Source organism: Acinetobacter sp. 'aerobic (ED)' (assembly GCF_904886855.1).
Lineage (GTDB): Bacteria > Pseudomonadota > Gammaproteobacteria > Pseudomonadales > Moraxellaceae > Acinetobacter > Acinetobacter courvalinii.
In genome coordinates this window covers 115,344-173,014 of sequence record NZ_CAJHGI010000006.1, presented here as the reverse complement: position 1 = coordinate 173,014, position 57,671 = coordinate 115,344, and the positions used below count along the sequence as shown (strand labels likewise).

Annotated in this window: 55 protein-coding genes (2 of these 55 cut by a window edge); 41 read left to right on the top strand and 14 right to left on the bottom strand. The window is 42.8% G+C overall.

The window, feature by feature from the left end:
* The 3 genes from JO943_RS13605 to JO943_RS13595 all read left to right on the top strand — a co-directional run.
* On the top strand, positions 1-624 hold the 3' portion of the coding sequence (locus JO943_RS13605) for an AMP-binding protein (RefSeq protein ID WP_202741071.1). It extends 1,071 nt beyond the left edge of the window; the window shows 624 of its 1,695 coding nt (coding positions 1,072-1,695); its start codon lies beyond the left edge, outside the window; it ends in the stop codon at positions 622-624.
* A 73-nt stretch (positions 625-697) separates the two neighbouring features.
* Complete coding sequence (locus JO943_RS13600) at positions 698-1,372, top strand: class I SAM-dependent methyltransferase (RefSeq protein ID WP_202741070.1); 675 nt, start codon at positions 698-700, stop codon at positions 1,370-1,372.
* 238 nt (positions 1,373-1,610) lie between these two features.
* Positions 1,611-2,897, top strand: a complete 1,287-nt coding sequence (locus JO943_RS13595) for a DcaP family trimeric outer membrane transporter (RefSeq protein ID WP_202741069.1) — start codon at positions 1,611-1,613, stop codon at positions 2,895-2,897.
* 91 nt (positions 2,898-2,988) lie between these two features.
* Here JO943_RS13595 and JO943_RS13590 read toward each other — a convergent pair whose 3' ends face one another.
* Complete coding sequence (locus JO943_RS13590) at positions 2,989-3,921, bottom strand: LysR family transcriptional regulator (RefSeq protein WP_032873972.1); 933 nt, start codon at positions 3,919-3,921, stop codon at positions 2,989-2,991.
* A gap of 96 nt (positions 3,922-4,017) precedes the next feature.
* On the opposite strand from JO943_RS13590, the gene JO943_RS13585 reads away from it, so the two are divergent.
* From JO943_RS13585 to JO943_RS13575, 3 genes are all read left to right on the top strand, one after another.
* Complete coding sequence (locus tag JO943_RS13585; protein ID WP_202741068.1) at positions 4,018-5,400, top strand: aspartate aminotransferase family protein; 1,383 nt, start codon at positions 4,018-4,020, stop codon at positions 5,398-5,400.
* 62 nt (positions 5,401-5,462) lie between these two features.
* Positions 5,463-7,025, top strand: coding sequence for a CoA-acylating methylmalonate-semialdehyde dehydrogenase (locus JO943_RS13580; protein WP_202741067.1), 1,563 nt, complete (start codon positions 5,463-5,465; stop codon positions 7,023-7,025).
* 96 nt (positions 7,026-7,121) lie between these two features.
* Positions 7,122-8,513 (top strand): amino acid permease, encoded by a 1,392-nt coding sequence (locus JO943_RS13575; RefSeq protein ID WP_005231194.1) that lies wholly within the window; start codon positions 7,122-7,124, stop codon positions 8,511-8,513.
* A gap of 110 nt (positions 8,514-8,623) precedes the next feature.
* Here the strand turns inward: JO943_RS13575 and JO943_RS13570 are convergent, their stop codons facing one another.
* The 3 genes from JO943_RS13570 to JO943_RS13560 form a co-directional block, all read right to left on the bottom strand.
* Positions 8,624-9,538, bottom strand: a complete 915-nt coding sequence (locus JO943_RS13570) for a LysR family transcriptional regulator (RefSeq protein ID WP_202741066.1) — start codon at positions 9,536-9,538, stop codon at positions 8,624-8,626.
* 208 nt (positions 9,539-9,746) lie between these two features.
* Positions 9,747-11,036 (bottom strand): serine hydrolase domain-containing protein, encoded by a 1,290-nt coding sequence (locus tag JO943_RS13565; protein ID WP_202741065.1) that lies wholly within the window; start codon positions 11,034-11,036, stop codon positions 9,747-9,749.
* Positions 11,037-11,314: 278 nt separating this feature from the next.
* On the bottom strand, positions 11,315-12,514 hold the full coding sequence (locus JO943_RS13560) for an MFS transporter (protein ID WP_202741064.1): 1,200 nt from the start codon (positions 12,512-12,514) through the stop codon (positions 11,315-11,317).
* 97 nt (positions 12,515-12,611) lie between these two features.
* Between JO943_RS13560 and JO943_RS13555 the strand changes: the two genes are divergently transcribed.
* Positions 12,612-13,553 (top strand): LysR family transcriptional regulator, encoded by a 942-nt coding sequence (locus tag JO943_RS13555; protein WP_005231190.1) that lies wholly within the window; start codon positions 12,612-12,614, stop codon positions 13,551-13,553.
* A gap of 6 nt (positions 13,554-13,559) precedes the next feature.
* Here the strand turns inward: JO943_RS13555 and JO943_RS13550 are convergent, their stop codons facing one another.
* A complete protein-coding gene (locus JO943_RS13550; RefSeq protein ID WP_005231188.1) occupies positions 13,560-14,633 on the bottom strand; it encodes an AraC family transcriptional regulator in 1,074 nt (357 codons plus the stop codon).
* 260 nt (positions 14,634-14,893) lie between these two features.
* On the opposite strand from JO943_RS13550, the gene JO943_RS13545 reads away from it, so the two are divergent.
* Entirely contained in the window at positions 14,894-15,619 is a 726-nt protein-coding gene (locus JO943_RS13545) for a hypothetical protein (protein ID WP_202741063.1), read from the top strand.
* 64 nt (positions 15,620-15,683) lie between these two features.
* Here the strand turns inward: JO943_RS13545 and JO943_RS13540 are convergent, their stop codons facing one another.
* Positions 15,684-16,109, bottom strand: coding sequence for a hypothetical protein (locus JO943_RS13540; protein WP_202741062.1), 426 nt, complete (start codon positions 16,107-16,109; stop codon positions 15,684-15,686).
* 221 nt (positions 16,110-16,330) lie between these two features.
* Here JO943_RS13540 and JO943_RS13535 point away from each other — a divergent pair, with 221 nt between their 5' ends.
* From JO943_RS13535 to JO943_RS13525, 3 genes are all read left to right on the top strand, one after another.
* Positions 16,331-16,606, top strand: a complete 276-nt coding sequence (locus JO943_RS13535; protein ID WP_005231184.1) for a hypothetical protein — start codon at positions 16,331-16,333, stop codon at positions 16,604-16,606.
* A 268-nt stretch (positions 16,607-16,874) separates the two neighbouring features.
* Entirely contained in the window at positions 16,875-17,321 is a 447-nt protein-coding gene (locus JO943_RS13530) for an SRPBCC family protein (RefSeq protein WP_005231183.1), read from the top strand.
* A gap of 142 nt (positions 17,322-17,463) precedes the next feature.
* Positions 17,464-18,270: an SDR family NAD(P)-dependent oxidoreductase gene (locus JO943_RS13525; protein ID WP_202741061.1), complete on the top strand. Its 807-nt coding sequence runs from the start codon at positions 17,464-17,466 to the stop codon at positions 18,268-18,270.
* A 61-nt stretch (positions 18,271-18,331) separates the two neighbouring features.
* On the opposite strand, the gene JO943_RS13520 is transcribed toward JO943_RS13525, so the two are convergent.
* On the bottom strand, positions 18,332-19,144 hold the full coding sequence (locus tag JO943_RS13520) for an IclR family transcriptional regulator (protein ID WP_202741060.1): 813 nt from the start codon (positions 19,142-19,144) through the stop codon (positions 18,332-18,334).
* A 268-nt stretch (positions 19,145-19,412) separates the two neighbouring features.
* On the opposite strand from JO943_RS13520, the gene JO943_RS13515 reads away from it, so the two are divergent.
* From JO943_RS13515 to JO943_RS13450, 14 genes are all read left to right on the top strand, one after another.
* Positions 19,413-19,718, top strand: a complete 306-nt coding sequence (locus tag JO943_RS13515) for a non-heme iron oxygenase ferredoxin subunit (RefSeq protein WP_005231180.1) — start codon at positions 19,413-19,415, stop codon at positions 19,716-19,718.
* Positions 19,719-19,742: 24 nt separating this feature from the next.
* A complete protein-coding gene (locus tag JO943_RS13510; protein WP_005231179.1) occupies positions 19,743-20,042 on the top strand; it encodes a recombinase-like helix-turn-helix domain-containing protein in 300 nt (99 codons plus the stop codon).
* Positions 20,043-20,059: 17 nt separating this feature from the next.
* Positions 20,060-21,127: an aromatic ring-hydroxylating oxygenase subunit alpha gene (locus JO943_RS13505; RefSeq protein WP_005231177.1), complete on the top strand. Its 1,068-nt coding sequence runs from the start codon at positions 20,060-20,062 to the stop codon at positions 21,125-21,127.
* Positions 21,120-21,884: an SDR family oxidoreductase gene (locus JO943_RS13500; protein WP_202741059.1), complete on the top strand. Its 765-nt coding sequence runs from the start codon at positions 21,120-21,122 to the stop codon at positions 21,882-21,884. The genes JO943_RS13505 and JO943_RS13500 overlap by 8 nt, the downstream gene beginning before the upstream one ends.
* 11 nt (positions 21,885-21,895) lie before the next feature.
* Positions 21,896-22,828, top strand: coding sequence for a VOC family protein (locus tag JO943_RS13495; protein ID WP_202741058.1), 933 nt, complete (start codon positions 21,896-21,898; stop codon positions 22,826-22,828).
* A gap of 26 nt (positions 22,829-22,854) precedes the next feature.
* On the top strand, positions 22,855-24,066 hold the full coding sequence (locus tag JO943_RS13490; protein ID WP_005231170.1) for an NAD(P)/FAD-dependent oxidoreductase: 1,212 nt from the start codon (positions 22,855-22,857) through the stop codon (positions 24,064-24,066).
* A 40-nt stretch (positions 24,067-24,106) separates the two neighbouring features.
* Complete coding sequence (locus JO943_RS13485) at positions 24,107-25,330, top strand: MFS transporter (RefSeq protein ID WP_005231168.1); 1,224 nt, start codon at positions 24,107-24,109, stop codon at positions 25,328-25,330.
* A 34-nt stretch (positions 25,331-25,364) separates the two neighbouring features.
* Positions 25,365-25,886 carry a cupin domain-containing protein gene (locus tag JO943_RS13480; RefSeq protein WP_005231167.1) on the top strand — a complete coding sequence of 174 codons (522 nt, stop codon included), beginning with the start codon at positions 25,365-25,367 and terminating at the stop codon, positions 25,884-25,886.
* 33 nt (positions 25,887-25,919) lie between these two features.
* Positions 25,920-26,735, top strand: coding sequence for an alpha/beta fold hydrolase (locus tag JO943_RS13475; protein ID WP_199973666.1), 816 nt, complete (start codon positions 25,920-25,922; stop codon positions 26,733-26,735).
* A gap of 22 nt (positions 26,736-26,757) precedes the next feature.
* The gene (locus JO943_RS13470; protein ID WP_202741057.1) at positions 26,758-27,552 is read left to right on the top strand and encodes an SDR family oxidoreductase; all 795 of its coding nucleotides are present in this window, start codon (positions 26,758-26,760) and stop codon (positions 27,550-27,552) included.
* 9 nt (positions 27,553-27,561) lie between these two features.
* On the top strand, positions 27,562-28,353 hold the full coding sequence (locus JO943_RS13465) for an aspartate dehydrogenase (RefSeq protein ID WP_202741056.1): 792 nt from the start codon (positions 27,562-27,564) through the stop codon (positions 28,351-28,353).
* A gap of 12 nt (positions 28,354-28,365) precedes the next feature.
* The gene (locus tag JO943_RS13460; protein ID WP_202741055.1) at positions 28,366-29,832 is read left to right on the top strand and encodes an aldehyde dehydrogenase; all 1,467 of its coding nucleotides are present in this window, start codon (positions 28,366-28,368) and stop codon (positions 29,830-29,832) included.
* Between the two features lie 38 nt (positions 29,833-29,870).
* Positions 29,871-31,511: a thiamine pyrophosphate-binding protein gene (locus JO943_RS13455; protein WP_202741054.1), complete on the top strand. Its 1,641-nt coding sequence runs from the start codon at positions 29,871-29,873 to the stop codon at positions 31,509-31,511.
* A gap of 147 nt (positions 31,512-31,658) precedes the next feature.
* Positions 31,659-32,852: a hypothetical protein gene (locus JO943_RS13450; protein ID WP_009515942.1), complete on the top strand. Its 1,194-nt coding sequence runs from the start codon at positions 31,659-31,661 to the stop codon at positions 32,850-32,852.
* 72 nt (positions 32,853-32,924) lie between these two features.
* Here the strand turns inward: JO943_RS13450 and JO943_RS13445 are convergent, their stop codons facing one another.
* Positions 32,925-33,920 carry an AraC family transcriptional regulator gene (locus JO943_RS13445; protein ID WP_202741053.1) on the bottom strand — a complete coding sequence of 332 codons (996 nt, stop codon included), beginning with the start codon at positions 33,918-33,920 and terminating at the stop codon, positions 32,925-32,927.
* Positions 33,921-34,263: 343 nt separating this feature from the next.
* Here JO943_RS13445 and JO943_RS13440 point away from each other — a divergent pair, with 343 nt between their 5' ends.
* Positions 34,264-35,745, top strand: coding sequence for a flavin-containing monooxygenase (locus tag JO943_RS13440; RefSeq protein WP_202741052.1), 1,482 nt, complete (start codon positions 34,264-34,266; stop codon positions 35,743-35,745).
* A gap of 117 nt (positions 35,746-35,862) precedes the next feature.
* Here the strand turns inward: JO943_RS13440 and JO943_RS13435 are convergent, their stop codons facing one another.
* The 3 genes from JO943_RS13435 to JO943_RS13425 all read right to left on the bottom strand — a co-directional run bounded on the left by JO943_RS13435 (position 35,863) and on the right by JO943_RS13425 (position 38,689).
* Positions 35,863-36,795: a metal-dependent hydrolase gene (locus JO943_RS13435; RefSeq protein WP_202741051.1), complete on the bottom strand. Its 933-nt coding sequence runs from the start codon at positions 36,793-36,795 to the stop codon at positions 35,863-35,865.
* Positions 36,785-37,648 carry an alpha/beta fold hydrolase gene (locus JO943_RS13430; RefSeq protein ID WP_202741050.1) on the bottom strand — a complete coding sequence of 288 codons (864 nt, stop codon included), beginning with the start codon at positions 37,646-37,648 and terminating at the stop codon, positions 36,785-36,787. The genes JO943_RS13435 and JO943_RS13430 overlap by 11 nt, the downstream gene beginning before the upstream one ends.
* A 183-nt stretch (positions 37,649-37,831) precedes the next feature.
* Positions 37,832-38,689, bottom strand: coding sequence for a LysR family transcriptional regulator (locus JO943_RS13425; protein ID WP_202741049.1), 858 nt, complete (start codon positions 38,687-38,689; stop codon positions 37,832-37,834).
* A 214-nt stretch (positions 38,690-38,903) separates the two neighbouring features.
* Between JO943_RS13425 and JO943_RS13420 the strand changes: the two genes are divergently transcribed.
* The 9 genes from JO943_RS13420 (at position 38,904) to JO943_RS13380 (ending at position 48,579) form a co-directional block, all read left to right on the top strand.
* Positions 38,904-39,572: an ankyrin repeat domain-containing protein gene (locus JO943_RS13420; RefSeq protein WP_202741048.1), complete on the top strand. Its 669-nt coding sequence runs from the start codon at positions 38,904-38,906 to the stop codon at positions 39,570-39,572.
* Between the two features lie 19 nt (positions 39,573-39,591).
* Positions 39,592-40,053 (top strand): nucleoside deaminase, encoded by a 462-nt coding sequence (locus JO943_RS13415; protein ID WP_202741047.1) that lies wholly within the window; start codon positions 39,592-39,594, stop codon positions 40,051-40,053.
* Positions 40,054-40,056: 3 nt separating this feature from the next.
* A complete protein-coding gene (locus tag JO943_RS13410) occupies positions 40,057-41,241 on the top strand; it encodes a cyanate transporter (protein WP_202741046.1) in 1,185 nt (394 codons plus the stop codon).
* A 184-nt stretch (positions 41,242-41,425) separates the two neighbouring features.
* Complete coding sequence (locus JO943_RS13405; RefSeq protein ID WP_202741045.1) at positions 41,426-44,221, top strand: type VI secretion system Vgr family protein; 2,796 nt, start codon at positions 41,426-41,428, stop codon at positions 44,219-44,221.
* The gene (locus JO943_RS13400) at positions 44,218-45,687 is read left to right on the top strand and encodes a LysM peptidoglycan-binding domain-containing protein (protein ID WP_202741044.1); all 1,470 of its coding nucleotides are present in this window, start codon (positions 44,218-44,220) and stop codon (positions 45,685-45,687) included. Before JO943_RS13405 ends, JO943_RS13400 begins: the two co-directional genes overlap by 4 nt.
* Positions 45,688-45,689: 2 nt before the next feature.
* The gene (locus tag JO943_RS13395; RefSeq protein WP_202741043.1) at positions 45,690-46,520 is read left to right on the top strand and encodes a tetratricopeptide repeat protein; all 831 of its coding nucleotides are present in this window, start codon (positions 45,690-45,692) and stop codon (positions 46,518-46,520) included.
* A 145-nt stretch (positions 46,521-46,665) separates the two neighbouring features.
* Complete coding sequence (locus JO943_RS13390) at positions 46,666-46,827, top strand: hypothetical protein (RefSeq protein WP_202741042.1); 162 nt, start codon at positions 46,666-46,668, stop codon at positions 46,825-46,827.
* 489 nt (positions 46,828-47,316) lie between these two features.
* Positions 47,317-48,123, top strand: coding sequence for a tetratricopeptide repeat protein (locus tag JO943_RS13385; protein WP_202741041.1), 807 nt, complete (start codon positions 47,317-47,319; stop codon positions 48,121-48,123).
* A gap of 60 nt (positions 48,124-48,183) precedes the next feature.
* Positions 48,184-48,579 (top strand): hypothetical protein, encoded by a 396-nt coding sequence (locus JO943_RS13380; RefSeq protein WP_202741040.1) that lies wholly within the window; start codon positions 48,184-48,186, stop codon positions 48,577-48,579.
* A 15-nt stretch (positions 48,580-48,594) separates the two neighbouring features.
* On the opposite strand, the gene JO943_RS13375 is transcribed toward JO943_RS13380, so the two are convergent.
* Positions 48,595-49,461: a tetratricopeptide repeat protein gene (locus JO943_RS13375; RefSeq protein WP_202741039.1), complete on the bottom strand. Its 867-nt coding sequence runs from the start codon at positions 49,459-49,461 to the stop codon at positions 48,595-48,597.
* A 168-nt stretch (positions 49,462-49,629) separates the two neighbouring features.
* Between JO943_RS13375 and JO943_RS13370 the strand changes: the two genes are divergently transcribed.
* On the top strand, positions 49,630-50,013 hold the full coding sequence (locus JO943_RS13370; protein WP_202741038.1) for a hypothetical protein: 384 nt from the start codon (positions 49,630-49,632) through the stop codon (positions 50,011-50,013).
* Between the two features lie 166 nt (positions 50,014-50,179).
* Positions 50,180-51,364: a porin gene (locus JO943_RS13365; protein WP_202741037.1), complete on the top strand. Its 1,185-nt coding sequence runs from the start codon at positions 50,180-50,182 to the stop codon at positions 51,362-51,364.
* A 52-nt stretch (positions 51,365-51,416) separates the two neighbouring features.
* Here the strand turns inward: JO943_RS13365 and JO943_RS13360 are convergent, their stop codons facing one another.
* Both JO943_RS13360 and JO943_RS13355 read right to left on the bottom strand, forming a co-directional pair.
* On the bottom strand, positions 51,417-52,250 hold the full coding sequence (locus JO943_RS13360) for a DMT family transporter (RefSeq protein ID WP_202741036.1): 834 nt from the start codon (positions 52,248-52,250) through the stop codon (positions 51,417-51,419).
* Between the two features lie 75 nt (positions 52,251-52,325).
* The gene (locus JO943_RS13355) at positions 52,326-53,306 is read right to left on the bottom strand and encodes a LysR family transcriptional regulator (protein ID WP_032866985.1); all 981 of its coding nucleotides are present in this window, start codon (positions 53,304-53,306) and stop codon (positions 52,326-52,328) included.
* A 100-nt stretch (positions 53,307-53,406) separates the two neighbouring features.
* Between JO943_RS13355 and JO943_RS13350 the strand changes: the two genes are divergently transcribed.
* The 4 genes from JO943_RS13350 to cntA form a co-directional block, all read left to right on the top strand.
* A complete protein-coding gene (locus JO943_RS13350) occupies positions 53,407-54,519 on the top strand; it encodes a tartrate dehydrogenase (RefSeq protein WP_171548672.1) in 1,113 nt (370 codons plus the stop codon).
* 39 nt (positions 54,520-54,558) lie between these two features.
* Positions 54,559-56,214 (top strand): BCCT family transporter, encoded by a 1,656-nt coding sequence (locus JO943_RS13345; RefSeq protein ID WP_202741119.1) that lies wholly within the window; start codon positions 54,559-54,561, stop codon positions 56,212-56,214.
* Positions 56,211-57,164: an alpha/beta hydrolase gene (locus tag JO943_RS13340; RefSeq protein ID WP_202741035.1), complete on the top strand. Its 954-nt coding sequence runs from the start codon at positions 56,211-56,213 to the stop codon at positions 57,162-57,164. The genes JO943_RS13345 and JO943_RS13340 overlap by 4 nt, the downstream gene beginning before the upstream one ends.
* Positions 57,165-57,228: 64 nt before the next feature.
* On the top strand, positions 57,229-57,671 hold the 5' portion of the coding sequence (gene cntA / locus JO943_RS13335; RefSeq protein ID WP_005286894.1) for a carnitine monooxygenase subunit alpha. The gene runs 673 nt beyond the window's last position; 443 of the gene's 1,116 nt are visible here — the first part of the coding sequence; the start codon lies at positions 57,229-57,231; the stop codon falls past the right edge of the window.

Sequence of the window (57,671 nt, the reverse complement as noted above, 5' to 3'; positions counted from 1 at the left end):
TCACCGGTCAGTGTACAAAGTTATATTGATGATTCCATTGATAAACGGGTCAGTACAGTGGGACATGTACATCCGCATTTGGAAGTCAAAATTGTCGATCTGGCAGGCGAGATTGTTCCGCAAGGTGTGTTGGGTGAACTTTGTGTCCGTGGCTATTCAGTCATGGCAGGTTATTGGGATGAGCCTGAAAAAACCAAAGAGGTCATTGATGCGGCAGGCTGGATGCATACCGGTGATATCGCAGAAATGGATCAAGACGGTTTTATCAAAATCAAAGGCCGCATTAAAGATGTGGTGATCCGTGGCGGGGAAAATCTGTTTCCGAAGGAAATCGAAGATTTCTTATATACCCATCCCGATATTTCGGATGTTCAGGTGATTGGTTTGCCAGACAGCCGTTATGGTGAGGAACTCTGCGCCTGCATTATTTTGCATGAACATCATCAATGTGATGAAGACAGTATTAGACACTTCTGCAAAGAACATATTTCACATAATAAAGTGCCACGCTATGTCAAATTCTTTGCTGAATTCCCCATGACAGCCTCAGGCAAAGCACAGAAATTTAAATTGCAGGAAATCATGCGTGCCGAGTTAAATCTGACAGCAGAAGTCTTTGATTAAAATTAAGCAGGCTGGGATCACTCAGGATTTTAGCGATTGCTGAGTGTCACGTGACTAAAAAACAGGGGATGAAATGGCCAAAGATTTTAATAGCCAGAAAGTGGTGGAGCGTTATGACCAGCATATTCGTTGTCTGATTCCGGGCTACGAACTGATGCATCAGCAAGTCGATGCCATTTTACAGGCCAGTTTGAGACCTGATGCGCATATTCTGTTGGTGGGTTGCGGCACAGGCTATGAGCTTGAATATCTACTGAATAAGCATCCGAGCTGGTCTTTTACCGCTGTTGATCCTTCTCTCGCCATGCTGCAAAAGGCTCAAGCGCAAATTCAGGCAATCGGGCAGCAAGCTCGCGTTAACTTTGTACATGGAGAGACAACTTGTTTATCCGAACTGCAAAGGTTTGATGCCGTACTTTGTATTCTCGTTGCTCATTTTATTGCGCATGCGATCAAGCCCGTTTTCTTTTCCGAAATCGCAAAGCGTTTAAAAAGCAGTGGCATTTTATTGACCTATGATTTGATGTGCTGTGAAGATTCTTTGCAAATGAAAGCCTTGCCACTGTTATGTCAAGCCAATGGACTGAGCGTAGCGCAGAGTCAGGCGATGATGGAACGTTTAGGACAGGATTTTTACACGCTGTCTTTAACGGATTATCAGCACCTGCTTAGTCATGCTGGTTTGGGCAATGTCCATGTTTTTAGCCAGACCTTGGCCTATCAGGGGCTGATTGCACAGAAGAATTAAGCTGATCAGTGGCGATTGTCATGTTTGGACAATTCGGCTTTCGCTTGCTGTTGCCATTTAAGAATAGAAAGACCTCGCAAGGATTAAAACAGAGGAGGTAAAAACCAAATAAATCAAATGGTGTTGATTTTTAAAATAAAAAATGTGCTGTGAAATTGCCTTTCAGGCAAAGGAAAAACACAAATAAACAATGATCTTAAAAGGTTGTGAAGATCTGCGAACAAGGAAATTGATTTAAATGGATAAGTTTATTTTAACGGTACAAAAAAGCCTGTTGGCACTGTCGGTTATAACGGTGATGTCACCTGTTTATGCAGCAACGGATCAGGCTGAAATTGCGCAACTCCGACAGGAAGTACAACAATTAAGGGCGATGTTGCAGCAATATGTGCAGCAAAAAGCACCCGTACAACCTGCCACTCCAGTGGCTGTGACGGCTTCACCCCAAGCAACCGAGACAACAGCCTCTAAGCTGAACCTGAGTAAAGGCGGTGCAGAGGTCAATTTATATGGTTATATCCGTGCCGATGCCTCTTATCAGGCCAAAGGTGCTTCGACCATGTATAACAATATCAGTGCTGTACCACTGGAACACACGGCAGAGGAAGCGCAGCAAAAAGACCGTTTACACTCAACCGTCAATGTTACGCGTCTGGGGCTAAACTTTAAAACACCAAGTGACGCTGGCGAGGTGGGCGGTAAGCTGGAAATGGATTTCTTTGGGGGTGCAACGCGGGATCAATTCCGTATCCGTCATGCGTATATCACTTTGGATCAGTGGCTGATCGGTCAGACCTGGTCAACGTTTATTGCACCTGAATACTATCCGGAAACGGTGGATGCCGGAACTTTTGTTGGCGGTGCCTTGCAACGTTCGCCGATGCTGCGCTATAGCGATAAGCTCTCGGCAAACACCAGTTTTGCGGTCGCGATTGAAGATCCAAAATATACTGCAACTTCAGATCCGGACAATGAAATGCGTATGCCAGCCTTGGTGGGACGCCTAAATCATAAATTTGACAATGGCTCGCTACTGTCAGGCCGAACGTTTATGGCTGAGAAAAAAACCAGTACCGACAAGCAATTGGCATGGGGTGTCGGGCTAGGGGGCAAATATCAATTGAGCCCGCAAACCTTATTAAAAGCCGATTATTACCATGTCAAAGGGGATGGTCGCTTTCTGCTCTGGGCCAATAATAGTTATGTGATTGATGATCAAAATAATATTCAGAGCAACGAGTTCGATACGATTTCTGCGGGCATCACCCATCAGTTTAATTCCCAGCTGCGCTCCACTTTAGGTTATGGCTATATGAAGGCCAAGGATGACAATCGCTTTGCTGAAATCCAGAAAAGCAATCTCACCCAGAATAAAGAATTATGGCAGGGCTGGATCAATGCGATGTACAACCCTTACAAGCCCATCACCTTGGGCGTGGAATATGTCTATGGCGAGCGAGAAACCTTTGACGGCCGTAACGGGATTGATAATCGCGTCAACATGATGGCAACTTATGATTTTTAATACATCTGAGAAATGATTATTAAGGATTGATCCTTCATTGATATTCTTCAACCAAGCTGTTGGTGAGTATCGATGAAGGATGCAAGTTTGGTCAGGAAGCTGATGGCGCTGCGGGCATAATTTTTTGCTTCAGGATATCCATAAATGCTTTTAACACCATATTGTAATTTTTGCCTTTATGGGTAATCAGGCAAATCGGGGTGCTATGATGGATGACCTGTTGCAGAACCGGTTGCATAAAACCATCATCGACCCATTTCTTGGCATAGTGATCGGGCAGGAAGCCAAGAAATTTCCCGGTCAGGATCATAAAAGCAATGCCTTCACGGTCACTGGCAGTGGCTGAACAGTCCAGAAGTTGATGTAGTTTCGATGCTTCTGCGGTTATCGCATAATTCGGCAGCACCGCTTGCCAGTTATTCAGATCCTTTGATTTGATTTCATCCAGATGATTAAACAAAGGATGATTTTTGCCGCAATACAGAAATGATTTTTCTTCATATAAATGCAAATAATCCAGTCCAGACAAGGGCGTCACCAGAGGAATCACGCCCGCGTGTAAACGGTTGTCCAGTACCCGACATTCGATATCGGAAAGGGTGCTCATACTGATATTAATTACCACTTCAGCATTTTCTTCCGCAAGTTGGGCCAGCGTATTGGTGATATACAGACTGGGCATGGTCACCAGATTATTAATAATCCCGATATTAAATTCTCCCTTGAGCTGGTTGTGCATCTGATTGATTTTGGCACGGAAGTCTTCAATCGAAGCCGTTAGAACTTCGATATATTCCAAAATTTCCCGTCCTTCGTCAGTGAGGGCAAAGCCTGCACGTCCGCGTTGACACAGCCGGATACCCAAGCGATTTTCCAGATCACTCATGTGTAGACTGATGGCTGAGCGACTAATCCCAAGAATACTTTCAGCGGAACTAAAACTATGGCAGTCACAAACCGTTTTAAATATTTTAAGAAGTTTTATATCAAAATCAGTCACTTGATTTAATTTTTTCGGTTTCATTTAGTTTTGCTTTTTTATATCTAAACTCAAGACAATTTGAATTTATCAAAACTATTTGGCTCTGTACACTCCAGAGATAACCACAAAACAAGAAGAGTGATTATGTTTGATATCGATACCGCAAATGACCGTGATGAAGCATTGGAAGCAACATCGCCAAGTGCCCAGATGAACCTCAATTATCAAGCACACTGGATGCCATTTTCTGCCAACCGTAACTTCCATAAAGACCCACGTATCATTGTGGGAGCGAAAGGCGCCTATTTAGTGGATAGCACAGGCCGTGAAGTCTATGACTCCTTGTCAGGGTTATGGACCTGTGGGGCGGGGCATACTTTGCCGGAAATCCAGCAGGCGGTGAGTCAGCAGTTATCAAAACTGGATTATTCTCCTGGCTTCCAGTTCGGGCATCCCTTGTCGTTTCAACTGGCAGAAAAAATTATTCAGCACATGCCTGAAAAATTACAACATGTATTTTTTACGGATTCTGGATCGGAATCAGCTGATACTGCAATCAAGATGGCGCGTGCCTATTGGCGGATTAAGGGGAAACCCAGCAAGGCCAAACTGATTGGCCGTGCGCGTGGTTACCACGGCGTCAATGTCGCAGGAACCAGCCTTGGCGGGATCGGCGGCAACCGTAAAATGTTTGGTCAGTTGATGGATGTGGATCATTTGCCCCATACCTTGCAGCCCGATTTAAGCTTTACTAAAGGCTGTGCTGAAACAGGCGGGGTTGAGCTGGCAGATGAACTGCTCAAGCTGATCGAGTTACATGATGCATCCAATATTGCGGCAGTCATTATTGAACCTGTATCAGGATCTGCAGGCTGTATTGTGCCACCCACAGGTTATTTAAAACGACTTCGAGAAATCTGTGACCAGCACGATATCCTGTTGATTTTTGATGAGGTCATCACCGGCTTTGGTCGTATGGGGAAATGGACCGCAGCCGAGTATTTTGGTGTCGCCCCCGATATTCTGAATTTTGCCAAACAGATTACCAATGGTGCAATTCCACTCGGTGGTGTTGTGGCAAGTCATGACATCTATGACGCGTTCATGCAGCAAGATTTACCTGAGCATGCGGTTGAGTTCACGCATGGTTATACCTATTCCGCACATCCGGTCGCCTGTGCAGCAGCTCTAGCCACACTGGATGTATTGGAAAAACAGAATTTATTGGCGCAATCTGCGGCATTGGCACCAGGCTTTGAAACACTCCTACATGAATTAAAAGGTGCACCACATATTCTGGATATCCGTAATTGTGGACTGATTGGTGCTGTACAACTGGCGCCACGCGATGGTGATGCCACGATCCGAGGTTTTGAACTTGGAATGAAACTTTGGAAAGCCGGTTTCTTTGTCCGTTTTGGCGGAGATACCTTGCAGTTTGGCCCAATGTTTAATAGCACCGAGGCGCAATTATCAAGATTGATGAATGCGGTTGGCGATGCCCTTTATCAGGTGAAATAAATTTAATTTTTAACTCAAAAGCACATCAATCGGAAGACATGATCCCATACAAGGAATAAGAGATGAATAACTTAGAACATTTTTCAAGTGAAACGACGCAAAGCCATGACGGTCAAGCAGCACAGGCAACGCAGGTGCTTGGACATTTTATTAATGGAAAGGTGGTATCCAAGTCTGCCAAAAGACAGCCTGTTTATAATCCGGCAACGGGTGAAATCAGTAAAGTGGTTGAAATTGCAGATTCTCAAACGGTCAATGACGTAGTTCACGTGGCAGAGCAGGCCTTTCCGGCATGGCGTGACACGCCAGTGATCAAGCGTGCGCGCGTGATGTTTAAGTTCAAACAGTTACTGGAAGAAAATGCTGAAAAAATCTGTGAATTGATTGGACAAGAGCATGGCAAGATTTCCCATGACGCGAAAGGGGAACTGCAACGCGGCATTGAAAATGTGGAATACGCCTGTGGTGCACCAGAGCTACTCAAAGGTGAATATTCAAAAAATGTCGGGCCAGATATCGACTCGTGGAGTGAATTTCAGCCTTTAGGTGTAGTTGCAGGCATTACCCCATTTAATTTCCCAGCAATGGTGGCGTTGTGGATGTTCCCGATGGCGCTGGTCTGTGGTAACTGTTTTGTATTAAAGCCTTCAGAAAAAGCGCCGTCAGTTGTCTTATTCCTGGCTGTATTACTAAAACAGGCGGGCCTACCCGATGGAGTATTTAATGTCGTCAATGGCGATAAAGAAGCGGTCGATGCGTTATTGCACCATCCAAAAATTCAGGCGGTCAGTTTTGTCGGTTCAACCCCTATTGCTGAATATATCTATCGTACAGCTACCGCAGCAGGCAAGCGTTGTCAGGCCTTGGGCGGTGCAAAAAACCATGCCATTATTATGCCCGATGCAGATATTGATAATGTGGTAACTTCATTATTAGGTGCTGCCTTTGGTTCTTCCGGCGAGCGTTGTATGGCGCTTTCAGTCGCCGTGGCGATTGGTGATGAAATTGCAGATATTGTGATTGAGAAGCTGACCCAAGAAATGCAGAAACTGAAATTCGGGCATTATGCCGATAGCAATAATGATTTTGGCCCCTTGATCACGCAAGCCCATAAAGATAAGGTGCAAGCCTATATTCAGAGTGCAGAACAGCAAGGTGCCAAAATTGTGGTCGATGGTCGTGATGCCAAACCTGCCGGTTATGAAAATGGTTTCTTTGTCGGGCCGACCTTGATTGATCAGGTCACCCCGAAGATGACCAGCTATCAACAGGAAATTTTTGGGCCCGTATTGCAAGTGATGCGGGTAGATACCATGCAGCAAGCCATGCAACTGATCAATGAGCATGAATATGGTAACGGGACCTGTATCTATACCCGTGATGGTGAAGCCGCCCGTTATTTTAGCAGTCATATCCAGGTCGGTATGGTCGGGATCAATGTGCCTTTACCCGTGCCGGTGGCCTATCATAGCTTTGGTGGCTGGAAGCGTTCATTATTTGGTGATCTGCATGCCTATGGCCCGGATGGCGTGCGTTTCTATACCCGTCGCAAAACCATTACCCAACGCTGGCCTTCTGCGCAAGTCCGTGAAGCCAAACAGTTCGCGATGCCAACTTTAAATTAATTTTTGCATCAAGGGAAAACTTGAGTTTTCCCTTTTTCTTTGGATAGGAATTAAAACATGTCGTGAACTAACCCAAATTATTTTAAGGAATAAAATATGGATAGCGTTAAAACAAAAAAATTAGGCGAAGGACTTTCAAATCGCCACATTACAATGATTAGTATCGGCGGTGTGATTGGTGCAGGTTTATTTGTCGGTTCATCGGCTGCGATTGCCAAGGCAGGCCCTGCAGTGATTCTGGCCTACCTGACCACCAGCATCATGGTGTTTCTGGTGATGCGTATGCTCGGAGAAATGGCGGTATTGGAACCCGATACCGGTTCATTTTCAACTTATGCACGTAAGGCGATAGGTCCCTGGGCAGGATTTACGATTGGCTGGTTATATTGGTGGTTCTGGGTATTGGCGATTCCTGTCGAAGCGATTGCGGGTGCGCAAATTTTATATTCATGGTTTCCTTATTTTTCGGTTTCCACTTATGCCTTCTGTTTTATCGTTTTTTTGAGTCTGGCCAACTTTTTCAGTACCAAAAGTTTTGGTGAATTTGAGTTCTGGTTCTCTTTAATCAAAGTGGTTGCCATTATTGGATTTATTATCATTGGTATATTGGCGATTTCCGGGTTCTGGCCTTTAGCACAAAATGTCAGCGGTGTTGCCAATTTATACAACAATTCGGGATTCATGCCACATGGCGTTGGCGGCATTTTAGCCGCAATCCTGATTACGGCATTTTCATTTTTCGGTGTGGAGATTGTGTCGATTGCAGCAGCAGAATCATCTAATCCGCAACAGAAAATAAGACGGGCCACCAATCTGGTGCTGTACCGTATTATCCTATTCTTTGTGGTCTCGATGTTTATTGCGGTCGCCTTGGTCGACTGGCGCTCACCAGACTTGCAAAAGTATGGCACTTTCCAGTATGTCCTGATGAGCCTGAATGTTCCCGGAACTAAACTTATTATTGATGCAGTCGTATTTATTGCAGTCGCAAGCTGTATGAATGCGGCGATCTATACCTCCTCGCGTATGTTATTCCGTTTAGGTACCCGTCATGAAGCACCGAGCAAAGTTACCCATATCAATTACGCGGGTGTGCCTGCAGTTGCGGTGTTCTCCTCAACATTTATTGGCCTCATTTGTTGTGTCATCAATTATGCATTTCCAGGCAAGGTGTTCGGGTTGTTACTCTCCAGTACCGGTTCAATTGCCTTACTGGTCTATCTGGTGATTGCATTTTCACAACTACGCCTAAGAACAAAACTGGAGAAAGCTGGCGTGGAAGTGCCATTTAAAATGTGGTTATTTCCTTGGTTAACCTGGTTCGTGATCCTCATTATCCTGAGTGTATTGGCTTATATGTTTTTTTCACCGCAGTATAGTTATGAAACCACCTTATCCTTGAGTGTCACCATAGGTGTGGTAATTTGTGGACTGATTGTGACCCGAAAGAAGAAAACCACTAGAACTGTAGTGATGCATCTGGATTGATAGCAATAGAAGCAAAATAGAACCTTGTCTTATTCGGCTAAGGTTCTATTTTTTTATATAAAAATGAATAAACTGGGGGCAGGGAATAATAATATTAAACGGCTGAATGATTAGAAATATTGTCTTGCAAACATACGGCACTCGGCGATCAGGGCCAGCAGATTTGGATCGCGCTCTTTACTTTTAAGAAACACCAGACCAATTTCCTGTTTGATCTGATAAGGGGCCTGTAGTGGAATAAGTTTGACCGAGCTTTCATAAATTGTTGAGATACGCCCCGGCAACAGGGCCAAGCCTACACCCGTGCTGACCATACTGATCAAGGTAAAAATATCACTGACTTGTAAAAACACTTTAGGATCGATGCCAGCCTTTTCAAACAAAATGTCCGAATCATTGCGCGTTGCAAAGCCTTGTGAAAGCGTTAAAAATTTTTCGTCTTTCAAGCTGCTCAGGTCGATATTGTCCAAGGTCGCCAATGCAGAGTTTTTATTGACAGCCAAATAAATATTGTCCTGAAACATCGGCAGTTTTTCAAAATCTGCATCGCTGGTGGTGTCATTTAGCGCCACAATGATGGCATCCAGTTCGGTCGATTTCAGTTTCTTGACCAGATCCAGATTTGAGCTGAGCAGCAACTGGATGTCCAGTTCGCCTCGCCTTAATTTCAACCCGCTAATAACATTAGGAATAGTATTGACCGTCAAGGAATAGAGTGAACCCAGTTTTAAAATTTTTGCAGCAAAGCCTGCCGCTTCACGGGTTTTATTGACAGCATTGAGCAGGTCCTGGACCAGTTGTTGCGAATGCTCCTGTAACACGTAGGCACTTTTCAGGGGGATCAGGTTTCGTCCTTCATTTTTAAATAAAGGACAACCCAGAGAACTTTCCAGTGAATGCAGGGCCTTATGCACACTGACATTACTGATTTGCATTTCATCAGCAGTTTTTGACAAGTTGCCATGGCGCATAAACGCTAAAAAAATCTGAATTTTTTTCAGGGTCAGTTCTTCTTCTATTTTCATGCGCACATCTAGATTAAAATAATGAAAACAATTGTATAGACTTAATGACAGGCTTGGGTAGCTGGATTGTTTCTTATTGAAAAGCGGATACAGCTTTCGCAAAAAACCTGTTTTAGAAATATAACCCGATCGCTCAACTGAATTTTAACGGACTATGCTTTAAAGCGGGAACAATACTGACCTGAAGTGCCAGTATTGTCCTGAGACTCTACTGATTCAGATAATTCGTTACAGCATTAAAGAACAGGGCATTTTCATTTTCAATTTCAGCCGATGGACGGGCGGAATCCCAGGCACTCCATTGCACCATCACAATATTATTTTTAGGATTAATCGCCATGCGTTGCCCGAATATACCGCGTCCCCAGAAGGTCGCATCCATATTTTTCGAGCTTAAGGGGGTGCCTGAGGTTGGATGATAATTCCACCATTGATAGCCGTATTGACCTTTAGGATATTCAGGCGTGACCGAATTACGGGCTTGAGTCCAGTGGCTTAAATCTGTGAGCCATTGATCCGGAAGCAGTTTTTCTCCATTAGACCAGCTTCCTTCCTGGGAAACAAAAAGTGCAAATCTTGCGTAATCCCTTAAGGTGGCATTGAAGCCATGGCCTCCCATGTCCGTTACATTACGTTGATAGGAGTGCCATACACCTTCACGTTCCATGCCTGCTTTTTTCCATAGATTGTCCTGTAAATAGGTAGCAATATTTTGTCCAGTCGCAGCTTCCAGTACTTTACCGACCAGCCATGCACCGCCGGTATTATAAGACCAGACTTCGCCAGGTTTATGTTTTGCTTTTACATTTTTGACTAGCTGATAGACACATGGATCAGGCTGTGCTTGAGCTTCACAATAAGTCATATGTGCAAAATCGGAGTCTGGGTCGGTATAGTCTTCATTCCATTCTACTCCAGAGGCATGTTTCAGGAGTTGCTTCAAGGTTACATGTTGCCATGCGGTTCCTTGTAAATCAGGAAGATATTTGATAATCGGATCATCAATGGAATGAATTTTACCCTGTTTAATGGCGATACCGATTAAAGTTGAAACCACAGACTTACCAATTGAGCGCGACGTCCATAAGGTGCTCGGGGTGTTGCCATGACCATAATATTCCAAGGCAATTTTGCCGTCTTTTAAAATAATCAGACCGGTTACATTCTGATTTTTCAGATAAGCATTGAGGTTATATTTCTTGTTATTTACGCTATAGCTGATCGTATTTTCTTTAATGTACAAATCGCTTTTCGGAAGAGCAAGAATATGCTTGGGATCAGGACGAAAAACACTGCCATCATATAAACGATAGGTATTTCTGAAACCAATGATTCTGTCTGCTGCTGTCCAGGAGAGCATATCATGTGCGGGAGGTAATTGTGCATCTACAGGCGATGGACAGTCTTTTAAACCCAGACTTTTACAATCATATTGAGCAAAAGTATGACTTGTCATAAATAATGTTCCTAAAATAATTCCGGTCTTCATCAATTTCATATTTTTATTCCTTACGTAAATCTATACGGCATTTCCATAGCTTTTAAATATTGATCTAGGTTTTATAAGATTTAAAACTCTATACATTTTTATAATATATTGAATGTTATAGAGTATAGGGTGGTATTTAAATAAACCTCCTGTGCTTGAGTAATCTGTTTAAGATATTTATTAAGAATAAGTGAATCAATAAACAATACTCTGCAAATATTAACTTTAAGCTAACATTGAAGATAAGCTGAAAAAATTAAGGGGGATTGAAAAAATCCCCCAACGAATTAAAAAATTATTTTCTTATAAATAAATAAGACTTCGAGTGCGACTGCAAGGGTAAATGTAATTAAAAAAGGAAAGTAATGAGTGCCTAGCGTTTCTAATAAAATCCCGCCAATAATTCCACTACAGGCAAATGAGAGGTTAAATACCGTGACCAATAATGACTGGGCGATATCTGCATTTTCGCGAGCAGCATTGGCTAAAACAGTTTGTAAGAGGGTAGGTGCACCACTAAAGCTTAGTCCCCAAATTACAGTAAATACAGTAAAAAGCATTAAACCAAGATGGTTGAAACTGAGACTGAGTAAAACTGAAATGATTAAGAATGTAGTAAGACTAATAAAGATCAGCTTTTTTAGATGTTGATCAACCAGCAAACCAATCAGCCAGATGCCCAGTAAGGTCGATAGCCCAAACACCAGTAGGATGAAATCAATCTGCGTTTTTAAGCCAAGATCTGTAAGTAATGGGGTGATATAGGTATAGAGCAGATAATGCGAAAGAATCCAGGCCATGACCAGAAATAAAATCGGGCGTACGCCGGGCATGGTAAACACGGTTTTTAATGTGACATAACGCTGACTGGTGTTTTTGTGATAATTCGGAACTCTAAAAAATACCCATACTGTCAACAAGAGTGCAGTCATGGATAAAATAATAAAGATATTACGCCAACCAATAAAAGCACTTAACCAGGCACTAAGCGGTACGCCTAAGGCCAGAGCCAAAGGAATCCCCAACATGGCAATGGCCAAGGCACGGCCCTGTAAATGAGGAGGTGCCATACTGCGTGCATAGGTTGCCAGAATGCTCCATGCCAGTCCTGTTGCCAGGCCGATAATAAAGCGTAAGCACAAAACAAAAATGAAATGAGTAGATAAGGCTGTGAGCAGATTACACACTGAAAAGGTGATCAAGCTGATCAGTAATAGATTACGCTGCGGGTATTTTTTGGTCAGCACCGTCAACGGAATTGCTGCGATTCCTGCATCTAATGCGCAAAGGGTTACGATTTGGCCAGCCCAGGCTTCACTGGTCACGAAACCTGTCGCAATCTGGTCCAGTAAACCTGCGGGAATAGTTTCATTGGCTGTGGCCAGAAAACTGGCTAAGGTCAATGCCAGTAATTGTAGTAAAGGAAGCCGTTCCGGGCTTGCTATTGTATCGGCAGTAGGCATGAGGCATTCGGTTTGTTGTTTCATAAATCAAATACAAATATTGGTTGATATTAGTTTGATTGATTCAGTTCGATTTGATAATGTCTCTATTCATTGAGTAACTTTCTAATCTAAGTTTAAAATGGCAACTGATCGTTTAGGTGATATGCGGCTCTTTGTAGAGGCAACCGAATTAAAAAGTCTGTCTGCGGCTGGGCGTAAGATGGGTATTTCTCCTGCAGCTGCCAGTGCCAGACTGATCAAGCTGGAATCGTCACTTGAGGCCAAGTTATTTGATCGGACAACCCGTAGCTTAAGGCTAACCGATGAAGGGCAGGTTTTTTTAAGATATTGTAAAATTGCCTTACAAGCCATTGATGATGCCGAGATGGCCTTGCAGGATAAACAATCTGCTGTCAAAGGAAAGATCCGGATTTCGGCCTCAGTCGATTTAGGGCGTAATTTAATTAGTCACTGGATTGAAGAGTTTAGTGCAATTTATCCGGATCTCAGTATTGCCTTGACTTTGACCGATTCAAATTCGAATCTGATCCATGACGATATCGATATTGCGATCAGATTTGGCTTACCCGACAATGACTTGCTGGTGGCACGTTATCTGGCACCCAACTGGCGAGTACTTTGCGCGTCACCTGCCTATCTGGAAAAATATGGAAGACCTGAACGTCCTTCGGATCTGGTCAAACATAAATTCATTGTGCTGACGACAGAAAATGGCCCCTTGAATGAATATTATTTTAATTTTGATCAGCAAAACTTAAAGTATACGGTCAATATGGAGACTGCTTGGGAAACCAATGATAGTGTTCAGGCCAGAATGTGGGCACTGGCGGGGCATGGTATTACACGGAAAATTATCTGGGACGTCGCCTCTGATCTGAAAAATGGAGAACTGCAAGCAATTCTGACGCAAGGCATAATTCAGGAAGCTGGAATCTATGCGGTTATGCATAAGAACAAATATATTGCACCAAGAATCCGCTTCTTTCTTGATTTCCTGATTAAAAAATTTGAAGTATTGGCCCCTAATATTTTAAACCAGCTCCCACAGCCTAAAAGTTGATATAGATTAATGTAATGGACGTGCATATCCTAGGCTACTTTTTTGCTCGCGGATATAATCTCTGGGATTTTTACCAGTCCAGCCCCTAAATGCTCTGGAAAAAGCATTGATATGGCTATAGCCAAGGATATCCGAGATTTCCTGAATACTTTTATTGGAAGAAATCAGTTGCTTGGTTAGCGCAAATTTTTTGGTCTGAATCAATGAAGAAAAGCTGGTATTGGCAAGCATCAGTTCTCTCTTGAGCACTCTTTCAGAAACCCGCAGTTTTCTGGCTGTATCGGTGAGTGTCGGAAAGCCCTCATGTGGCACCAGTCGGATATTTTTGTTGACCAGAGAAACAATCTGATTTTCCTGATCTTGAGAAATTAAATATTCTTCCTTGACATGATGAATGGCAAAAATATATGCCGATTTGGAACTGAATTTAAGCGGTAAATCCATGCATTTAAGATCAAAAATGATCTGGTTTTTTTCCTGATTGAATTTAAATGGGGGGAGCCGTTTTTCAAATCCAGAATGATAGTGTTTTTTCCCCCACTTGACTTGGACCTGCAAACCAGAAATTTCATAATCCGTAATTTCTTTAAGATTGGTGATCATGTTGACAATTGCTGCTTCTGCTAAGAACTGGCTAACAGCTTCTTGTTTTTCTAACTCCATTTCCTTGGCAAGTTGATAAAGAGGATGTATGGTTATGATTAATTTATCATTTTTATTATGTATATTTAGTTCCATCTTATGCAGACGGATATTGAAATATTTTTGTAGATCTAGAATTACATTGCCTAGCGTATCATTTGAAAGCATGGCAAAGCCTAATGTTTCATGTGAGGTGACACGGCAATTCAAACCAAACCTGTAACCAATGCCTGTGCCCGGGACCAGTTCAAGTAAAGAGGAAATGATCTTGATCCAGTCACTAAATTTAATTTTTTCTGGAATATGTTGTTCATGAAAAAAAGATAAGGGAAGTTGGCTTTTTTTTATAAGATCCTGTTTTGAAATGCGAAATTCCGAAGCAGTGTCAAGGAGAATATTGAGATAGTTACTGTGAATCATTAATGTCTGTTCTTTCATAACGGATCATATCAGCCAAAAGAGAGCAAAAAAGTTAAAAAATTTTTTTTATTCTAGTCTTGCTGTTTTGAATTGATAATATGTCCTGAGATTGAATCACTTTCAAATTTGGATTGTATAATCCATCATTTCTCCCCAGTGTTTTACGCCCTGTGTTTGAGCTGTAAAGTTTTAATGAAATATCTATTTTCCTTTTTTTGAGTCGCTATGATGCAGTTTCCGTAAGTCTCTCTTATGGTCTAAATTTGAAGGAAACTGAAATGAAAAAATTGATCAAAACCGCTATCGTAACAAGCAGCATGATTGTTTCCGTCTCGGCTTTTGCTCAGACCGCCGGTGCACACGTGAATGGCTCAGCTCAGGCAAATGTTGATACTGGTCATTTGGTAAATGGTGTTGCTGGTGCAGTAAAAAATACCGGTCAAAAAACAGTGAATGCTGGTGCGGGTGTGGCTCAAAAAACGCTAGGTACCGCAATCAATCATGGAACTGGAATTGTTCATCAAACAGGGAACGTGATAAAAAATGCACAAGGTTCCGTCAATGGTTCAGCCCAAGTGAATGTTAATGCCAATGGTTCGGCTAACGGTGCAGTTAACGCCGCTCAGACAGTACAAAATGCAGCGCACACCACAGTGCAAGCGGGCTCGCAGCATGCGCAACAGGCTGTGAATACCGTCAATCAGACCAGTTCAAATGCCATTCATCAAAGTGAGCAGGCAGTTGGTAAAGCCAAAGAATATGGCGCTGGTACAGCTAAGGCTGCTGGAAAAGTGAGTTCGGATACACAAGCAAATCTGAACAAAAAAGTCAGCATTCAAAAGCACAAGATCAAAAAACTTAAATCGAATACCCAGGCACGCTTAAAATCACAAATGAATAGTCAGACAAAGGCTTCTGCACACAGCCAGAATCATTCTGGTGCGAATGCAAAACTTGGTGTAAATGCCAGTCTGAAAACCAAAACAGCAGCAAGCACTCGTTAATTTCTGATAACAAGAAGCCTTTTCCAAGGCTTCTTGTTGCGTGTGGATATGCTCAAGTCGACATCTATCTTTGGCTAAATTTTTCCAGAACAGCATAAATCAGGTTCGTTTCATTATTTTTAAAATCAATAGCTTCAGCTATGTAGTAGGCTGTTCCAAGCTGTTCAATAATCAGCAGAATTCGATTTGTGCCCATCATGGTATTTATTTCCATATTATTCCGACTTCGATTCGTACACTTTAAATAAACCAAATACACTGTTTGCTGTAAGGTTTTTATTTTTTCGATCTCATATTGATACTGATCATTGTTAAAATCATCTAGAAAATTAAAAATCATGTTTTTACTTTGTGGTTCACCTTTGGTGAGATAATTAAAATCAGGATTGAAAAAAACTTCTACTTCAGTGTAACTGGATCTTTTTAAATACATTAACTGTTTAATAAACGCTATGATTGTGTTTAGTGTGTTTTCTTTTTCGTTGTGCATATGAAGCTGATACATGGGATATTTTGAAGAATAGATTATTTCTACTAGATTTTTCTATTTGTTTCTATATATGACCCATTCTGTTTATTTTTTTTGATTAATTTGTTTTGATATCTAATTGGAGCTGTTAAAAGCAGATAATGTTAAGTATTAGTGTTTGTTCTGTTTAATTGGAGCCTATTTTTTTTATTATTATAATTTTATTTTTTTTGAGTTGGATAATGAAAAAGTGGGTTTGTAAGAAATGTGGACTCTATAAAAAGATCTGTGCAAGTGATATCAAAGTGGGAAGAAAAGTTTATTTTATAAAACTTAATAATGATATACATCGATTAAACAAACAAGAGATAGATAAAGGTGTGGTCTTGAGCCGGAATGGGCACTCTTTAATTATATTGAGTAATAATCTTTTATTTGTGGTTAACGATACCGATGTCTATCCGGAAGATGCACCGGTATATTTTGTCTATAATATGTTTGGTGTCTGTGAGTGCTAATTTTTTTATTTAAAATCAACTGTTTTTAAATGGATTGGCACGAATAGTTAAATCATAAAATATAGAGTCAAGCTATATTTTTATTGACGTTCTAAAATTGAGTACATAGCCCTTTTCTTATTCAAAATTTGCAGGGACATCAAAGTTCTATGCTGCCGAGCTGTCCACATGTAAACGATATGGCCTGATTCTCTGCTTTAGACCTCACTTTGTTTAAGAAAAGAATGCGTTATGTCTAGAATTTTTACGTGTGATTGCAGAGACAACGATGCCGAAATATATTGAGATGAAGCAACAGATAGATGCACCTTTAGATCTGGTTTTTCCAATTTTTTGCAGACATCGAATATTTAATACGATTCTATGGCCACTCAATTCCGTGGTGGTAAAAATTGCTGAAGATTCAGAGAATAAAGATGGGGTGGGCTCAATAAGAAGAATGGGGCTAGGACCTGTTCGGTTTATTCAGGAAGAGATTACCAAAATTATTCCTAATCAGTTGATTGAATATCAAATGTTAAAAAATCCTATGTTTTCTTTTCATTTGGGTCGTCTGGAATTTGAAGAGAAAGAAGGTGTTACCTATCTGAACTATAGCATCTGGTTACAAAGCAAAATCCCTTTACTGGCAACATTGGTTTTGGCCCAGCTCAAGTGGTCTGCTACACGTGGTCTAAAACAAGTTGCAACAAAAATTGATCAATACAAGCCTTAATGATCATCGTAAGCACAGGTGATATTTAGGTATATTCTCTATTGGAACAGTCGCATTCTCTGGCAAAAACTGATTCAGGTTCTATATCGCAGAATACACAGCCAATCAACAGGTATTCAACCTCCAATAGGAAGGGAAAATAATGGATCTCAGCAATAAGACAATTATAATTACTGGTTCTTCCAGTGGAATTGGTGAAGAAGCGGCAATTCAACTGGCACAAGCAGGTGCAAAAGTTTGCCTTATTGCACGGCGTGCTGAAGAATTACAACGTATTCAAAAGGCGATTCAGGCGCAATCGGGGCAGGTCTTTATTTATCCGGCCGATATTACCGATCCAGTGCAGTTAAAAACCTGCGTCACCTTGATTTTAGCCGAGCATCAAAAGATTGATGTACTGGTCAATAATGCAGCGCGATCAATCCGACGTCCTATACTCGAGTCAATTGATCGTTTACATGATTATGAACGCACCATGCAGATTAATTATTTTGCTGCGGTGAATATGACCCTGCATATATTGCCGCATTTTCTGGAACATGGTGCAGGGCATATTGTGAATATTTCGACCATGTCAACGCAAGTTCCCATTCCTTTGTTTTCGGCCTATCTGGCCAGTAAATCCGCGCTAGAATCTTTTTCCCGCTCTTTGTCAATGGAGCTTAAGGACAAAGGAATTGATGTCAGCATTGTGTATTTTCCGATGGTTAGAACACCGATGTCTTCTAAAACAGCAATTTATAAACATATGAAAATGCTGGATACAGCAACGGCAGCAGGATGGATTGTGAAAGCGATTACTGAAAAATCCTATCGTGTTAGCAGCAAGACCGGGCTGGTGGCCAATGCACTGTTAAATACCGTACCGACCTGGATGATGAATCTGTCCCGACCATTGTTTCAGCGCATGGATAAACGTTTAAAAAATAAATTGGAAGCAGATCTTTAAGCCAAAACCAGAACTTGGCAATTCAGAGTTAAAAGAAAAGCAGCGAAAGCTGCTTTTTATATTAGTAAATAAATTTAGAAATCTTGTCTGCAGTCTGAATAACCGCTTCGGCAACTTCATTTCTAAAATACTGTTCATCATAACTGCCAAGCGGACAACTCACGGATAAAACAGCAGCCATTTTACTGGTGGATTGTTTATAAATCGGCGTAGCGCAAGCAGCCATATCATGGTTATAGTGGCCCCAACTCACCATAGAACGTTGTGTCTTTACAAAATGGAGACGCTGTAACAGCTCTTTGAGATTTTTCGGGGTAAGTTCAGAAAAAGTGTCCCATTGATTAAAACCTTTATAACGCTCTTTAATTTCGGCTTCAGTTAAATCTGCCAATAGCATTTGCCCAATCACGGTTGCATGTGCAGGCCAGCGTGTGCCCAGACCGATATTGCTGGTAAATGTGCCATTGGACTGAATATTGTTGATAAAAACAATATGTGTACCTTCCAGAATTGAAAGATGCACTGCAAGCTGGGTTTGATCACGCAGCTCTTTCATTAATGGTGTGGCTAAATCCAGTAAGGACTGTCTGGCTAAGCTGTTAAAGCCAAGTTCCATGACCTTTGAGTCCAAAGCATAGGTTTTCTGTGAGGCTTTGCGTAAAAAGCCACAAGACTCCAGCGTATAGATCAGGCGAAAAGCGCTGGAACGGTTAACATCCAGAATTTCGGCAATTTCGGTAATCGTCATTTCTTGGGTTTGCTGGTTAAATGCTTGCAAGATTGCCAAACCACGCACTAAGCCAGGGACTAAATAGCGTTCTTCATTTTTTATTGCATCAGATTCTTGGGAGTCTGTTTCAATGCTTGAATTCATCTGTTCAATTTTCCTATCAAAAAAGCACACTACTGTACATTTCGTTTTCTTCGATTTGTATTGTAACTGCAAATAGATTTATAAAATATTTTTTTATATATAAAACAAAATTTTTTTAGTAAAACGTAAAAGAATGTGTTCTAAAAGTCAAAATATTGAATTTTATAACTATATTTAATTTGACAGAAAAAACATCATGGGAGTATTCTTATCTAAAGTTTGTTATATCAAATAATGTTTTATATATAAAACAAATGAGGATGCAAGGATGAGTTGGATCTCAGTTTGTCAGCAAGACGACATCACCGAAGACGAGCCGAAAGCCATTGAAGTCGACGGTAAGAAAATTGGCGTATTTTTCATCGATGACAATTATTTTGCTATCGAGAATGTTTGCCCCCATGCCTATGCCTTGTTAACCGAAGGCTTTATCGAAGATCAGACCGTGGAATGCCCGTTGCATGAGGCGATCTTTGATATCCAGACAGGTGAGTTGAAGAGTGGGCCGGGATGCCGTGATTTGTGCACCTATCCGGTACGGGTTGAAGGGCAGGACGTTCAAATTCAACTATAAGTTTATTTTTAAGGATGGAATCTCATGAAAACTTTTAATGAGAAGCTAGCGAACTGGATTCATGCCACGCCAGCAACCGAAGCAGGGATTAACAATATTCAGGTACCAGGACAGGCAGAGTTGCTGGTTTGGCAAACGCGTTATAAAGAGCCAACAGTCTATGAACAGGATTTTGTGCAACATCTCATCAAAGCCTTTTCCGCTGGTGTGACAGAACTTACTGATTTAGTCCAGTCTTTAAACCAGCAAGGTTTTCGTTGTGAGTCGGGTGAGCTTTGGACTTCTGAAAAGTTCTCAGAAGAAATGCAACGTTTAGGTTATTAATTCAAGGAAGAATAGTGATGAACGCAGCAGTATCAGTGACTCCAAGTGTAGAAGAGTATTTAGATTTAGGTTTACGTGACCAATGGCATCCGGTTCTAGCAAGCTGGGAAGTGGCTGCAAATCCAGTCGGTATTACCCGTTTAGGTGAAAATATCGTGGTTTGGCGTGATGCAGAAGGTCAGGTGCATGCCTTGGAAGACCGTTGTCCGCATCGTGGCGCACGTCTTTCTTTGGGCTGGAATCTGGGCAATCGTGTTGCTTGCTGGTATCACGGTGTAGAAGTCCGTCATGATGGCGTGGTGGAAGATGTGCCTGCGGTACATGACTGTCCAATGAAAGGTACCTCATGTGTCAAAAGCTATCCTGTGATTGAACAGCATGGTGCAATTTTCATGTGGTTCGGTATCGATGCCAATGAAGAACCTAAGCCGCTGGATTTTCCTGAGCAACTGGCAAGTGAAGAATGGAGTTCATTCTTATGTCAGGCCGACTGGAAAGTGAATCATCAGTATGCGATTGATAATGTGATGGACCCGATGCACGGCAGTTATTTGCATTGCACCTCACACTCAATGGCAGAGGGTGACCGTACGGCGGAAATGAAACATCGTTCAACGCCAAATGGCTTTATTTTTGAAAAAGAAGGTCAGGTTGGTGTGAATTTTGACTGGGTTGAATATGCCAATACCGGTGCAAGCTGGTTACGCCTTTCAATTCCGTATCGTAAAGACTTTGGTCCAGGCGGCGAGTTCTGGATTGTGGGTTATGCCACACCGATTGATGCCAACAATACCCGTGTATTTTTCTGGCGTTGCCGTAAAGTCAGTGGCTGGCAACGTAATGTGTGGCGCTTCCTTTACCGCAATCACTTAGAAAAATTGCACTGGGATGTATTGGAACAGGATCGCATTATTTTAGAAAATCTTGCACCGAATGCCCGTCAACACGAATTCCTGTATCAACATGATGTTGGTCTGTCCCGTTTACGCCGCTTAATGAAAAAAGAAGCGGAAAAACAGTTAAAGAAAATTGCAGCATTGAATACGTCGAACCGTATTGAAATGCAGGAAGAAGTTCATGGTTAATGTCGCGTTGTTGCAGGACAAAAAAGTCCTTGTCACAGGCGCGGCAAGAGGCTTGGGGCGAGACTTTGCACAAGCCATCGCGGAAGCCGGTGCGCAAGTGGTCATGGCGGATATCTTGACTGATCTGGTGCAAGAAGAAGCTGCTGCTTTGCAAGCACAAGGCTTAAAGGTTGATGCGGTCAGTATTGATCTGGCCAATGCCGACTCGATCCAGCAAGCAGTTCAGCAAGCAGTTGAGCGCATGGGCGGAATGGATGGTTTAGTGAATTGTGCCGCACTTGCAACCAATGTTGGCGGTAAAAGCATGATGGATTATGACGCAGATCTTTGGGATCGCGTCATGAACATTAATGTTAAAGGCACGTGGTTAGTCACAAAGGCATGTGTGCCTTATCTCAGCCAATCGAATGCAGGCAAAATCATCAATGTAGCATCAGATACCGCTTTATGGGGTGCGCCGAATTTGATGGCCTATGTGGCGAGCAAAGGTGCATTAACCGCGATGACCCGTTCCATGGCGAGAGAACTTGGACCGTTCAATATCTGTATCAATACGCTTTCACCGGGTCTGACTTTGGTCGAAGCTACAGCCTATGTGCCGCAAGAACGCCATGATCTGTATGTGAATGGCCGTGCGATTCAACGTCAGCAATTACCACAGGATTTGAACGGAACAGCCCTTTATTTACTGTCAGATTTGTCCTCGTTTGTGACAGGACAGAATATTCCGGTAAATGGCGGTTTTGTCTTTAATTAAGGAGTTCTCTCATGATTACAGGGATTGAGATTTTAAAGTTTGGCGTTGAAGACAGAGCTGCTTCGAATAAATTTTTGGCAGATTTCGGGCTCAAGCAAAGCCAGTCGGATATTGAAGGGACTGATCTTTACCAGACTCAAAATGGCAGCAAGATTTACTTATTTGATTGTGATGACCAGCGTTTACCAAAAGCCATTGAGTCAGGTTCAACGTTACGTGAAGTGACCTGGGGGCTAGATGATGCGGCACAGGATTTGGCAAATTTAACACTTCGTCTAAATGATGTAGACGGTTTTCAGGCGACTGCGGACATGGTGCAGTGTCTGGACCCGAATGGCATGACCATTCGCTTTCAGAAAAGCTTTACCCAGGATTTACCTGCATTAAAAACAGAAGGTATTAACCAGTACGGCAACGTGCAGCGTGTCAATGCAGCCAGCCCTGTTTATGACAAGGGTCAACCGGTCGCAATTGGTCATGTGGTGTTTTTTACTCCTGATTTAGCAAAGACGGAACAGTTCTATATCGAAAAGCTTGGTTTCTTCTTGTCCGATGCTTATCGCAACCGTGGTGCATTCTTACGCTGTCGCGGTAAAGGCTTCCATCATGACCTGTTCTTGCTTTCGGTACCAAATAAACTGGCTGGACTCAATCACGTGGCATTTGTGGTGCGTGATATTCATGAAGTCATTGGTGGTGGATTGCACATGAACCGTTCTGACTGGTCAACCTTTATTGGCCCGGGACGTCATCCGATTTCTTCAGCTTACTTCTGGTATGTCAATTCACCGCTTGGTGGCGCATTTGAGTATTACACCAATGATGACTATCTGACTGAAGAGTGGCAGCCACGTGTTGAAGAGCATTGTCTGGAACTCTTTACAGAATGGGCGATTGAAGGTGGTCTGGATGATCAGACCCGCCGTCAGATCAAACCTGTCTAAGTCCGGTTGAGCAGGGAGTGCAAGCGATGGAAAAAATTGTAATTGTGGGTGCAGGACAAGCCGCAGGTTGGGCCGTCAGTACCTTGCGCCAGAATGGTTATGCAGGTGAAATTCATGTGGTCTCTAATGAAGACCGTGTGTTCTATGAACGCCCGCCCTTGTCAAAACAGGTACTTTCAAAAGAAGCCACTTATGAAAGCCTACATCTGTTTTCTCCGGAGCAGGTGCAGGATTTTAATATTCAATGGCACAAGCCAGCACTTGCCACACAGGTCAATCGCCAGCAGAAGCAGGTGATTCTGGAAAATGGTCAGGTTTTACCCTATGACAAATTATTGATCGCCACAGGCAGTCGTGCGCGTGTACCTGTGAATACCTGGCAGTTTATTCCGAATGTAGTGACGGTACGCAATGTTCAGGATTGTGAGCGTCTCGCCGAAATCTTGCAGCATTCACAAAAGCTGGCCGTGATTGGTGGCGGCTGGATTGGACTGGAAATTGCAGCGACCGCACGTAAACAAGGCAAAGAGGTTCATATTTTTGAATATGGCGATCGTCTGTGTGCACGTAGTGTTAGTCCGGATGTCTCTGATTTTCTGAAAAATATGCATGAGCAGCAGGGCACCCAGATTCATTTAGACAGTAAAAACCTGCATTTGATTGAAGCCGGTCAGCAAAAAGTTGAAGTGGTGAATCATCCGAATGCAAGTGAGCTGTTTGATTGCGTGGTGGTTGGTGCCGGTGCGGATATTGCCAAAGAGCTGGGCGTCAATGCAGGTCTGGACGTGAAAGATGGAATTGTGGTGAATGGTTTTGGGCAGACGTCTGACCAGGATATTTATGCCGCAGGTGATGTTGCGATTCATCCGGGGCTTGGCTATTGCATCCAGTCATGGGCCAATGCACAGAATCAGGCCATTGCTGCTGCAAAATCAATGCTGGGTATTGAAACCGAATATAGCGATATTCCTTGGTTATGGTCAGATCAGTATCACTTCAATATTCAGATTTTAGGTACTTATCAACCTGAAAAAACCGGGCAGATTGTGATTCGAAAAAGCGCAGATGATCAATGCAGCTATCTGTATCTGGATGATCAAAACCGTTTACTCAACATGATCGCCATTAATGATTCAAAACTGGTCAAACTGGCAAAGCGCTGGATGCAGTCGAATACCGTGTTAGACCCAAACTTATTAGCAGACCCTGAATTTAATGTCATGAAATTAAAACCATAAACATTAAATCCGGTTCATGACTCAATCAAAGGGATGAAGTATGAGTAATGAAGAGAAAAGTGGATTAAAGCATTGGGTTCCTGCTTTTGTCCTGATGGTATGTGTCGTACTGGCATTCTTCGACAAAATCAGTATTGCCGTATTATTTGCCGACCCGCACTTTCAAGGTGCCATGGGAATTGCACAAGATAAGGCCAAGTTGGGATGGCTGATGACCAGCTTTCTCTTAGCCTATGGTTTTTCCTCGGTATTCCTGAGTTTCCTCGGTGATATTTTTAATCCCAAGAAAATGCTGTTCTGGAGCGTCGCTTCGTGGGGCATCCTGATGTTCTGCATGGGCTTTACCACCAACTATACCGGCATGCTGATCCTGCGGGTTTTGCTGGGTTTGGCTGAGGGACCATTGTTTGCACTGGCGTATGCCATCGTTAAACAGACTTATACCGACCGCCAGCAGGCACGTGCTTCGACCATGTTCCTTTTAGGAACACCGATTGGTGCATTTCTGGGTTTTCCCATTACCGCAGCGGTGCTTGCGAAGCATGACTGGCACACCACCTTCTTTGTAATGGCGGGTTTAACCGTGATTGCACTACTGGCCATTGCATTTGGTTTGCGTAATTTACAACTCAAGAAAACCATTGAACTGGAATCGAGCAGCAAACGTTTGAATTTCAAAGGTCATATTCACAATACCAAGCTGTTATTGCAAAACCGTGCTTTCTGGCTGGTATGTATTTTCAATATTGCCTTGATGACTTATCTGTGGGGTTTAAACAGCTGGGTGCCTTCTTATTTGATTCAGGACAAAGGCTTTAACCTCAAAGAGTTTGGTATTTATTCCAGCTTGCCATTTATTGCCATGCTGATTGGTGAAGTGATTGGTGCTTTCCTTTCTGACAAGTTAGGCCGCCGTGCTGTTCAGGTCTTCAGTGGACTGTTGGTGGCAGGCATCTTTATGTATGTCATGGTCATTATGACTGACCCAATTCTCGTCATCGCGGCCATGTCTTTAAGTGCAATGGCGTGGGGCTTTGGTGTCGCAGCGGTATTCGCCTTACTTGCCCGTGTCACCACTGCCGATGTGGGGGCAACTGCGGGAGGAATTTTCAACGGAATGGGTAACTTTGCCAGTGCAATTGCACCTGTTCTGATCGGTTACATCGTGATGCAAACCCACAGTTTTAATTTAGGAATTACTTTCCTGGCAGCCGTCGCCGTGATCGGATCGTTTTTCTTGGTTCCTTTATTGAAACGTTATTAATCAAACTATTGAACAAAAACCTAGGAGTTAAAACATGACTACTCAACAATTTGAATCATGGACACAACCTGAAGGTACAAGCTTACAAGACTGGTTAAATACCCGTATCGCACGCTTTGAAACACGTAAATATGATTTCGATGCCTTGAAGTTTCAGGCAGATTACGACCCGAAATATCGCCGTGCACAAATGCGTTATATGGGCACAGGTGCAACAGGTGTGGTCAATGATGGCAATACGGTTCCAGCTGAAAACTTTACCTTTTCAACCATGGTGCTTCCAGCACAGTGCGAAGGGCCTTTGCACATTCATCACGATGTGGAAGAAGTGTTTTTCATGTTACGTGGCGAAATTGACCTGTTCATTGAACATAACGGCGAAAAATTCGAAACCCGACTGAAAGAGCGTGACCTGATTTCAATTCCACCGGGAATTTATCGTGGCTTGTTCAATCCGGGTCAGGAAGATGCCTTGATGTGTGTGATGTTAGGTGCGGGTAAGCCGACCATTCCGAATTATCCACCTGAGCATCCATTGTCTCAAATCAAACGTTAATCCGATTGATCTCATAACTGTTGAAGGAATGACATGATGACCCTGACTGAGCGCTTAACTCACTATCCCGTTAAAACCGTTGTCGTCAATGGCACTGTGCAGGCTTATCGCGAAGCAGGTCAAGGCCAGCCGCTGATTTTGCTACACGGGATTAGCTCGGGTTCAGCATCCTGGATTAACCAGCTAGAGACACTCAGTCAGCATTTTCATGTCATTGCCTGGGATGCACCGGGTTATGGCTTATCCGATGGCTTAAGCACAGATCAACCGGATGCAAGTGATTATGCAGAACGTGTATTGGCGTTGATGGATGCGCTGAACATTCCCAAAGCCGTTGTAATTGGACATTCATTAGGTGCTTTACAGGCCAGTGCATTTGCCCATCTTTATCCTGAACGGGTACAGACTTTAGTGCTTGCCAATGCGGCACAAGGCTATCAACGTTCCGATGAAGACACCAAAGCACAGGTCTATCAAAAACGACCAAATATGTTGAAAAACTTGGGCAATGCAGGCATGGCAGCCAGTCGTGGACCGCATTTGATTTATAAACAGGACCCTCAGGCACTGGCATTGGTCAGTGAAGTGATGGGGCAACTGACCTTAGACGGTTTTACCCGAGCATCTTATTTGCTGGCGTATGACGAAATTCGAAATTATTTAACAGAACTGACAGTTCCTTGTGTGGTCATTGCGGGTGACAAGGATGGAATTACACCTGCGCAAGCGATCAAGGAACTGGCTGTAGAAATGCATTTGAGCCGATGTCATCTCATTACAGATGCAGGTCATCTGAGTTATGTCGATCAACCTGAACAGTTTAACGACATTGTTTTATCGGCACATTAAGACTTAAACGAGAGATATGGATATGAGCTTCCAAGTTGAAGGAAAAGTAGCAGTTGTCACAGGTGGCTCGTCAGGCATTGGTTTGGCTGCAGTCGAAATTTTAGTTGCAGAAGGTGCCAAGGTGGCGTGGTGCGGTCGAGATGAGCAGCGTTTGGCAGCCTCAAAACACTATATTTTAGAAAAATATCCGCATGCCAATATCTTCACCAGCGCATGCAATGTCTTGGATAAACAAGATGTGAAACGCTTTGCCCAACAGGTCAATCAGCATCTGGGCAATGTCGACATGCTGATCAATAACGCAGGTCAGGGCCGTGTATCTAATTTTGAAGATACTCAGGATGAAGACTGGATGAAAGAGATTGAATTGAAGTATTTCAGTGTATTACATCCAGTACGTGCATTTTTGGATGATTTAAAACAGTCGGCTTGTGGATCGATTACCAATGTCAATTCTTTGCTGGCACTGCAACCTGAACCGCACATGATTGCGACTTCATCTGCACGTGCAGCATTGTTGAATCTGACCCATTCACTGGCGCATGAATTTACCCAGTATGGCATTCGGGTCAACTCAATCCTGTTGGGCATGGTGGAATCAGCCCAGTGGAAACGCCGTTTTGAAAGCCGTTCAGACCCAAATGCAACATGGGAACAATGGACCGGCAACATTGCCAAAAATCGTGGTATTCCCATGCAACGTCTAGGCAAGCCGGAAGAACCGGCACGTGCCTTGGTGTTCCTTGCATCACCTTTAGCATCCTATACCACAGGTTCGGCACTGGATGTCTCTGGTGGATTTAATAAACATTTATAAGGTGTTCCCATGAAACAGTTGATGATGATCGGTTTTGGCGCCATGGCAGCAGAAGTGTATGCGCATATGCCTCAAGACTTGCAACTTAAATGGATTGTGGTCCCTGCACGTAGTATCGAAAAAGTACGGGCGCAGGTTGCGGCTGATGTACAGGTCATTTCTTCAATTGATCAATGTCTGGGTACACCAGACTATGTGATTGAAGTGGCTGGTCAGGCAGCGGTGAAAGAACATGCGCAAAAAGTGCTGGAAAAAGGCTGGACCATTGGCTTGATTTCCGTGGGCACTTTGGCAGATAACGAATTTTTAATTCAACTGAAAAACACGGCAGAACAACATGATGCACATCTGCATTTATTAGCGGGTGCAATTGCCGGGATTGATGGCATCTCTGCGGCTAAAGAAGGCGGTCTGGAAAAGGTCACTTATAAGGGTTGTAAGAGTCCGAAAAGCTGGCGTGGCAGTTATGCAGAACAACTGGTCGACCTTGATCAGGTCAGCGAAGCAACGGTTTTTTTCCGTGGTACAGCCAGAGAAGCTGCCTTGAAGTTTCCAGCCAATGCCAATGTGGCCGCCACGATTGCACTGGCTGGACTGGGTATGGATGAGACCCTGGTTGAACTGACGGTTGATCCAAATATCAATAAAAACAAACACACCATTGTGGCAGAAGGCGTGTTTGGTGAAATGACTATTGAACTGGTCGGTGTGCCATTGGCGAGTAATCCCAAAACCTCAACCTTGGCTGCATTAAGTGTCATTCGCGCTTGCCGCAATAGCGTTGAAGCAATTCAGATTTAAAAGGATTTGATCATGGTAAAGGAAATTTATATCGCAGGTGAATGGCGATTAGGTAAAGGCGCTACGATTCAAAGTTTATTTCCAGCAGATCAATCGGTGAATGCTGAAATATCAACGGCGAGTCTGGACGATGTCAATGAAGCCATCGAAAAGGCAGATGCGGCTTGGCGTAAGGCGGAATGGCGCAACAGCATGCCGCATGAACGTGCCCGTATTTTATATAAAGTGGCCGACATTATTGAAGCGCGTGTGGATGAGCTTTCAAAGTTGCAAACTCGTGATAATGGCAAGCCATTGGCTGAAACTCGTGCCTTGACCATGAGTGCGGCAGCAACAGCACGTTATGTAGCTGCAGCGTGTGAAACCTTAAATGATGAGCTGACCACGCAACGTACCGCAGATTTCATGACCATGAGTGTGCATGAACCTGTGGGCGTGGTCGCTGCAATTACCCCGTGGAACTCGCCAATTGCCAGTGAAGTACAAAAATTGGCACCTGCACTTGCGGGCGGTAATGCAGTGATTCTAAAACCTGCGGAAGTGACTTCTTTGATTGCATTGGAACTCGCCAAAATCTTTGAAGAAGCAGGACTACCGAAAGGTTTACTCAGTGTACTGGTCGGACGTGGTTCGGTGATTGGTGATGCAATCGTAAAGCATCCTTTGGTACGTAAAATTTCATTTACTGGTGGAACCACCACGGGTCGTCATCTGGCACATTTAGCAGCGGATAAACTGATCACCACCTCTTTGGAATTGGGTGGAAAGTCTCCAACGATTGTATTGCCAGATGCAGATATTGAACTGGCAGCCAAGGGCGTGGCTTATGGCATCTTTAGTTCGGCTGGACAAGCTTGTATTGCAGGTTCACGTTTATTTGTACACAGCAGCATCTATGATCAGTTCCTCAATCGTCTGGTTGAGATCACTAAAGGCTTACGTGTTGGACATCCTGAAACAGCAGGCGTACATCTCGGGTCTTTGATTAACCCGAAGCATTTGGCTTCTGTCGATGACTATGTACAGCTTGCGAAACAAGAAGGTGGACAAGTCCTTGTGGGTGGTCATGCCTTAACCGAAGGTGAGTTTGCCAAAGGTAGCTATTACTTGCCAACCATTATCACGGGCTTAAGCAATTCAGCACAAACCTGTCAGGAAGAGATTTTTGGTCCTGTGCTGGTGGTGATGAAATATGACGATGAACAAGATTTGCTTGCACAAGCCAATGACAGTTGTTTTGGTCTTGCCGCAGGCATCTGGACTGAAAATTATCGTAAGGCATGGCAAATTGCCCGTGCTTTAGAAGTGGGTACGGTCTGGATCAATACCTATAAGAAATTCTCGATTTCTGCGCCATTTGGCGGCTTCAAAGAAAGTGGCATTGGTCGGGAAAAAGGTCGATTGGGCATTTTGTCTTATATGCAACAAAAAAGTATCTATATGGGATTAAGCGAGCAGCCAAATCCTTGGGCGAATTAATACATTCATGGAATGAACCGTTTTTGAGGAATATACAAATGACAGAACGTGTAAATGTCGGCGAAGCCATCGCCCGTGTTTTAGAAGCACATCAGGTAGACAGTATTTACGGGGTAATCTCGATCCATAACTTACCGATTGCCGATGCAGTGGGGCGTCGTGAAAAAATCCGTTTTGTGGCGGCACGCGGTGAAGCGGGTGCGGTCACCATGGCCGATGGTCACTCACGTTTTAAAGGACTCGGTGTAGCGCTCACAAGTACCGGTGCAGGTGCAGGTAATGCAGTCGGTTCACTGATTGAAGCCATGAATGCAGGCAGTCCAGTGTTGCATTTAACCGGACAGGTAGAGCGTGAATATCTGGATCGTGATGCCAGCTTTATTCATGAAACCAAAGATCAACTGACTTTCTTACGTGCTTCCAGCAAAGCGGCCTTCCGTATCACCAGTCCTGACAATGCAGTGGGTGTGATTCGTGAAGCGATTCGTGTCGCCACGACAGTGCCGATGGGGCCAGTCAGTGTCGAGTTGCCGATTGATGTACAGGCAGCAGAAATCGATTTGCCGCTGAACTTGGGGCCAGTAAAAGCACTGGAATTACCACAAGCTGAACAGGTGGAAGTTGACCTGATTGTCGATGAACTGAAAAAAGCCAAACGCCCAGTGTTCTGGATTGGTGGTGGAACGCTGAACAGTGTTGCAGAAGTCAAGGCGATTGCCGATCTTGGGATTCCGGTGGTGTCATCGACCCATGCGCGTGGCGTATTGGCTGATGACCATCCGCGTAGTTTAGGCGCATTCCATAATTCGGCTGGCGTAGAGCAGTTGCTCAAAGAGGCTGATCTATTGGTGGTGGTCGGTTCTCGGTTACGTAGTAATGAAACCAAAACCTATTCAGTGCAATTCCCTGACAATATTATCCAGATTGACGCCAATCCTGTGGCACAGCAGCGTAATTACAAAGTTCGCAATTTTATTTGTGGTGATGCCAAAGATGTATTGCAACGTGTATTGAGCGGCTTGCAAGGTATCTCAAAAGTTGACGCAGATTATGATGCAGCCGTGGTGCAGGCAAAACAGGCTGCGATTGATGCTTTACGCAAGCAGCTTGATCAATATGCCTTGATCTGTGATCACTTACGCGCCGCATTACCGCATGATGGTATTTTTGTACGTGACATTACCATGTCAGGCAGTACCTGGGGCAGCCGTTTATTCCCGGTACAGGCACCAAACCAGAATATTCACTCTTTAGCAGGTGCCATTGGTCTAGGTCTGGCCACTGCGATTGGTGCTTCGATTGCCAATCCTGACAAAAAAGTCATTGGCTTGGTCGGTGATGGCGGTTTGATGTTAGGCATCGGCGAAATCGCAACCATGGCGCAAGAAAATACCAATATGGTGCTGATGATCATGAATGATGGCGGTTATGGCGTAATGCGCGGTATTCAAAATAACTACTTTGGTGGTCGCCAGTATTTCAATGAATTGCATACCCCGGACTATAAAGTCTTAGGTGAAGCCATGGGCGTCAAGAGCTGGAAAGTAGGCAGTGCGGATGAATTCAAGACCGTGATTCAGCAAGCAGTTGATTTTCAGGGACCAAGCGTGATTGAGCTGGATATGCATTCAATTGGACCATTGAACTTCGCAGGTCCGCCACAGAAAAAACTGTACTAATCCCATTGAGCATTGGCAGTCCGTGCTGATGTGAAGACTGCGTTATGGGCAAAATTTTTTGCCCATAACGCAATAAAAACTATGTTTTATAGGTAAAACAACAACAAGACCAACAGGATCGTTGGGACGAAAGCGAAGGAACAACCGATGAAAAAGACAGTGATGGTCGCGATGCTTGCTGCATGTTATTTGGGTACACCATCCCAGGTGTTTGCACAAAGCTCAGCCCTAGAATGGAAAAGTGAAGATGGAACCGATTCAGTTAAACTCGGCGGGGTGGTGCGACTGAATCAGCGTTATGAAGCTTGGGAAGGACCGAATGGCGGATTCGGGAAGCTTTATTTTGATATTTTCAGGGTCGACCTGAAAGGCAAGTTTGACGATGCTTATTTTAATGCCAGTTACCTGTTTCAGGATCAGGAAAAGCGTTCGGTCGAGAAAGCCTATGTCGGCTATAATCTTGACCAGAACAACAGTATTGAAGCCGGTCTGGTGTACAAACCTTTTGCGATTTATCCTTATCCGCAAAATGGCTGGACTTACCATATTCCGTTTTTCCTGGGCTATGGCAATAATATCGCACCCGGATTGAACTGGAATTTTAATAACAAGGACTGGGATATCAAGCTGGGCTATTATCCGCAGATGCTGGATACCAGCCTGCGCTATTCGCCTGAAAGTGCCACTTATGATGATTTAGCTGAAAATGCTTTCCCAACCCAAAAAGCCTACCAAAATGAAAAGCGCCATCAGTTTAATACCCGTATTGTACGTAAACTGGAAACTGAATTCGGTAAACAGGAATTTGGTGTGTCGGGTGCGATTGCGCAATTGCATAACAAGAGCACCGATAAGAATGGCCAATATTATGCGGTCGGTCTGCATAGCGACAATAATTACAAGCGCTTTAATCTACAAAGCTCGGTAATTCATTATCAATATGATGCCAAAAATCCGGATGGAGTCAGCAATGATGTGACTTTGATGGGTAATAACGGCTTTACGCCTGCCTATTTCATTGCGTCAGAAGCCACGGTGGCCAGTTTAAATCTGGCTTATACCTTGCCTGTGCAAAATATGGGCAAACTCAAGGCCATCCGTTTCTATAATGACTATAGTTATATGGACAAGAAACGTGATGACTGGTCGGCTTCACAAATGAATACCACCGGGATGATGTTTATTGCTTCGCCGTTTATGGTCTGGGCTGATTATACCTGGGGTAAAAACTCCAATATTATCGGCGGTGCGTCCAATGCCACAGGTTATACCTCAACGGTTTCACCCTATAGTGACCAATGGTTATACCGTATCAATTTAAATATAGGCTTTAGTTTCTAAATCCTCATCTATAAATTCTTGAGAGGGGTGGATCATGTCGATGATTCACTCCTTTTGCTTTTTAAGCGTGGGCTAGGCAAGATGATTTTTTCGATAATCAGACGGAGACATATTTTCCCACTGTTTAAAGGCACGGCTAAACGCGCTTTGTTCTGCATAACCCAGTAAAAAGGCAATTTCTGTGAGCGAGAGTTCTGAGCTGCTGAGATAGGTTTTTGCCAGTTCCAGACGAATGCTTTTGACCAGATCACTGTACTGTAATTGGTAGCCACTCAGTTTGCGATAAAAACTTCTTAAGGACAGATTGAGCTGTCTGGCAATATGTTCTGCTGAAGGTTCACCTGCTTTTAGCATATGCACGATGAGCAGTTGCAAGTCTTTTAAAAACGTATCCGGATTGGGAATACTCTTGAGCAAGGCTTCGGCTTGCTGGTCAAGAATCTTTTTGAGATGAGGATCGCTGCTCGGAATCGGCAACTGTAGAATTTCAATCGGTAGCCACAGTCTTAATGCATCGGCATCAAAGCTCACAGGACAACCATAAACTTCCGGATATGCAGTGGTATCTGCTGGCGCAACAGCAGAAAATTCGATTTTCGAAGCGTTGATATCTGGACGGTGCAGGATTTTGCGGATGGTATTAAGTATACCTGAGATGAGAACCTCATTGGTCAGTTGTGAATTCTTCTCTGTGACCGGAGTCCAGCACATGCAAAACTGATCTGCTGTATGTGTAATTGAGAAAGCAGCGGAGTTTTGCAGGATCAGTTGAAAGTTCTTGAAGCTGTTTAAAAAACCATATAAATCAGGACTTGAAAGTGCCAGATAGCCCATGATATGGATATGATGCGGTTCGACCAACTCACCGATATAATATCCCATCACTGGCACAGGATGCTGCTGGTAGATTTCTTCAAGCAGGTTGCTCCATTTATACAACGGCATTCGCTGTTGATGCGCATATTGCTTGCTCAATTCACTGAGCTGTAAATTCGATATATTTTTTTGCTGGAGATATTTTTCAATCAGTTCCAGAAGAACTGAGGGAATGCTTGGAATTTCAGTCATAATTACTCAGCTCATTTTAAAGTTAAATATTTTAACTCTGTCTCGATCCGTCAGTTGATTATCATGATTAAATCAATCTATTATTTTAACCGATATAGTGCTCGAGATATTTATCATCATAGGACAGAATTTAATACTCAAAGTACATGATAGGATAAATTTAAACTTAATAAAATATAATGTTTTTCTCATTTCTTTATTTGACTTTGCTTATTTTAACTTGGCATTCAAGGTCAAGTCTTTATCAGGCAACCGAATTATTTTCCATAGCTAGGTCTGTTAATAATTTAGTGAATATATTAACTGATTGAGGTAACAAGATTTTTATATTTTGGAGTGGAAAATGCCAGATTTAAAGCAAAAGCCTGTGGTAAATAAACATCAATTTGATGTGATCATTATCGGTGCCGGTTTTTCTGGACTTGCAGCAGGCATCAGGCTGCAACAGCAAAACATCAATAATTTTATTGTGATTGAAAAATCAAGCGAGGTCGGTGGGGTCTGGCGAGAAAATACCTATCCCGGTTGTGAATGTGATGTTCCCTCATCAATTTATTCCTACTCATTCGCACCGAATCCCAACTGGAGTCATATTTTCGCAAAACAGAAGGAGATCCAGCAATATATTAAAGATGTCAGCAAGCGCTTTAATATGGATCAACATCTTTTATTTAATACCGAACTGTATACGGCACACTGGTCAACTGAAGATCATGTCTGGTCGGTCGAAACCAGTCAGGGCAACTATACCGCCAGATTTGTGTTTTTTGCTACCGGGCCTTTAAGTGAACCTACGACCCCGGCAGTCGAGGGGCTGGATCGCTTTAACGGTAAAGTCTTTCATTCGGCACAATGGGATCATTCGGTCGATTTAAGCCATAAACGCGTTGCGGTGGTAGGTACAGGGGCATCTGCGATACAGATTATTCCTGCAATCCAGCCGATTGTTGATCAGCTGTATGTATTTCAGCGCACCGCACCGTGGGTGATTCCAAAACCGAATCTGGTGCTTCATGATGCCTCTAAGAATGTTCAGCAAAAATTGCCTTTTACCATGCATTCGCTACGTAAAGTGACCAGTATCTCCATGGATATGTTCAGTGCCAGCGTCAATCAACCCAAGACCTTGGATCTGGTCGGTAAAGGTTTGATTAACTGGATGCATTACCAGATTCAGGACCCGGTATTACGAGAAAAGGTCCGACCGAAGTTTACCCTGGGATGTAAGCGGATTTTATTTTCCAATACCTATTATCCGGCATTAGCGGCCAACAATGTACAGTTGTTTGATCAAGGTCTTACCCAAGTAACAGAAAACGGCGTGCTTGTGGACGGCAAAGAAATTCCACTGGATATTATTGTGTGGAGTACCGGATTTGAGGTGGCAAAACCACCGATTGCCAAGCGGATCATGACCAAAAATGGCGTTATACTGGATGAGGTCTGGCAAGATCAGACCGTTCAAGCTTATAAAGGTTGTGTAATTAAAGATTTGCCAAATGCCTTTATGCTGCTGGGTCCCAATAGTATCAGTTATAATTCCCTGATTAGTGCTGCTGAAAATCAGGTCAATTATGCGGTTAAAGCCATTCGATTTATTCTGGATAATAAGCTGAAAGGTTTTGAGTTGAATAGCCATGCCGATAAACAGTATAACCAGAAGCTACAGCATAAACTTGCCGGCACTGTGTTTAATCAGGGCGGATGTGCCAGTTATTATCTTGATGAGCATAAAACTAATGTGGTGAATTATCCCTGGACCACTCAATATATGACAAATGATTTAAAGCAGTTTGATCATTATAGTTATATCTTTTACCGATAATAAACCCGTTTTGAAAAGCCTTGTTTAAAATAAGGCTTTTTATTTATGCGCTAAACAGAAGAAATAAAAAAAAGGCACGGGAACGTGCCTAAAAGGGGGAAAGTACTACCGAACTGCTTAACACACCCGCAACTGCTGGGTTAAGGCTTTGACTGCAGGCGAGTTATCGATAACCTGTAAGGCTTTAAAAGTATCGCCCTCATAAAATGGATGATAGCTCGGTTTTAGCCAATGTCTTAGGCTCAACATCATCGAGAAAAAGCTCGGCACCTGTTTGCTACGGCCATTTTCAATGACAGTTTGTGCTAATGAGCGCAGCAGACCATAGCGATGAAAGCTTTTGGCTTGAGCATCCTGCTGTGCCAATTTTTTGAAGCATTGATAGATGGCGAAAGTAAAGCCTGGTGCTACCGCTGTCATGATGATTTGGCGTTGCAAGTAGGCAAAGATTTTATTTTCCTCACCACATAAATGCATATATAAATCAAAAGCAACACTTCGATGTTCAACTTCTTCAGCCAGATGCCAGGTCATCAGATCAGACATCATCTCATCCGCAGTTTTATTTTGCCAAGGTTGATCATCCAGACACCAGGTACCTAACATGGTAGTAAAGTGTTCAACCGCAGCGGCGATGCCCACGCGAATGGTCAGCCAACGATATTCCAGATTTTTGGACAGCGCCAAGCCGAAAGGGGAAGTATTCAGTTGCTTGGCAATCGTATCTAGTGAAGCAATAAACTCATCAATTTCATAGCCATAATGTCTTAAATAATCTTGCGCCACTTTATGAGCTGCCGCGTGATGGGCTTCCTGATGTACAAAGCCTTTGACATCGGCGCGAAGCTTCTCATCTGTCACATAAGGCAGTGCCTGATTAAAGGTCCGGCACATCCATAACTCGCCAACCGGTAAAATCAAGTGAACCGCATTGATTAAGTGGGTGGCAAATGGATTGTCATAAATCCAGTGTTCAGGGGTAAGACTAAAATCAAATTGAACACGGCGCTGTTCAAGATAATGATTTTCCAGTCGTTGTTTAGGATGCATGAGCTTCTCCTCCATTCACGGCATTGATAAAATGATGGCTCAATTGCTCGGCATTTTGCGAAGGGATCCAATGCGTGGCATCCAGATAGACCGCTTGATATGAGCCGGTAAAAAACTTTTTATTGAGTTGGGCACTTTTCCTGCCCACGGCAATATCCTTATCCCCCCAGATAAACAGGGTGGGTACTTTTACTTTTTGAAATGTTGAACGGATGGGTGCCAATGGCATACTGCGATACCAGTGAATCGCTGTACCGATCCGGTTTTCTTGAATAAGATATTGCTGAAAATCCTGGATTTGTGCTGCATTCATGCCTGAGTTTTTCAGCAAGAAATGGCTGAGTGTCTTGGCTCTCTTAAATAACAGTTCAGGAATAAAGGGCAGTTGGAAAAAGCCGATATAGTACGAGCTAAAGATTTGCGTGCTAGTGAGCATCGCCTTTAGAAATGCGCCGGTATGTGGCACCGAGATCAAGGTCAGATGCTTGACCAGCTCGGGATGTTGCCGGGCCAACTCACAGGCCACAATGGACCCCCAGTCATGACCAATCACATAGACCGGTTGGCCCAGCAGATCAATAAAGCTTTTGACATCGGCAGCCAACTCGGCAATGGCATACTGAAAACGGCCTTTGGGTGAAGCGGCTTGGCTGTAGCCGCGCTGCTCAATGGCAAAGGTACGGAAATTTTGCTGATTCAGTAGCGCGCTGGTGGCTTGCCAGCTGTGTGCCGTTTCGGGAAAACCGTGTAATAGGATAACCGGTTTGCCATCGATTGGACCTGAATCAATCACATTAAAAATCAGATTATTACGGCTATACTGGCTATATCGTTTCTCTGTCTGTTTGACCATACTGACTTACTCATCAAAGCTGTCTATTGCTCTGGATAGTAGTCAGCGTTGTGGAGGCTGTCTTGACAGTAAATGAAGGGATTTAACTTCCTGTGCCATGGCTATTATTTTTGGCACATTTAGCCTAAGACTTGGCACTTAAAGACGGTAGGTGGATGGATAGAAGCGGTTAGTTCAGATACTTCATCCGGTCTTGCTCTGATCAAAACGATGTTGCAGCACCGCAGTCATTTGCTCCACCAACTGAGCCACTGGACCCTCCTTATCCCAGGCATAGAGTGAAACCTTCATCGGGCTGGCCTTGCCTAATGCAAGATATTCACGTACCCGATAACCTTGAGTGGTTGCAACAGGCAGCAGTGATACGCCCAGTCCGGTTTCAACACCCACCAGTACGCTGGCGAGGCTATTGCTGGTAAAGGCGATATACCAGTGACGCCGTTCACGTTCGATCTGCTCAAACATATCTTCGCGATACAGCCCGCCTTGTGGAAAGGTCACCAGTGGCAGGGGATCAGACCAGTTCCCACTATGATCGATACTTTCAAACCAGGCCATTTGCTCTGGAAAAGTCGCGTGACGATCCGCACTGGCAATAGCTTCTTTCACAATCACCAGATCAAATTGTCCACTTCGATAGCCTTCCATCAGATCCCGACTCAGTCCAGCGGTTACATCTAGCCGAATACTACGATGCTGTTTGCTAAAGCGACTCAAGGCCAGCGCCATGTCGGTATTCATAATATCTTCCGGCAAGCCGATATGAATCGGGATGGTGCCTGTTGGATCACCGAGCACGTTCTGAGCCTCTTGCTGCAGTGCCAGAATGCGTCGGGCATAACTAATCAGGTATTCACCTGCGGTGGTCAACTGCATTGGCCGGGCATGACGATCAATCAGCTGCTTTCCTGTAGCTTGTTCCAGCCTTGCCAGTTGCTGGCTAACCGTTGATTGCGTCATGTGCAAGCGTTCGGCCGCGAGAGTAAAACTACCTGTTTCAATAATCGTGACAAAAGCACGGAGTAAACGTGGATCGAACATGGCCGTCACTCATTGATGGGGATTTTTTAAGATTTAAACATTACCTGAATATTCATTATCTTAATACATTTGATTCAATAATTTAATTTTTAAATAGTAGGGAATCTCGCTATGCTCAACTTATAAATGGGTTGACTGGAAGGATAGCAATCATGCAACCAACAGGGGTGTCCCGATCTTTGCTGTATTTCTGTTGTTGCTTTGGAGGAAGTCGATGAACAAGTCTTTAATCGTGGCTGCTTTGGTGATGACATTATCCGCCTGTGGTAATGCCAGCTCAGGAGATACGATGCAAAATAATGCCTTACATCAGGCGGCAGCACACAATGATGTGGTCCGAATCGAGCAACTCTTGTCTAAAAGTCCAGACATCGATGTGCGTGACTCATCAGATGCAACCGCGTTAATGATTGCGACACGCGCCAACCATATTCAGGCGGCACAGGCATTGATCAAGGCGGGGGCTGATGTCAATGCCAAGGACGATATTCAGGACAGTCCTTATCTCTATGCAGGTGCAAGAGGGCATTTAGAGATCTTGAACATGACCTTGCAACATGGTGCAGACCTGAAAAGTACCAATCGTTATGGCGGTACAGCCTTGATTCCTGCGGCTGAACGGGGACATGTAGACACGGTAAAAACCCTGATTGCGGCTGGTGTGAATGTTGATCATGTCAATCATTTGGGCTGGACGGCATTACTGGAAGCCATCATGCTGGGTAATGGCGACACGCGATATCAGCAAATCGTCGACCTTCTAATTAAGGCAGGTGCCAATGTCAATCTGGCTGATCGTGATGGCGTAACGCCATTGGCACACGCTCAGTCACGCGGTTACAAGACGATTGAAAATGCATTATTGGCTGCAGGCGCAAAATAAAACCGAGAGGGGGATAAACATGGATCAACATACAGATTTTCTACGTCAGGCCATTGAACTTGCTTATCAAAATAGTGAGGCGGGTGGCCGTCCATTCGGGGCGGTGATTGTCAAAGATGGAGTGGTCATTGCGACCGGTGTGAATCAGATTCTCAGCAGCAATGATCCCACTGCGCATGCAGAGTTACAGGCCATCCGTGCAGCCAGCAAACAGCTGAACTCGGCCAATCTGGAAGGATGTTCGGTGTTTGCCAGTGGACATCCCTGTCCGATGTGTATGGCTGCCATGCGTATGGCAGGTATACAAGCCGTGACTTATGCCTACTCAAATGAAGCGGGTGAACCCTTTGGCTTATCTACCGCTGCAATTTATGCCGACCTGGCCAAGCCTTTTGCCGAGCAGTCGATGCAGATTCGCTATGTTCCTGTACGGCTGGAGCACAAGCCCGATTTGTATGCATACTGGAAATCACTGGTCTGAATCATGCTGACTTCTCCTCAACATCGTCCGTTACTCATCGCGACCGTGGCACTGGTCGGGCTAAATTTGCGACCTTTTATGACCAGTATCGGGCCGGTCACGAATTCGATAAGAACGGGAACTGGCCTGAGTTTGCAAGGCATCGCCTTACTCACCTTGGTGCCGATGCTGCTGATGGGCATCATTGCCTTCGTTGGACCGGCGATACAAAGTGCCTTGGGTGAACGTAAGGCCATTCTGACGGCTTTAGCAATTATCTGTCTCGGCTGTGCATTACGTTTTATCAGCCCGAATGGCGGATTCCTGATTCTGACCGCGGCCATTATTGGCTTTGGTGTGGCGATTGTACAGGCCAGTTTTCCGAGCATGATCAAAAGAGAATTTGCGGATCATCTAGGACCGATGATGGGATTGTATTCAGCCATGTTGATGGGCGGTGGCGCTGTGGGCGCCTTGATTGCACCTCTGATAACCGGCATGACCGGAAACTGGAAAATTGGTTTATCTGTGTTTAGCGTGCCTGCAATGGCTGCATTTGTACTGGCTAGTTGTTTTTTAGCTCGACCTGCAAAATCTCAGTACACCCTGCCATCGGTTGGAGTGTTATTGAAACAGCCACGTACCTGGTTATTGATTTGCTGTTTTGGACTGATTAATGGCGGCTATAGCTCGATCGTGGCATGGCTGGCGCCGGCCTATCAGGAGCTGGGCTGGAGTGCGACCGCGAGCGGTAATCTGATGGCGCTACTGACACTGAGTCAGGCTGCGGCAGCGCTGCTGTTGCCTTATTTATCCCGACGCAATCAGGATCGCCGTCTCTGGATTGCCTTAACCCTGATCATGCAATTGCTTGGATTTGCAGGTCTGGCTTTTATCCCCGAATCTTTGCCTTATTTTTGGGTAGTGACTTTAGGCGCAGGCTTGGGTGGCTGTTTTGCCTTGCTGATGATTGTGGTACTTGATCATCTGGCTGATCCTGCCCATGCCGGACAGCTTTCCGCCTTGATGCAGGGCGGCGGATTTTTGCTTGCAGCGCTTGCGCCTTGGCTGCTTGCAGTATTTCATGGTGTTACAGGTCATTATACACTCGGCTGGATCTGGCACTTTGCCATGGTCATGGTGGTGGCCATATTGGTGATCAGGCTCAACCCAACACATTACGGTAAAGCCATCCGCTTGACCAAATAAATCCGCAGCGGCTGAACAAAGGGAAAACGTCTTTTTGAGCAGCAGCGTGTGCGGTACTTAACAGGGAAGTTTAAAAAAATAAATAGAATGTGACAATTATGGTCATCTATAGACAGAACTGTATAGACATTAAATCGTTTTTTTGAGTAAAATATGGCAAATTTAATGAAATGTTCTATAAAAAATGCTGAACAATATTTTTCAGGCTCTGGAAAGTTTAGGCCTTACAGCACAAAAACGTGCCATTCATATTCAGTTTTCGAATCAAAATTTAAATACCCAAGTTTTCCTGCAACGCATTGATGGTCAGCATGCGCTGAATGCCGGTTTTAAGGCAGAGCTGATCTGTTTGTCGACCAATGCCAGCATTCCCCTGAAACAGTTCATCGGCAGCCAAGCCGCCATTGATACCGTCACCGATCAGGGACAACTCAGCCGTGTCACAGGCATTATCACGCAAGCCTTGCAAGGCCAGTCGGACGGTAGTTTAACGCTTTATAAACTCACACTCGAAGACCCAACCGCACTGTGGAAACAACGCCGTAACAGCCGCGTGTTTATGAATAAAAGCGTGCGTGATGTGGTGGAAGTTTTCTTTAAAGAATGGCAACAAAAAAGCCCCTTATTTGCCTCCAGCCTAACGCTGGACCTCAGTGGACTCAGTCAGGACTACGATGTCCGCCCATTCATAATGCAGTCCAATGAGAGCGACTATGACTTTGTCACCCGTTTACTACGTAGCGAAGGCATCAACTGGCTGGTAGATGAAGCAGAACGAACCGTTCCACAAAGTAGTGCTGCGATTCAGCCGCAAAAACTGCGTCTGATTGATGACAATAGTCAGTATCAGGCCTTAGACCGTCGCCAGATCCGTTATCACCGCAGCAGTGCCACCGAACAATACGACAGCATGACCAGTCTGGTCGGACAGCGCTCTCTACAACCGAGCAGCGTACATGTGCAACGCTGGCAGGCTGATGCACTGGAACAGGAAGATGGTGCAGGCAGTGTCCAAAGCACGCATAAGCACAGCGAACAACACGACAATGCCAGTCTCGGTCTGGAACAGGCCTGGCATTTTTCACCGGCATGGATGCAAGACCTGAATGGTGAAGATGGTGCAACCCAGTCCGGCAATGCCCAGATAGAAAAGCTCAATCAGAAGCTCGGACAATATTACGATCTGCAATCGAAACAGTTCGTAGCGAAGACCACCGTCCGTGACACCCATGTCGGTTACTGGTTTGAACTGGCCGAACACCCTGAAATCGACCAACACGATGGCAGTGATAAAGAATTCCTGATCACAGGCAAACACTTCTACAATCAGAACAACTTGCCTAAAGATTTGCACCAGCAGATTAATCAGCTATTGGCCCAAAGCAACTGGCAGCCAAGCCAACAAAGCAATACAGAAGAACGCCAAGCCAATCAGCTCATCCTGCAACGCCGCAATATCAAAACCGTACCTGAATACAATCCATTACAACACCGTCCAGCCGCTTCACCGCAACGTGCCAAAGTGGTTGGCCCAAGCGGCGAAGAAATCCATGTGGATGAATGGGGTCGTATCAAAGTCCGTTTCCTGTTTACCCGTAGTGAAGACCATAGCCACGATGGTGGTGCAGGGGCCAACGACAACGACACCGATTCAGCCTGGGTCGATGTACTGACCCCGTGGGCCGGAGAAGGCTATGGCGCACGTTTTCTGCCGCGTATCGATGAAATCGTAGTCATCGACTTCTTTGATGGCAATATTGACCGTCCATTTGTAGTGGGACGTATTCATGAAGCGCATCGCAGCCCAACCAAATTCGACAATGCAGGCAAGCTGCCAGACACCAAGAAACTGGCCGGGATCAAATCGAAAGAATATCAGGGCGAAGGCTTTAACCAGTTACGTTTTGATGACACCACTGGACAGATTAGCGCACAACTGCAGAGCAGTCATGCTGCTAGTCAACTTAACTTAGGTAAACTGAGCCACCCGAAAGATAAAGCGGAAAGTGAAGACCGCGGTGAAGGTTTTGAACTGCGTACCGATCAATGGGGAGCCGTACGAGCTGGAGAAGGTTTACTCGTTTCCACGCATAAACAGGATCAAGCCCAAGGCGAACATCTGGATGCACAACCTGCCAAGCAACAGCTGGAAGGTAATCAAAACAATGCCAAGGCACTCAGCGAAGTGGCCAAGAATCAGCAGACCGATGAGATTGAATCCGTTGATCAACTCAAAGAATTCGCTGAACAGATTCAAGAGAAAATTGCGCAATTTAAAAAATCATTATTATTGCTGAACTCACCTGCGGGTATTGGATTAAGTACCAATGAAGATATTCATCTCTCTGCGGACGGGCAGATCAACCAGTTTGCAGGCGACAGTATCAACTTAAGCACGCAGAAAAATCTGATTACGCATGCACAAAACCGAATTAGCCTGTTTGCCGCACAGAGTGGGATCAAGCAGGTGGCTGCGAAAGGCAAGTTTGAAGTCCAAGCGCAGTCGGATGGCATGGACTTACTGGCCAAACAAGGCATTCAGATTATTTCAACCGAAGACCGCATTGAGATCGCTAGCCCCAAAGAAATTGTGATTACTGCCGGTGGTTCTCAGATTAAGCTGAATGGTTCAGGGATCTTCCCCGTAACGGGCGGCAAGTTTGAGGTCAAGGCGGGGCAGCATTTATTTATGGGTGGGGCGAAAGTTCAGTATGAGATGCCTGTTTTAAAAGGGTTAGGAGAGATAACTAAATTTAGTGTAAGAGCAGATTTGTCTTATTACTCAACTAATCAGGAGTATAAAAATACTTCTTATAAATTTTTCTCCACTAAGGGCTACTTTCATGCAGGAGAGTTAGATGAGCGAGGAAGAACAAAAAGAATATTTAGTACAGTTAGTGAAGATTATTCATTGTTAATTGATGTCGAAATTGATATTGAAGAAGAGTTTTTAGAAATTCAATTGGATGATAAGAAATGAAATTGAAGCTTTCATTTAAATTTATATATGCAAATTATGATGAGGGTGTCGCAAATGTTGAGTACAGAATCAGAAGCTACCCAACAACTTATCCAACAATTGCAAGCACTTTGACAAAGAGCGGAGATAGAACTAATAAGATTGGATTATCTAAAATATTCGAAATTAATGGTTTTAATGGCTATATTCTTATAGAGATAAAGGGGTTGCCTACTAAGTATAAAGAGTGGAAGGTTGTAAAGAAACTTAATATTGATACGGGTGCGTATATCTTAAAATCTATTAATTATGAGGAACTTATTAAGGTTAAACTCCCTGTGGAAAAAATAGGTGTTTTTAAAACTGAAGCTAAAGGTGTTAATGGGACTGAACGGAGTGACCTCTATGAAGTTCAGTCTGGAGATACTGTAGAATCTATTGCGAAGAAATTTAATAAATCTAAAGAGCGTATCATGTTGGATAATGGGCTTTCACATGAATTTAAAATCTATAAAGGACAAAGACTTTATATTGGTGATAAGCCAATAAAAATTTCTGAACCAAAACTAATTGGTCCAGATAAAGAAATATTTATTAAATCATCTCATATAGTTAGATATGGAGATACATTAAGCTCAATAGCTAAAGAATATTCACTAAATATTAATGAGATAGCTTTTGATAATAAAATAAAGATAACTGATACTTTGAAAATAGGCCAAATCTTAATTTTAAATAATAGAAATTATTTTAAAAAAGCCTTTACAAGGCAAGAAATAGACATAGAAATTAATAGAAGGGCTTTTTATGGGAGTACTAGTGGTTTTCCTGTACATATGGCACTTAAACAAAAAGCTACTCAAGCATCGGTAAGTTTAGGAGCAGATTTCTTTAACTTCGTTGGGAGTTTTGAATTAGGTTTTGCATATGATTTAAATGGTAATAAAATGCTTTATGTCTCTACTATTGAGCAAATAGATTTATCTCAGAATTTAATAAATAATATAGTATCCGATGTTCAAAGTGGGAAAGGAACAGTTTCTGAAATTATTGAAAGTTATAAGAAAAAAGGTATTTTAAAAAAACGTAAATGGTCTAAAGAGGAAATAAAAAAACATCTCAAAAAGCTTTCATTTAGCATTGGCGATTCTATAGTAAGTACAAATGCCCAACATGTCGAAGATCTTACAGGATCTGGTTATAGTGTTACTAACACTGTAAAATTACTTATTGCTGATCTGAGTAGAGTAAATACAATAGCTGAAACAGCTGATGGACGTACTATACGTGGAAAAGGCTATGGTGCAGGAACAGCAATTGGATCGAAGAAAGCATCTTCTATTGCTAATGAAAAAACTCATATTTCAGCATCATTAGCACAATCACAGACTTATGGATTATTAATTATTGATCCATATAGACGTTTCTCTAAAAAGCATTTTGATAGAGATCCGATTGTCGAAATAGATTTGATGTCTAAGGATTAATTATGTTTGATTTTAAAAAAATAGTTTTTATTTTTACAGTTTTCATTCTTGTTTTTAGTAGTGCTTGTAACTCAAAAAGTACTAGTGGTATTTCTGAAGCTGAAAAAAAAGAATATGTTTCTAAATATCAAGCTGAAATGGATAGTGAAAACTATAAAGGTGCTTTTAGTATACTTGAAAAATTAGTTGAAAAAAATGATGATTTTGCAAAGAATGAAATGGGTTTTTTTTATGAGAAGGGTATATTTGTTGAAAAGGATATAAAGAAGGCAATAAAATTTTATGCTGAAGCGGGTAATAATAATTATGTACCTGCAATGTACAATATTAGTAGATTGAAACTAGAGGATGGGAATTCGGCTGAAGCTTTATCTATATTAAAAAAAATAGAAAGTGATAATTATGCGCCAGCTATTAATCTTTTGGGTATCATGTATAATAATGGGGATTATGTTGATAAAGATTTAAATAAGGCTTTTTTGTATTACAAAAAAGCAGCTGATTTGGGGAACCCTGATGCTAAATTCAACTTAGGGCAAATGTATTTTTACGGTGAGGGAGTTAAACAAGACTATAAAAAGTCTTTCTATTGGTATGATGAGTCTGCAAAGCAAAATTATGATTTTGCAAAAATTCAGTTGGCAACATCATATTATAAGGGATATGGTGTGGAGAAAAATGTTGAGAAAGCTATAAATGTTATTAGTGAAATGGCTAAAAAGGGTGATCCAGACGCAATTTATAATATTAGACTTTACTATAAGTCTATGGGTGATAATGGGAAATATGAATATTGGGATGTTAAGTGTAAAGGAACTACAGGTTGTGAATAATATTTTATATTAAAAATAAAATTAATTACTCAGTATCAACTAGATGGGAAAAATTAACTAAGTTGATACTGAGGTGGTTATTAATTACATAAGAAAAATTGATCAAATATCTTACTAAACTGAAATGGCATTAGCTGGAGGAGCTGTGGGTGCAATTTTAAGCAAGCGTCTACTTGGATTTTTAGGTATTACGCCTCATGCTAAAGTTGGGCAGGTAATTATAACTGTAGCAGTATTAGGTGGTGCTACTGGTTCAAGTATGTTTGTGGATAAAGCACTATATCAAAGTATGGGATTGTGTAAATAATGGGTTTTAATTTTTTTATCTTTATTTTAAGTATATTATTGTTTTTGGTAGGTTATTTATATTCTTGTAATTTTATGAATAAAAATAAGTTTATACAATTGAATTTTCCTAAAATCAATGGTGATAAATACTCATTTTATGAGATTTTTGAAATACAATCTCTGCTATTTTCTTTTTTTATTCATTATAATATTTTTTATAAGAAAAGTGGGCGCCTCCCAGTTTATGATGATAAACATAATGTAGTAACGAATAACTTTTCTAAAGATGAGTTGATTGAATTTATTAATAGTAATTACATTTTTTTAAAAAAATATTCTTTGATTTTTTTTATTTCTGGGGTGTTATTTGTTGGATCGTTAACTTATTTCTTTATTTTTGAATATTAATTTGTGTGATTTTAGTGTTTTTTAATGAGTGTGGGTTTTATAAATTTTATTTTTGTTAAGTTGTTGTGATAAAAATAAGGTGAATTAAAAGGTGTTGAATATGTGGATTAAGACTAAAAAGAATATTTTCTTGGTTATTATAACTCTGTTTTTATCTTCATTTTATTTAGTGGGGTGTGGTAATTCTACAAGCCCAGCAAAGCAGGAAGCTAACAATAGCCAACAGGATATTGATACCTTATTTAAAAAAGCAGAAAGTTTATTTGACGATGATAAACCTCAAGAAGCATATAACATCTTAAAGAAGCTTGCAGAGCAGGGAGATGCTAAATCTCAAAACGCTTTAGGCAATGGCTATCAATATGGGTTTTGGGGCGAGATTGACTTAAAGCAAGCAAAGTATTGGTATCAAAAAGCGGCAGATCAAAATTATGTGGGAGGCATCCATAATTTAGGTATCTTAGAATTTTTACAAGAAAATTATAAACAGGCTTTACCGTATTTTGAAAAAGCTGCAAATATGAATAATGCTGATTCCATCAATATGGTAGGAATTTATCATCAAGAAGGAATAGTTTTTGAACAAAATTATAAAAAGGCGCTTTCAAATTTTTCTCAAGCTATAGATATTGATGCGGATAATGCAAGTGCTTTATTTAATATTGGACAAGCTTATTACTATGGAGAAGGGGTCAAGCAAGACTATAAAAAAGCTTTTGTATGGCTTACCAAGTCTGCAAATCAAGATTATAGTCTAGCGCAGATTCAATTGGCGGAGATGTACTTTAGTGGTAAAGGTGTCAATAAAAATGTTGCGAAAGCTGTTGAAATTATTAAGCCTTTAGCAGAGTTAGGTGACCCAAAAGCGCAACAAAACTTGAAATGGTATATTGATCATCTAAATTAATGTAATAAAGATGATCTTAATCTCAAATGGGGAATTATGAATGAAGAGGTGTAAAAAATTATGAAAAGTAAATTTTTTACTTTGTTGTTTTTATCATCCTTAATTGGGGGATGTGATAGTGTAAATGCTAATAAGAGTAATCATAATGATCAGATCAATAGTGATGATGTTCAGATAGGAAATGCATATGAGGAATTAAAAATGATTGCAGAAAATGGTAATCAAGTTGTTCAGGAGTTATTGTTAAAATGTTATGAAGATAGTTTAAATGGTTTTCAAACCACTTATAGAATTTATAAAGAGGGAAAAGTTATTTATGGAGGGGTTTTAGATTGTAAAGGAACAGCTAAACCTAGTTTTACCAAAAAAAATGAAACAGATGATGGCTTAGAGATTTTTATAGAGCATGAACTAGTCGTTGAAGAAGAAACATATTTAGGACCTAAAAATGAGTAATTCTCATCTCAAGTTTTATTCAGTTTTGTTGGGATTACGCTCATACTTACCTTTCCAGAGTAAAAATTCCTTTTCATTTTTTTGCTCTCTATAGGCTATAGCAAGATTATATTGTGCGGTAGCATTACCATCCTCAGCTATTGGTTTGAGTAAGTTGATAGCTTTTCCTAAATCCTTGGATGTGCCTTTACCATTTGCATATAAATTTGCTAACTGGATTGACGCAGCCTCATAGTTTTGTTCAGAGGATTTTGTATACCATTCAAATGCTTTTTTATAGTTTTGTTTTACGCCTTTACCGTAGTAATAGGCTTGTCCAAGATTAAATTGACCTGAGGCGTTGCCGTGCTCTGCTGCTATTTTAAATTTTTCAAGTGCTTTGGTTGAGTCTTGAGGAAAAATAATACCATTTATATGATATATACCAATATAATTAACTGCTTCATAGGACCCCAGTTGAGCTGCCTTTTCAAAAAGGATTAATGCTTTTTGATAGTCATCTTCATTTTTTGCTTTATTAAACGCTATTAAGCCTAAGTTATGTATTGAAGGGGCATGGTTTTGTTTAGCTGCTAATGTATACCAATGAATAGCTTTTTCTTCATCAGTTTCACCATTAAATCCATATTGGTAACTTGCACCAACATCATTCTGAGCAACTGGATTTCCTTGTTTAGCAAGCTCTAATAGAATCGTAAATGCTTTATTATATTGGTCATTATTGATCAAATCTTCTGCTTGCTTAAGTTTTTTATTGGTTTCTTGATCATAGATGTACACGTTTTCTGCATCTGAATTATTTGTATTTGAGATTGAATTTTGTTGAGAATTGCCACATGAAATCAGGAAGATAAGTGATGTTAGAACTAAAATATTTTTCATTTAAATCTAAGCTGTTATTGAAATTTAAATGAGCTTATTTTAATGTTGGTTCCTTTTTTTAACAATAATTAATAGGCGTGATTTAATTATTTTTACAATTCACACTATTTTAAACTTTATGGTCGCTTATTTTTAACATAATAGGACAGAAATTTTGTGAGTATTTCTATGTTAATTAAAGATTTGTTGGTGATTTATTTATTGTTGTCAATTGTATTGTGGGCTATATTTCACCAATTAGCAGCAAGATATGTGAATCGTAATGAAGATTTGAAAGGTATATTTTACGGTAACTTGTATAAAAACAAATCAATGGACGTTGCTAATATTGAAGCAATAATTTTAGGTGTTACTTTTATTAATACAATTTTCTTATTTTCTGAGAAGAGTTTAAAAAACTTTTTTGAAAAAAGAAAAATATTCTATGGCTTGGATTTTAACTCGGCTATGAGTGTAGTAGAGCAGCATAAAAAGTTATGGTTTTATATTAAGTTATCTGTTTTTTTTGGTTCTACGATAGTTATAAGCTCAGTTATGCTCTTTTGGTTGTAATCAATTGTTGATGATTTTATCAATCTACAAAGGATATTCCATACTTGACTGAGCTTAATATTGTCCCATTAAACACACTCTGTAAAGACCAACTTTATAGTTTAAGCATTGTTTGTCAGCGTGAATTTCTTCATTTTCATATGAGGTTAAACAAGGACGTACAACAATGAAAAAAGCACTGCTTCTCTTGGGTTCAATGGGTGTGTTGGCCAATACGCCAGTCTGGGCCACCGATATCAGTATCGGTGATCCGAAAACACAAGCGGGTGAACTAAAACTGACAGGCGCAATCCGTACCCGCTATATCCATAAAGACTATATTGTCGAAGCCAATGAAGGTTCTAAAAATGATGACTGGCAACTGGCCGATATCAAGGCGGTGCTGAGTTATGAAAACCCAGACTGGATTGCATCGATGGATGTGCGTTGCTATCAATATGACCGCTTGTGCGATGCACTGTTTTTAAAAGATGCTTGGGCAGGCTATAAATTCTCGGATCAGCAACGGCTGACAGTCGGTTTTCAATCGGTTGATTTTGGCTTTGGGCGACTGTGGGGCAATAGCTATTATGAAACTTTGCTGAATACAGTTGGACTGGAAGACATTCAAAACCTTGGGGTGAAGTACCAGTTTAAGGATAATCTGTATAACTTCATTCTCGGTTTTTACCCGACCGATGGCGGCAATTACAAAGGTACCTCCAAGGATTCCAGCCGCTATAGCGGTAACTTTGTGCGCGCAGATGATCTGACCCAAGGCACCGATATTGATGAAAAGAATATGTGGGTGACGCGCTTATCCCGAAAATTTGAGCTAGATCAATCCCAAAATTTTTCCACGGAAATTGGTGGCTCTTACTGGTATTCGGAATTGGAAAATAACCGCAGCAACCGAGATGGGCATCGCAGTACCTGGAGCATTTTTAGCACCACCAATTATCAGGCATGGCAATGGTTGTTCCTGGCAGGCGAGCAGGACATTAAAAATGCAGATGATCTTTTGCCAAAAAGCTCGACCATTGGCGCATTTGATTATCCTTATCAGGTGGCCAACAAAGGCAAATATATGGCCAATGAAATTAACTACACCTTTGCCAAGCCTTTTCATCAGTTAGAAAATATTAAACCTTATGTATCGTATAGCCGTTTTTATAAAGATGAATCAGGCTATCAAGATTCTGATCGCTTAATCGCAGGTCTATATTTTAACTATAAAAAAGTCGGCATACAGGGTGAATATATCTGGAGTCGCAATGACCCAATGACGGGTAGTGGCGCAGATGGACTGGCACAAGGTGACAGCAATCAATGGAATAAATTGTTCTATTTATCGCTGGGTTATTATTTCTAAATCCAGCTTGGAAAATGAGCCAGTCTGTTTGCGATAGACTGGCTTTTTTCATTTAGGCGGTTCTTAAAATCAGCGCCCCGATTAAAATAATACATGAGGAGATAATCCGTACTGCATTGATGCGTTCTTTTAGAATAAAAATCGAGATCAGCGTAGCAAATAAAATCGAGGTTTCTCTTAGTGCGGCAACAATCGCAACCGGTGCAAGCGTCATCGCCCACAGTGCCAAACCATAAGAGAAAAAAGAACCGATTCCACCAATTAAACCTAAATGCCAATTATGGCGAAAATACTCACCCATCTGACGATATTGCATTTTCAGGGCAAAGATAAAAAAGATCAGTCCAGAGAGTACGAAACTCCATAGGATATAGGCAATGACTGATCCTGCCAGGCGAACACCATGACCATCCAGCAAGGTATAACCTGCAATTAAGACAGCGTTGAGTAGAGCCAGACCGATACCTTTGCGTCCCGTTTTGGGCGCAGCCAAAATCATGGATAAAATGCCAATGGAAATGGTGATGATGCCTAGCCATGCATTGAATTGAAGTTGTTCATGCAGTAACAAAGTGCCTAACACGGCCACAATCAGCGGTGCTGTGCCACGCATTAAGGGATAGGTTAGCCCCATATCGGCCACACGGTAGATTTTAGCCACCATGCCAAAATACAGAATCTGTATTGCGGTTGAAGCCAGAATATAAGGCCAGCTCTCGCGATGCGGCATTGGAAAAAAGGGCAGCAGGAGTGCGGCTAAAACTGCTGCGGATGCCGTAACCAGTACCGTGGTTAAAAACTTATTTGTACCCGCTTTTACAATGGCATTCCATGTGGCGTGACATGTTGCCGCAAGTAAAATAAGGCCAAATATTGCCGTGCTCATAAGCTGCCTGTTAATTCATGATCTTGCTAATGTGCATGATAGAGTTGAAAAAAGAAAGCAGGCAGCTTATCGCAATTATAGAAATACTTTCTCTGTATTTGGATTGATCGGCTCAATCGGTTGGATTAACTGACCACGGTTCAGGTTTTGGATATGCTGTAAACGGTTGATCAGTTCATTTTGAATAAACAGGATACAGGTCTGTAGTTTGGATGAGCTTTTTAAACGTGAAGGATATACTGCCCAGACATCGGCATCTTGCCAGTATTCCGGCAAGATATGTTGTAACTGACCGCTAATCAATTCATCCGCCACATCCCAGATCGAACGTAAGATAATGCCATGTCCTTCAATTGCCAACTGGTGAATAATCTCGCCGTTATTGGAAATAAAACGTGGTGTGACATGCACCGAACGATCTTCCGAAGGATGGCGTAATTTCCATAACACTGAGGATTGATCTCGTTCACTGATGGTCAGACAATCATGATTACGCAAATCGTCCAGACTTTCAGGCATGCCTTGTTGCAACAAATAGCTTGGCGCAGCGCAGAAAATCCGGAAATTCGACAGCAGTTTTTTGGCAATCATATTCGGGGCAATCTCATTGCCAATGCGAATATCCAGATCAATGCTGTGCTGGATCAGGTCTTTGGTGTTGTCGATGGTATCAAACTGAATCTCCAGTTTGGGATACATGGTCATCAGTTTAGACAAAATGGGCGCAACATGTTTACGGCCAAAACCAAAGCTGCTGACAATGTCGAGATGACCGGTGGGCGTGCTTAAGGGGTTATTCACCAGCTCACTGATTTCATCAAATTCGTCCAGAATATTGGAGACCCGATCCAGAATCAGTTTGCCATCTTCAGTCAAACTGACATGACGGGTACTGCGGTGGAACAGTTTGCAGTTCAGGTTGGTTTCTAAAATATTGATGCGTTTACTGATAAATGCAGGTGAAACACCGAGCTCCTCCGCTGAGTCGACGAAACTCTTGCGTTTGGCGACTGTGCAAAAAACCTTTAAATCCGATAGGTTAGGTAGATTATTCACGATCCGTGTCCATTGGGGTGATAGTTTTCTTATTGATCATTGCTGCCGAAAACAGCATGTTTACAACTCAGGATATTAACCAAAGGTGTAAGGGAGCGTTATGGCAAAAAAGTATAAAGTTGCCACGATTGCAGGCGATGGAATTGGCTTAGAAGTTCTACCAGAAGGCATCAAGGTTGTAAAGGCAGCAGCAGACAAATATGGCATTCAAGTTCAAATGGATAGCTTCGATTGGGCCAGCTGCGATTATTACCTTGAACACGGCAAAATGATGCCGGATAACTGGTTTGAAGTCTTACAGCAATATGATGCAATTTTCTTTGGTGCGGTGGGTTGGCCTGAAAAGGTGCCAGATCACATTTCACTGTGGGGATCATTGCTGCAGTTCCGCCGTCGTTTTGATCAGTATGTGAACTTACGCCCTGTTCGGTTAATGCCTGGGGTGAAATGTCCACTGGCTGGCAAACAACCGGGCGATATCGATTTTTATGTGGTGCGTGAAAACAGTGAGGGTGAATATTCAGCGATTGGTGGTAAAGCTTTTGAAGGGACTGATCGTGAGTTCGTCTTGCAGGAAGCGGTGTTTACCCGTCATGGTGTCGATCGCATTTTGAAATATGCCTTTGAATTTGCGGATCAGCGTGAGGCGAAAAAAATCACGGCTGCAACCAAGTCGAACGGGATTGCGGTGAGCATGCCGTACTGGGATGAACGTGTCGATGAAATGGCAAAACACTACCCACAGATCAAGGCAGATAAACAGCATGTTGATATTTTAGCAGCACGTTTTGTTCTACAGCCTGAGCGTTTTGATGTGGTGGTGGCATCGAATTTATTTGGTGACATCTTGTCGGATTTAGGTCCTGCATGTACTGGCACCATTGGTCTGGCGGCTTCGGCTAACCTGAATCCTGAACGTAAGTTTCCGTCCTTGTTTGAACCTGTCCATGGTTCAGCACCCGATATTTACGGCCAGCAAATTGCCAACCCGATTGCAGCGATCTGGTCGGGTGCCATGATGCTGGATTTCTTGGCAGATGGAGATGAGCAGGTGATTCAGGCAGGACAAGAGATTATGCAGGCGATTGAGCATGTGTTGGTGCATGGCCCGAAAACGCCTGATGTCGGTGGAACTGCCAAGACCTATGAAGTGGGTGATGCGATTGCAGCCTGTGTGACTCAGCAAAAAATGGATTTATTCGCGATGGAGTAAGTACCCCTCAGGGAATAGTCACTATCCGAGATGGATTGAATAGATATGGATAATCAAATTACAAAACCTTATACAGATAAGACGCTTGCGATCACCAGTCTAGCCGTTGTATTTACCTCGGTGGCTGGTCTGGCAATCTACTCATCTGAATCAATACAACTGGCGGCAAAATGGATGCAGTGGACCACCTCGGTATTCACTACGCCAGTGCTGTTATTTGCTTTTTTATCAATTATTTTTACCTTCGGTTTGGCCTTTAGTAAATACGGCAAAATCAAGCTTGGTGAAGGCAAGCCCCAATACAGCACCATGTCATGGATTTTCATGTTCATTTTGTCGGGGATTGGGTCATCCACCTTGTACTGGGGCTTTCTGGACTGGGCCTATTATTACCAGACCCCGGGTTTGAATTTAGCCCCTGAATCGGCAGCAGCGCTGAAATACAGCGTGGCTTATTCCTTCTTTCACTCCGGTTTGAGTGCATGGTCGATTTATGCTTTGGCTTCAATTTCACTGTGCTATAGCTATCATGTCAGAAAGAACAAAGGCTTGAGTCTGGCATCAATGGTGGAAGCGGTCACAGGCTTTAAAGCAACGGGCCCGGTTGGACGTGTGGTCGACCTGATGTTCTTGCTGTGTATGTTTGGTGCCTTGACCATTTCGCTGGTTTTGACTGCGGTGACCTTTACCAACATTCTGTCGCAACTCACGGGTATCCCGAATACCTTTATGACCAAAGTGATCATCATTTTAGCGGTATCCATCTTATTTGCGCTGAGCTCGTATGTGGGTATGGATAAAGGCATGCAGCGCTTGAGTCATATGGTGTGTTTGGGCGTGGTGCTGTTTGCGATCTATGTGCTGTGCTTTGGACCAACCCAGTTCATTATGAATAATTCATTGATGAGTTTTGGTCTGATGGCGACTAACTTTGTCGATATGAGTCTGTTTACCGATCCGATGGGCGATGGAAAGTTCACCCGTGAATGGACCGTGTTCTACTGGTTATGGTGGATTTCTTATGCACCGGGCGTGGCGTTGTTTGTGACCCGTGTATCTAAAGGACGCACCATTAAAGAAGTGATTCTTGCCATGGTCATCGGCGGTAGCGTTGGTTTATGGTTCATCTTTGGGGTATTTGAAAATTACAGCGTTCACAGCTTCATTCACGGCATGGTCAATGTGCCGCAAATCTTGAGTCAGCAAGGTGGCGAAGTGGCGATTGGTCAACTGTTGGGTTTATTGCCAGCAGGCAAACTGATGATGTGGTTGTTCCTTGGCATTATGGTGATTTTCCTTGCGGCACATATGGATGCGGTGGGCTATGCGGTGTCTGCAACCTGTACCCGTGGTTTAAGTGAAGGGCAAGATCCATCTCCGAATGCGCGTTTGTTCTGGTGTCTGATGTTAACCCTAGTGCCGATTGCGATGATTTTTTCAAAGGCACCCTTAGACACCATGAAAACGGCCACCATTGTGACTGCCTTACCGTTTATTGTGATTATTCTGGTACAGACCTATGGCCTGGTGAAATGGTTGATTGAGGATTATTCCAAAGTGCCATCGCATTTGATTGAACAAAGCAGCTTTAGTGATCTGGACGCGCTTGAGCATACTGACCCAAATCAACAGATGCAGATTGATATTGCGGCAACCGCACTGGCCCATAAAAGTAGTCAAAAGGAATTGTCATGACACAGCAACCGAACACGCGCTATGAGTTAAGCGAAGAAATGCAAAGTCTGGTGTACTGGAGCAGCATTTATTCAGCCGCGGATAATGATATTGATTCAATACGTGCAGCCTATGATGCGATGTGCCGGCATTACACCTTGCCACGCGATGGGTCAGTCCATATTGAAGATAAAACCGTTGTGCATGCGACTCATCCAGTCAATGTTCGGTTGTATACACCATTAGGCCAAGCACCCGCGGAAGGTTGGCCGTGTATCCTATTTATCCATGGTGGTGGTTGGATGCTGGGCAATCTGGATTCGCATGAATTTATCACCCGCTATTTATGCCGTGATCTGAATGTTGCGGTACTGAGTGTCGATTATCGTTTGATACCAGAACATCATTTTCCCGCCGCTTATGAGGATTGTGAAACGGTCTATCACTGGCTACGTGAGCATGGCGCAGACTGGAACATCAATCCAGCGCAGGTGGTATTAGCAGGTGATAGTGCAGGTGGCAACTTAGCCGCGGCACTGGCGGTTCAGCTACAGCATACAGGCAATCAGGCTTGTGGTTTGGCTTTGATCTACCCATGTTTGGGCAGTAGTTTTGATACCGCGTCTTGCCAGCAGCATGCACATGCACCGTTACTGACGCTAGAGGAAATGCATTATTACCTGAAGGAATATGCACCGAATGCAAGCGACTGGAAAGATACACGTTTAGCGCCATTGAACGCACAGGATTTTTCTGACATGCCGCGTAGTTTTGTTGCGGTGGCTGAATACGATCCACTGAGTGACGACGGACGTATTTTCGTAGACAAGTTAAAACAAGCCAATATTGCTGCCGAGTTTTATCTCGGCAAAGGATTACTGCATGGCAGTTTACGTTTAGTACGGGACTGTCCTGTGGTACAGGATTTATATCAGCACATGCTGAGTTCGTTAAAGCAAATGTTCAAGTGATTTGAACACCAGCCAATTTTGATAAAACGGTCGTTAGGACAAAAGAGTTTAATGGAGTAAAACCATGAATGCAGTTGAAAAATTACCAGAAGATTTCTGTTCAAACCCGGATGTGGCATGGACATTTCCCAAAGTGTTCTATACCTCATCTCAGGTGTTTGAGCGTGAAAAAGAAGAAATTTTTGCGAAAAGCTGGATTTGCGTGGCACATGGCAGTGAAGTTGCCCAGAACAATGACTATATTACCCGTAAGGTCATTGGTGAAAACATCATCGTGATTCGCGGTAAAGACAGCGTATTACGTGCATTTTATAATGTCTGCCCACATCGTGGTCATGAGCTGTTAAGCGGTAGCGGTAAAGCCAAAAACGTGATTACCTGTCCGTATCATGCATGGACATTCAAGCTGGATGGGAGTTTAGCACTGGCGCGTAACTGTGATCATGTCGAGTCTTTTGACAAGCAAAACTCCAGCATGGTGCCGTTAAAAGTGGAAGAATATGGCGG

Excerpts from the sequence above, each read along its gene's own strand:
- JO943_RS13600 (WP_202741070.1), top strand. The coding sequence starts at position 698 with ATGGCCAAAGATTTTAATAGCCAGAAAGTGGTGGAGCGTTATGACCAG.
- JO943_RS13595 (WP_202741069.1), top strand. The coding sequence starts at position 1,611 with ATGGATAAGTTTATTTTAACGGTACAAAAAAGCCTGTTGGCACTGTCG.
- JO943_RS13590 (WP_032873972.1), bottom strand. The coding sequence starts at position 3,921 with ATGAAACCGAAAAAATTAAATCAAGTGACTGATTTTGATATAAAACTT.
- JO943_RS13580 (WP_202741067.1), top strand. The coding sequence starts at position 5,463 with ATGAATAACTTAGAACATTTTTCAAGTGAAACGACGCAAAGCCATGAC.
- JO943_RS13575 (WP_005231194.1), top strand. The coding sequence starts at position 7,122 with ATGGATAGCGTTAAAACAAAAAAATTAGGCGAAGGACTTTCAAATCGC.
- JO943_RS13570 (WP_202741066.1), bottom strand. The coding sequence starts at position 9,538 with ATGAAAATAGAAGAAGAACTGACCCTGAAAAAAATTCAGATTTTTTTA.
- JO943_RS13565 (WP_202741065.1), bottom strand. The coding sequence starts at position 11,036 with ATGAAATTGATGAAGACCGGAATTATTTTAGGAACATTATTTATGACA.
- JO943_RS13560 (WP_202741064.1), bottom strand. The coding sequence starts at position 12,514 with ATGAAACAACAAACCGAATGCCTCATGCCTACTGCCGATACAATAGCA.
- JO943_RS13555 (WP_005231190.1), top strand. The coding sequence starts at position 12,612 with ATGGCAACTGATCGTTTAGGTGATATGCGGCTCTTTGTAGAGGCAACC.
- JO943_RS13550 (WP_005231188.1), bottom strand. The coding sequence starts at position 14,633 with ATGAAAGAACAGACATTAATGATTCACAGTAACTATCTCAATATTCTC.
- JO943_RS13545 (WP_202741063.1), top strand. The coding sequence starts at position 14,894 with ATGAAAAAATTGATCAAAACCGCTATCGTAACAAGCAGCATGATTGTT.
- JO943_RS13540 (WP_202741062.1), bottom strand. The coding sequence starts at position 16,109 with ATGCACAACGAAAAAGAAAACACACTAAACACAATCATAGCGTTTATT.
- JO943_RS13535 (WP_005231184.1), top strand. The coding sequence starts at position 16,331 with ATGAAAAAGTGGGTTTGTAAGAAATGTGGACTCTATAAAAAGATCTGT.
- JO943_RS13530 (WP_005231183.1), top strand. The coding sequence starts at position 16,875 with ATGCCGAAATATATTGAGATGAAGCAACAGATAGATGCACCTTTAGAT.
- JO943_RS13525 (WP_202741061.1), top strand. The coding sequence starts at position 17,464 with ATGGATCTCAGCAATAAGACAATTATAATTACTGGTTCTTCCAGTGGA.
- JO943_RS13520 (WP_202741060.1), bottom strand. The coding sequence starts at position 19,144 with ATGAATTCAAGCATTGAAACAGACTCCCAAGAATCTGATGCAATAAAA.
- JO943_RS13515 (WP_005231180.1), top strand. The coding sequence starts at position 19,413 with ATGAGTTGGATCTCAGTTTGTCAGCAAGACGACATCACCGAAGACGAG.
- JO943_RS13510 (WP_005231179.1), top strand. The coding sequence starts at position 19,743 with ATGAAAACTTTTAATGAGAAGCTAGCGAACTGGATTCATGCCACGCCA.
- JO943_RS13505 (WP_005231177.1), top strand. The coding sequence starts at position 20,060 with ATGAACGCAGCAGTATCAGTGACTCCAAGTGTAGAAGAGTATTTAGAT.
- JO943_RS13500 (WP_202741059.1), top strand. The coding sequence starts at position 21,120 with ATGGTTAATGTCGCGTTGTTGCAGGACAAAAAAGTCCTTGTCACAGGC.
- JO943_RS13495 (WP_202741058.1), top strand. The coding sequence starts at position 21,896 with ATGATTACAGGGATTGAGATTTTAAAGTTTGGCGTTGAAGACAGAGCT.
- JO943_RS13490 (WP_005231170.1), top strand. The coding sequence starts at position 22,855 with ATGGAAAAAATTGTAATTGTGGGTGCAGGACAAGCCGCAGGTTGGGCC.
- JO943_RS13485 (WP_005231168.1), top strand. The coding sequence starts at position 24,107 with ATGAGTAATGAAGAGAAAAGTGGATTAAAGCATTGGGTTCCTGCTTTT.
- JO943_RS13480 (WP_005231167.1), top strand. The coding sequence starts at position 25,365 with ATGACTACTCAACAATTTGAATCATGGACACAACCTGAAGGTACAAGC.
- JO943_RS13475 (WP_199973666.1), top strand. The coding sequence starts at position 25,920 with ATGATGACCCTGACTGAGCGCTTAACTCACTATCCCGTTAAAACCGTT.
- JO943_RS13470 (WP_202741057.1), top strand. The coding sequence starts at position 26,758 with ATGAGCTTCCAAGTTGAAGGAAAAGTAGCAGTTGTCACAGGTGGCTCG.
- JO943_RS13465 (WP_202741056.1), top strand. The coding sequence starts at position 27,562 with ATGAAACAGTTGATGATGATCGGTTTTGGCGCCATGGCAGCAGAAGTG.
- JO943_RS13460 (WP_202741055.1), top strand. The coding sequence starts at position 28,366 with ATGGTAAAGGAAATTTATATCGCAGGTGAATGGCGATTAGGTAAAGGC.
- JO943_RS13455 (WP_202741054.1), top strand. The coding sequence starts at position 29,871 with ATGACAGAACGTGTAAATGTCGGCGAAGCCATCGCCCGTGTTTTAGAA.
- JO943_RS13450 (WP_009515942.1), top strand. The coding sequence starts at position 31,659 with ATGAAAAAGACAGTGATGGTCGCGATGCTTGCTGCATGTTATTTGGGT.
- JO943_RS13445 (WP_202741053.1), bottom strand. The coding sequence starts at position 33,920 with ATGACTGAAATTCCAAGCATTCCCTCAGTTCTTCTGGAACTGATTGAA.
- JO943_RS13440 (WP_202741052.1), top strand. The coding sequence starts at position 34,264 with ATGCCAGATTTAAAGCAAAAGCCTGTGGTAAATAAACATCAATTTGAT.
- JO943_RS13435 (WP_202741051.1), bottom strand. The coding sequence starts at position 36,795 with ATGCATCCTAAACAACGACTGGAAAATCATTATCTTGAACAGCGCCGT.
- JO943_RS13430 (WP_202741050.1), bottom strand. The coding sequence starts at position 37,648 with ATGGTCAAACAGACAGAGAAACGATATAGCCAGTATAGCCGTAATAAT.
- JO943_RS13425 (WP_202741049.1), bottom strand. The coding sequence starts at position 38,689 with ATGTTCGATCCACGTTTACTCCGTGCTTTTGTCACGATTATTGAAACA.
- JO943_RS13420 (WP_202741048.1), top strand. The coding sequence starts at position 38,904 with ATGAACAAGTCTTTAATCGTGGCTGCTTTGGTGATGACATTATCCGCC.
- JO943_RS13415 (WP_202741047.1), top strand. The coding sequence starts at position 39,592 with ATGGATCAACATACAGATTTTCTACGTCAGGCCATTGAACTTGCTTAT.
- JO943_RS13410 (WP_202741046.1), top strand. The coding sequence starts at position 40,057 with ATGCTGACTTCTCCTCAACATCGTCCGTTACTCATCGCGACCGTGGCA.
- JO943_RS13405 (WP_202741045.1), top strand. The coding sequence starts at position 41,426 with ATGCTGAACAATATTTTTCAGGCTCTGGAAAGTTTAGGCCTTACAGCA.
- JO943_RS13400 (WP_202741044.1), top strand. The coding sequence starts at position 44,218 with ATGAAATTGAAGCTTTCATTTAAATTTATATATGCAAATTATGATGAG.
- JO943_RS13395 (WP_202741043.1), top strand. The coding sequence starts at position 45,690 with ATGTTTGATTTTAAAAAAATAGTTTTTATTTTTACAGTTTTCATTCTT.
- JO943_RS13385 (WP_202741041.1), top strand. The coding sequence starts at position 47,317 with ATGTGGATTAAGACTAAAAAGAATATTTTCTTGGTTATTATAACTCTG.
- JO943_RS13380 (WP_202741040.1), top strand. The coding sequence starts at position 48,184 with ATGAAAAGTAAATTTTTTACTTTGTTGTTTTTATCATCCTTAATTGGG.
- JO943_RS13375 (WP_202741039.1), bottom strand. The coding sequence starts at position 49,461 with ATGAAAAATATTTTAGTTCTAACATCACTTATCTTCCTGATTTCATGT.
- JO943_RS13370 (WP_202741038.1), top strand. The coding sequence starts at position 49,630 with ATGTTAATTAAAGATTTGTTGGTGATTTATTTATTGTTGTCAATTGTA.
- JO943_RS13365 (WP_202741037.1), top strand. The coding sequence starts at position 50,180 with ATGAAAAAAGCACTGCTTCTCTTGGGTTCAATGGGTGTGTTGGCCAAT.
- JO943_RS13360 (WP_202741036.1), bottom strand. The coding sequence starts at position 52,250 with ATGAGCACGGCAATATTTGGCCTTATTTTACTTGCGGCAACATGTCAC.
- JO943_RS13350 (WP_171548672.1), top strand. The coding sequence starts at position 53,407 with ATGGCAAAAAAGTATAAAGTTGCCACGATTGCAGGCGATGGAATTGGC.
- JO943_RS13340 (WP_202741035.1), top strand. The coding sequence starts at position 56,211 with ATGACACAGCAACCGAACACGCGCTATGAGTTAAGCGAAGAAATGCAA.